This window comes from Paraburkholderia sp. BL10I2N1 (assembly GCF_004361815.1).
In the GTDB taxonomy this organism is placed as follows: domain Bacteria; phylum Pseudomonadota; class Gammaproteobacteria; order Burkholderiales; family Burkholderiaceae; genus Paraburkholderia.
Genome location: NZ_SNWA01000001.1, coordinates 515181 through 572555 on the forward strand (window position 1 = coordinate 515181; position 57375 = coordinate 572555).

Below are 57375 nucleotides of genomic sequence, written 5' to 3' on the forward strand. Positions count from 1 at the left end.
CCGCTGCAGATGCAGACGCTGCTCGGCAGCCGCCTCTCCCTGGAAATGCGTCACGGTCTGCGCGCGATCCTCCGAATGCGACATCACCGTGCGCCGCGCGTCCGCAATCTGGCTTTCACTAAAGCGGCCAGTTTTTTGGCAAAAACCGCACACGGACCATGAACCGGGTATCGTTATGCCACGCGCCGTAGCGCCGACAGCGTGGCTGATTCCAGCTGTAGTGCATCGCCTATTCGATTGCCTGTACTAAAGACTAGCTCTGGTCGCTGTCAGTCGCACATTCTGGTGAGCTTTGCTTCCCGTTGGAAAGATTTGGTATCCCTGTGACGCGGCCGGGTCGGTGCTGCGGTGCGCATTGTGATTCGCAGATTCGGAGCTCCCATGTCAGACAACAAGCTTCCTTTGCTGGATCCGCTCGCCGCGTTCGTGGACGTGGGCAGCGAACACATGCATGTCTCGGTGGGTGGTGATACGCCGAAAGTGTTCGGTACCGTGACCTCACAGCTTCACGCGCTGCGTGACTGGCTGCTGTCAGAAGGTGTCCATTCGGTCGCGATGGAAGCGACCGGCGTTTACTGGCTGCCCCTTTACGGGCTGCTTGAGGCCGCAGGTCTGGAGGTGCGCATGGTTAACGGCCGGCAGACCCGCAATCTGCCCGGACGCAAGACTGACATGGCAGACAGCCAGTGGGGGGCCACCCTCCATATGCATGGGTTGCTGCACGCCGGTTTCGTGCCTGCGGCCGACATCCGCCGGTTGCAGGACTACCTGCGCCTGCGTGCCGATCATGTCGCATCGGCTGCCAGTTGTGTGCAACTGATGCAGAAAGCCTTCGACCGGATGAATATCAAGCTGCACGACGTGATTGCTTCCCTGAGCGGTGTCAGTGGCCTGGCCGTGGTCCGCGCGATCGTGGCCGGAGAACGCTCTCCCGAGGCACTTGCCGCCCTGTGTGCCGTGCAGATCCGGCGCCGGAAAGAGCAGGCTGTCATCGAGGCCTTGCGCGGCACCTGGGCCGACGAGCACCTCTTTTTGCTGGAACAGGCGTTGCAATCCTGGGACCACTACCAGAAGCTCATCGCCGACTGTGACCGACGCATTGCAGCCGTGCTGCCACCCCATGACGAGGCACCGCCGCCGTTGCCCAGATCCACCAGACAAACGGGTGTCAACGCCCCGCATATCACCCGGCTGCGGGAAATACTCGCCCAGATGTGCGGCGGACGCGATCTGACCAGGCTGCCCGCGCTGTCAGAGTACGGCGTGCTGCAACTGATCGGCGAAGTCGGCATCGACCTGAGCATCTGGCCCACCGAGAAACATTTCACCGCATGGGCCGGGCTGGCGCCGGGTAGCCACGACAGCGGCAAACGCAAGAAAGGCGTGCGGCGCGGGCGTAATCGCACAGGCCAACTGTTTTGCATGATGGCGCAGAGTCTGGTGCGCAGTAAGGACATCGCGCTCGGAGGCTTTTACCGGCGCCTTGCCGCGCGTCGCGGCGGTCTCATCGCGACCAAGGCGCTGGCGCGCAAACTGGCTGGCTGGTTCTGGCGCGTGATGGTGAAGGGAGATGACTATGTCGAGCAGGGGCTCGCGCGCTATGAGGAGCAGGTACGCAAGAGCAAGGAACGCGCTCTGAAGCGGCTTGCAAAGGAATTGGGACGCGAACTCGTTCCGCTATCGACCGTTGATCACGCAACGGCATGAAAACCATGGACGCGGGAGGTTCATGGAAAAAGAGCCCGCGAATGCGGATGGCGCCAGGGCCACGCATCAAGGCTTCGACGATGACTTCCGGTGTGACCGAACCGGCTTCGACACTGTTCACACCTGTCTTCCTGGGTGTACGCGAATGGGTGTACGCGAACTGCTGTCGCGTTCCGGTGACGGCTCCCCGGCATGAATGCCGGGGCTTCCTCTCCAAGCCGCAAGAGGATCTTTTTCCTGCTTCATCGCAGAATGCCCGATGAACCGCTTTACGCAGCCACCAGGTCTTGTGTCCGCTCTATCCGATGTTCTGGACGAGGGCTTTCGCCCTCGCAGGCATGCGCCGGCCGCCCGCCGGTCGTGTTCGATTCCTTGCGCCTGACTGGCGCGACGCGCTTGCGGGTTTTGACGGCTTCGTATTCGCCGTGGCGCAGCCGCCCAATGCCTCTCGTCCTGATGTTGCAGGAGGCATTGTCATCGGCGTGCGCCTCGAAACCACAGCGTTGACAGACAAACCGCGCATCCTTGCGATTGTCCGGGTGAATGTGCCCACAGCGGGAACATTCGCGACTGGTGTTTGCCGCCGGCACCAGCCCGACCAGCTTGTTGCGTCGTGCTGCCTTGTAGGCCAGGTAGCGATGGATCGAGCCCCAGCACGATTGCAGAATCGACCGGTTCAGCCCCGCCTTTGCACGGGCGCCGTTGCGAAGCCACTTGCCCGTCGCTTGCTCGAGCCGCGCCTTCGGCGCTCGCGTCATGCCCTGGATCTTCAGGTCCTCGAGCACGAAGAACCGGGCGTCGGAGCTCGCGAGCGCGTGGCTGACCTTGTGCGCGAAGTCATTGCGCGCACACGGCGCATACGCCTTCTTGCGGACGAGCCGCGCGACCAGCTTGCGGCGGTTGGCCGAGCCCTTCCTGGCACGCGCAATCCGTCGCTGGTAGCGTTTCGCGCCGACGTCCTTGCGGCGCATCCGTTCGAGCGCGATCGCATCGGGCCTGAACTGCCTGCCATCGCTCGAGGCGATGCAGTTGTCCCGCACATTGCGGTCGAGGCCCAGCGTCACCTGCCCGATTGCTTCATCATCGAGACGGTTCAGTTCGTACGCCAGCTCGTGCGGCTCGCGCAGGATGAACGGGCTCGTATGCTCATAGCAGAAGCTCACGAACCACTGGCCCGCACTCTCGCGTACCACGATCGTGTTCGGCAGACCATACGGACGGTGCGCCTTGAAGGGCAGTTGCCCAAGCGGCTTTGCCTTGGTGCCAAGCTCGATCACGACGCCGTGTCCGGTATCGATGAACCGGAACAGTTCCTGGGTAATGACAACCGTGTTGAAGTCTCTGCGGGTTCGACGCCGCGGCGCACGACCGAGTCCCTTCAGTTGCCGTTGTCTGGCCGTCATCCAGCGCACCGCGCCGTTGCGCAGGATCTGGCTGGGCACCTCGTAGAGCCACGGCGTCAGCTCCCGATCCTTGAACTGCGCATACTGCTGGTCCAGCGGTGTGCGCACATCCGTCTTGCCCGATGCAAGTTCGAGCCGACGTTGCGCCGCAAAGAGGCGATCCTCGCTGACCTTGCCGTTGTAGATCGTCCGCTGACATCCAGTCCAGCGCCTGAGCATGGCTGCCTCCCCAGCCTCGGGGTAGGCCCTGAATCGAACACCGGATTGAAGTTTAGAGGACATATCAACACTGTACATCCATACAGTACCATGTCAAGCGTCGTGGGCTCGCAACCGCCGAAGAGGCGAACCTGCGGTTCGCGCGCTTTCCTTCCCCGCCCTGAAGAGGCTGTCGCAAAACGTGCAAAGCGAAACAATTCAGCTCTATAAGTGCTTGAATTGTCAGGGCGTGAAAAGCCGGCGCGTTTGCCTGCGTACCCTTTTGCGACAACCTCTGAAGGACGGGGTTTGACGCGCTTTCTGATCAAGCATAGAAGATGAGCCGGCTTTAATGCAGAATTAATTGCACAGGCATTTTTGCATGGAATTTATTTTCCATTTCGGACGCCTTACCTGGCGCGGCCGGCCGTGTGGCTTGATGGAAATCCATCATTTTTTGGCGTGTACACGCGGCTCCCATCATCTACCTTTGTCGCAACGACTGGCCCGCCTGCAACACCTTGCTGACGGGAAGCTCGCAAACACCCCCTATAAGCTGGAGACACCCCATGTCCTCGACTTCCCGCGTCGACGGCGGCGCGACCACGCAGAGCGCCGGCGACCAGGCCTTTGGCGACGGTATCGGCCAGCAGTGGTATCAGCCAGCCATCCCGCGCACCGTGCTCAAGGAGTTGATGAAGCGCAGCGATGCCGAGGGGTGGCGCAACTTCGGCCTGTGGCTCGCCCTGCTGCTCGCCTCCGGCGCGGTGGCGGCGATGACATGGGGAACGTGGTGGACCGTTCCGGCGTTCTTTGCCTACGGCACAATCTACTCGTCGAGCGACGCACGCTGGCACGAACTCGCGCACGGCACCCCGTTCAAGAGCCGCTGGGCCAACGAGGCCTTCTATCACCTGTCGTCGTTCATGACGATCCGCGAGGGCTACTGGTGGCGCTGGAGCCACGCGCGACATCACACGCATACCTACTTTCAGGAGCGCGATCCGGAGATTCAGGTCGCGCGACCGACGAAGGTCTGGCCCATCGTCGTCGACTTCTTCGGACTGGTGGGCTGCTCGCTGGAGATCGCCAAGATCGTGCGCCACGCGTTCGGCCGGGTCGATGCATCCACCGACGCATTTCTGCCCGCCACCGAAAAGCCCAGGATGATCTGGTCGTGCCGCATCTATCTGGCGGTGATCGTTCTCACGATCGGTCTGGCCATTGCGATGCACAGTTTCCTGCCGCTGATGTTCATCTGGACGCCACGTTTTTACGGCGGCTGGCTGCATCAGTTGCTGGGTCTCACCCAGCACGCCGGGCTCGCGGTCAACGTGAAGGACCACCGGCTGAACACCCGGACGGTCCATATCAACCCGGTGTTCCGCTTTCTGTACCTCAACATGAACTACCACCTCGAACACCATCTGCTGCCGATGGTGCCGTTCCATGCGCTGCCGCGTCTGCACGAAGCCATCAGGCATCAGCTTCCGCCTGCGTATTCCAGCCTCTATGCGGCTTATCGTGAGATGCTGCCCGCCCTCTGGACGCAGCGCTCCGACCCGTACCACGTGATCGAACGGACACTGCCGGTTAAAGACACCACGGACTCGACAGACACCCCACGCGCCGCATTCACTGCGCAGTCGAACGTCTGAAGCCTGCCCGCAAACTGCCAGACGACCGCCACCCAGGGAGCCTCCCGTGAGCATCGAAACGAACAATGTGAAGTGGGTCGCGGCCTGCGCGACCGGCGACATCGACGAAGAAGACGTGATCCGCTTCGATCACGCGGGCGCAAGCTACGCGGTGTACCGGATCGCCGAAGGGTACTTCGCATCGGATGGCTGGTGCACGCACGAGCAGGCCCATCTCGCCGATGGCTTTGTGGTGAACCGCGAAATCGAGTGCCCGCTGCATCAGGGACGCTTCGATATCCCGAGCGGCAAACCGAAAAGTCCGCCGGTCTGCGTGCATCTGAAAACGTACCCGGTGCGCGTTGAAGACGGCCAGGTGCTGCTCGGCGTACCGGCGCAGGAGCAGTCATGAAAAGCCTTCCCGCGATGGTGATCGTCGGCGCCGGCCAGAGCGGCGCGCGCGCTGCCCACGCGTTGCGCGACAACGGCTGGGACGGCGGCATCACGCTCTTCGGCAATGAAGCGGTAGCGCCCTATGACCGCCCGCCGCTTTCCAAGGCGGTGCTGCTTGGGCAAAAGACCACGGCGCAATGCGCGCTCTACGACGAGGCGTTCTATCGCGAGCAGCGCATCGATCTGCGCGTCGATGCGCCGGTTCAACATATCGACCGCGCAGCGCGCCAGGTAGTGCTGCAAAACGATCGCCGGGTTGACTATCACCGTCTGCTGATCGCGACGGGCGCGGCACCGCACCGGCTGACCTTGCCGGGCGCGACGCTCGCCGGCGTGCATTATCTGCGCACCGTTGCGGATGCAGGCGAGATTGCCGGCGAACTGGCACCCGGGCGGCGGATCGCGATTATCGGTGCAGGATTTATCGGACTGGAGGTCGCTGCCACCGCCATTACACGCGGTTGCGAGGTCGTGGTGATTGAAGCAGCGGCGCGTGCGCTGATGCGTGCCGTGCCCGAGGTTGTTGCGGCATATCTCGTCGAACGTCATCGACAGATGGGTGTCGACATACGCTTTGCCGTACAGGTCGACCGGATCCTCGGCGAGCGCCGCGTGAGCGGCGTCAGGCTCGCGGACGGCACCGATATCGCGTGCGATTGCGTCATCGCCGGGATCGGCGTGAAGCCGCGCACGGAACTCGCCGAAGCAGCCGGCATCGACGTCGCCGATGGCATCGCAGTGGACGACACGCTGCGCACCAACGACCCGCACATCTTTGCGGCAGGCGATGTCTGCTCGTTTCCACATCGGCTGTTTCGCCGGCGCATGCGCCTCGAATGCTGGAAGAACGCCGAGGACCACGCGCGCATCGTCGCGCGCAACATGCTCGAGCGCGGCGAAACGTATTCGGAAGTGCCGTGGTTCTGGTCCGATCAGTACGACATGACGATCCAGATCGCAGGCATGCCCGCGTTCGGCGTCACCACGGCGGTACGCGAAACCGGCGCGGCGTCGAAGATCTTTTTCGCGCTCGATCGCGACGGCGTGCTGGTCGGCGCAAGCGGTGTCGGCAACGTGGGTGACATTGCCCGCGACGTGCGCGTGGCGCAAGCGCTGATCGCGCGACGTGCGTGCATCGAACCGGCGCTGCTCGCGGATCGCAACGTCAAGCTCAAGCCGCTGCTGGCCGCGGAGGTGATATGACACAACGCCTCGACATCTATCAGTCGCTATGGGCCATGGAGCGTCGCCACACCGATGGCTGCGAGCGCTCACTCGAAGAAAACATCGAGTTGATCGCGCAGGCAGGTTTTAACGGCGTGAGCGGCAGCTACACGTCACGCGATGAAGCGCGCCGCCTGAGCCGCCAGCTCGCGGCAAACGGCATGCAAATCGAAGTGCAGGCCTTTCCGCGTAGGGTCGACGAGTTGCAACCGGTGCTCGAACTTGCAACCGAATTCGGCGCGCATCACATCGATCTGCAACCGGACGTACGGCCGCGACGCATCGACGACTGCCTGAAGCTCATCGATGGCTGGACGCGGCTCGCGGAACAGGTGGATTTTCCGGTGTACATCGAAACGCATCGGGACCGCATGACGACCGATCTGTATTTCACGCTGGATCTGCTCGATGCGCGCCCCGATATGAAGCTGCTCGGCGACATCTCGCACTACCTGGTGGGACGCGAGTTCGCGTGGCCCGTGTCCGACGAAAACCACGCCGCGATGCACCGCATCCTCGATCACTCGTGGGCGTTTCATGGGCGAGTCGCGAGCCGCCAACAGGTGCAGATCGAGATCTCGTTCGAGCCGCACAAGATGTGGGTAGACCTGTTTTTCGACTGGTGGCGTTACGGCTTCGAATCGTGGCGGCGTCGCGCCGGCCCCGACGACTCGCTCACCTTCACGTGCGAGCTGGGACCGAAGCCGTACGCGATCATCGGTCGCGATGGCAACGACACGACGGACCGCTGGGCGGAATCGCTACTGATGCGCGACCGGATCCGCGCGCTCTGGAACGACGTGAGCGGTGACGAAAAAGGTCATGCAGAAACAGTTGTGCGCGCAGCTAGTCGAGAGGCGGAAGATTTTCGCGCAACAGCACGGTGACCGGAATCTGCTGAGGCAACGCAACCCCTGGATCGCGATGATAGTGCCGCAGGATGATTTCGATGGAACGCATCGCTTCGCCGGCCGGATTCTGGTCGAGCACGGCGTCGAGTGTGCCTTCGATCAGCAGGCGCCGCGAAGTCTCGTTGAGTTCGTGACCGATGAATACCGTCGAGCGAACCCGGTTGAGCGAGACAAGCGCAGCAGCGACGCCTTCATCGCCCACTGAAATGTTGTAGATCCCGCGCAGATCGGGATAGCGCCGGAAGGCGTCGCGGGTGAGGCGCTCGGTCATCACCGACTGCTCGCGGCTCTCTACGGTCTCCACGATGTCGCAGTTCGGAAAGCGGCGCCGCAGTACGGAGCGAAAGCCGCTTTCGCGTTCTTCATGGCCGAGGAAATCATGCATGCCCGTCATCACGAGCACGTTGCCTCCCGCGTCGCCGAGAAAGCGTCCCATCAGCTCGCCCGCCACCCGTCCGGCGCAACGGTTGTCGATGCCCACGTAAGCGAGCCGCCCGGTTCCTGGAAGATCGCTTGCGAGCGTGACGACCGGCATCGTGCGGCTGACCTGCCGCAATGCGTGCGTAATGTCGGGATGCTCGTACGCGACGATGATGAGCGCATCGGCCTTGCGGGTCGCCCGCTCGATGGTCTCGACCACCCGCGCCGGTTCGAGGCTCTCGAAGTAAGTGACCGCGCAGATCACCCGCTGCCCCTCGAACGTCTTTTGCGCCACGTCGAAACCCTGCTTGAGCGACACGTAGTACGGGGCAACTGGCTGCTGCAGAAGAATCGCGATGCGCAGCCACCGCACCGAGACCGACTCGAGCGCGCGATCGATCTTCAGCTTGCGCGCCCACTCCAGCACGCTCATCTCTTTCTCACGCGACACACCGCCACGGCCGTTGAGCACACGGTCGACGGTCGCCTCGCTGACGCCGGCGGCCTTCGCAATATCGGTCATGCTCGTCTTGCGGCGGGTAGTGTTGGGCATGAGCCTGACGGTTGAGAAATCGACGATGACACGATGATTGCATCACGGCACCGGCCCATCAAGCCGGGGCTGTGCTGTGCCACCGCCGTATGTCCCCGGCCAGCCAATGGGACAGCAACAGCCCGAACGACGTCACGCACCTGCATCACGGATGCTGTCGCGCCCGAGGCACACAAGGAGACAGGATATGAAGCAGAGCACCACCCGGGTCCGTGCGCGGCCGCTGGCTGCAAGGCTCGCGATCACGGCATGCATCGCGTGTTCGATATTCACGGCGAGCGCGGCGCAAAGCGCCGAGCCGCTCAACATCGTCATGCTGACTCATGGCTCGGCGACCAACGCGTTCTGGCAGGCCGTCAAATGGGCGAGTCTTACCGAACTGGAGAGCGGCCTCTTCTAGGTCGTGGCAACGCCGGCTGCTGATGTCACGTTCACTGCCGGAGCGCTGCTACGTTTGCCTCAACGCCTGCTCATGCACGACGAGCCCAGGCGTACCGCTGTTGGGACGGGCGTTGTTTAAGGCCGCTTACATAAGCGCCGGCGCTATTTAAGCCAAGGGCATATTGCTTAATTAACGGTCAATAGACATAATCCATCCATGGCTGACGAGAGCACAACAAATCCGCGGCTTGGCCGATTCGTCGAAACCGCCGTAGGCGGTGAAATCGCGCGCGCATTCGTGCCGCCGCCCCTTCCCCCCGAACCACCGATCGACGTGTTGAGTCTACTCGACCGACTTAGCCTTGCCGAGCGGGCGGTCGGGCGGCTGGACGGCATCACGATGCTTCTCCCTCGCCAGGAGCTTTTCCTCTACATGTATGTGCGCAAGGAGGCTGTTCTTTCGTCCCAGATCGAAGGCACCCAGTCCACCCTGACCGATCTGCTTCGTTTCGAAACCGAGGCACAGGCCGGCCAGCCCATCGACGACATCCGCGAGGTGTCGAACTACGTCGACGCAATGATGTATGGGCTGGACCGGCTCCAGGAGTTGCCGCTTTCCCTGCGGTTAATCCGCGAGATGCATGCGCGCCTGCTGCAAAGTGGGCGGGGCGGCACCAAAAGCCCCGGCGAGTTCCGCAGATCCCAGAACTGGATCGGCGGGACCCGACCCGGGAACGCCCTATATGTGCCGCCGCCCGTGGACGAGCTCGACACCAGTCTGGATGCACTTGAAAAGTTCATGCATGAGGACCGCTCGCGCTTGCCGGCGCTTATCAAGGCCGGGCTTCTTCATGTCCAGTTCGAGACGATCCACCCGTTTCTTGACGGCAACGGCCGCATTGGCCGGCTGCTCGTAACCCTATTCCTCAATGTGCACGGGGTATTGCGCTCGCCGCTCCTCTACCTGAGCCTCTACCTCAAGACGCACCGAGCGGATTACTATCGGCTCCTCCAGGAGGTTCGTGAGCGCGGTGCCTGGGAAGCTTGGCTCGAATTCTTTCTCGCCGGTGTCGCCGAGACCGCAAACCAGGCATTTGATGCTGCAACACGGATCGTCGGCCTGTTCAAGGACGATCGGGAGCGGATCACCGCGGAGAGCGAGCGAGCCGGATCGGCCTTGCGCGTCCATGACCTGCTTCAACAGAATCCATTCCTCACTGCCAACCTGCTCGTTGAACGTACAGGCCTCACTGCGCCTACGGTCAACGCCGCGCTTGCTGACCTGGAACGGCTCGGTGTGGTGGAGGAAGTAACGGGCCGCCGACGCGGGCGCGTGTTCGGCTACCGGCGTTATCTCGCCATCCTTGGCGAAGGCACTGACCCGCTTCCCGCTCCACAGAACCCGACTTCAGACGAGTAGCGCCCCCAAAAGCGTCAACAAGTCGCTCCCGGTCTTGTGGGACGGGCGCCCGTTATGCCGCGGATGCCCGAACTGAAGCGCAACGCAGCTGTAGACGGTAGATTTACGACAGGCAAAAGCCAGTACAGGACTAGCATCATGAAAGAGTACAACCCCGAGTGCGCGCCCGAACCTGAATCATGGCTTGACCTTGACGAGCAGGAGCGAATTGCTCTCGTCGAGGCATATCACCGCGTCACCCGCAGCAAACTTCCCAACGTCACGGCACACGCCGCGCTACACGCGATCGTCGAAAACCAGATCGCGCTGAACCTTGAACCCGTGGTCCGGGCGATGGATCGCCTCGGGAAAGAAGGACTTTCGCGACACGACGCTGTTCACGCGATCGGCTCAGTCGTCGCAGAGCATCTGTTTGATATTTTGAAGACGGATCAGAACGACGATGCTGCGACTTCTCAAGCACGTTATTACGCGGCGGTGGAGCGCTTGACCGCCGCGAGTTGGCGCAAAGGTGCGCCCTGATGCCGATACCATCCAAGCTGCAACCGTGGTTCGAAGCGAGGCAGCGCTTCAGGTTGAGCCATACCCATGTTCAGATGGCTCGCGAACTGGGATTGAATCCCCGAAAATTCGGATCGCTGGCTAACGGGCAGCAGGAACCGTGGAAGCGCCCCCTCGCGGAATTTATTGCGCATTGTTATTGCAAGCGCTTTGGTCGTACTACGCCAGAACACGTGCAATCTCTGGAAGAAGTCGTGAAGCGTGCGGAAGGGCGGCGCAGCGAGCGGCGGGAAAGAAAAACGAACAGAGCGGTTCCACCGACAGGGCCGCAACGTAGCGATGACGGATCGAGCGCAAAGTTGCCAGACCTCTGCCCACGTGGCGGTGAATAGGGTACGAACGGAATGGACATGACGACTGTCTGGGTGGGCGACGTCGCCCAGTTGCGCCCAGGCTGCTTCTACTTTTACTTTCACCATCGACTCCTGCGACCGGCCGATGCAGTACTTGGCCGACTCGTCGAACGTGATCGACACACACGAGCGGTCCGTGAAAGCGAACGCCGGAGGTCTAGACCGAGCTTTGACTTCTCAAATAGCCGGAATCCGCATCAGTGCAGGGTTTCGGCTATTTTCTGGGACTATCATGTAGCCATGTAAGTTAGTATTTTTATATTGACTTTCGGTGATTATTTGCTTTAATCAGTGTTCATGTATATCGAACACGTCCCCAACCGCAACTCACCGCCCGCCATCCTGTTGCGCGAGTCCTTCCGCGACGGCAACAAGGTGAAGAAGCGCACCCTGGCCAACCTCTCATCGCTGCCCGCCGAGGTCATCGAAGGACTGAAGGTGCTGCTGCGCGGTGGCGTCGCAGTGCCCTCGGCTGAAGAGGCCTTCGTGATCGAGCGCAGCCTGCCGCACGGACATGTGGCCGCGGTGCTGGGCGCGGCGCGTGCCTGCGGCGCCGAGCAGTGGTTTGCGGCTGCACCGGCCGCGCTGCGCGCGATGCTCATGGCGCTGCTGGTGGCGCGGGTGGTGTCTCCCGCTTCGAAGCTGGCCACCCATCGCATGTTGCGCGACGAGACCGCGACCCACTCGCTGTCGCGGCTGCTGAAGCTGGGCGAGGTTGACCTCGGACAGGTCTATACCGCGCTCGACTGGCTGGGCGAGGCCCAGGAAGACATCGAGAAGCGGCTGGCGCGCAAGCATCTGGCCGGCAGCATGCTGGTGCTCTATGACCTCACGTCCACGTGGGTGACCGGAGACTGCTGCGAGCTTGCCGCGCGCGGCTACAGCCGCGATGGCAAGCGCGACGATCCGCAGATCGTGTTCGGGCTGGTTTGCACTCCTGAAGGCTGTCCGGTGGCCGTCGAGGTGTTTGCCGGCAACACCGCCGATCCGGCTACCGTGGCCTCGCAGGTGGAGAAACTGCGGGACCGCTATGGCATCGGCAAGATCGCCTGGGTGGGCGACCGGGGCATGCTCACGCAGGCGCGCATCGACACGGTATTGCGCCCGGCGGGGCTGGACTGGGTGAGCAGCCTGCGCGCGCCGCAGGTGAGCGCGCTTGCCCAGGAGAAGGGGCCTTTCCAGCCCTCGCTGTTTGACGAGCGCAACCTGCTGGAGCTGACCAGTGAGGCGTTCCCCGGTGAGCGGCTCATCGTGTGCCGCAATCCGCTGCTGGCCGAGCAGCGGACCCGCAAACGCGAGGACTTGCTGCAGGCCACTGAAGCCGAGCTGACGAAGATCGCCGAGGCGACCACGCGTGCCCGCAACCGCCTCAAGGGCGCCGATGCCATTGCCCTGCGCGTGGGCCGCGTCATCGACCACTACAAGATGGCCAAGCACTTCGAGCTGAGCTTCACCGACGAGGGCTTCACCTGGACGCGCAAGGCCGGTCAGATCCGGCAGGAAGCGGCGCTCGACGGCCTGTATGTGGTGCGCACCAGCGTGCCCGAACAGGACCTGCCGGCCGAAGCGGCTGTCTCGGCGTACAAGGGCCTGGCGGTCGTGGAGCGTGCCTTCCGGTCGCTCAAGACAGTCGATCTGAACGTGCGCCCCATATTCCACTGGAACGCCGAGCGTGTACGGGCGCACGTCTTCCTGTGCATGCTCGCCTACTACGTCGAATGGCACATGCGCGAGACCTTGAAGCCGATGCTGTTTGACGATGAATACATCGAGCTCGCACGCGCAACCCGGCCCTCGCCCGTGGCCAAGGCACGACGTTCGGACCAGGCAAAAGCAAAGGATGCCACGCGGCTTGGCGAGGACGGCTTGCCCGTCCATAGCTTCCGCACGCTGCTCGATGATCTGGCCACGCTCGCCTACAACGTCTGCCACACATCTCTGAACCCGGACGCAAAGATCGTGATGATCACGCGGCCCACACCCGTTCAGGAAAAGGCCTTCCGCCTGCTGAACATCAGCCCTGTCTGTACCCAGTAACCGACTCCCCCCGACACGCGTAACCGCGGCAATTCAAGGACCTGCGCGCGCCGCATGCTCAAAGTTCGGTCTAGATCACGCCATCGTCCTAATCTGCATTGAAATCACGGGGATACCGGATACAGCTGACCTATCACGGCGCATCGGACGACTGGCACACACAGGCCAATGCCGTGCAGCCGTTCGGCCGGCTGATCGATCCGGCGGAAGCGGCGCGCGCCGTGGCTTTTCTGGCGAGCGCCGAGTCCGGCCTGATGACAGGGTCGATGGTGAATTTCGATCAATCGGTTTGGGGCGGATTCGACGACCCGCCGCATCCCGCGCAGGCGCTGTAAGCGCTCGCCCTTCTCTCCAGCCGGACGAAACACACCGAGCCCCTCTTATCAGCAAGGCTGTCTGCGTCAAGTTTGATTGAGATCAACCGGGGGCTCCGTGAGGCAGGTCACCATGCGCAGGGTGCCTGTCCCAATATTGCACATTGTTCTGCTCCAGATTGACACAGGCACAACACGAGACACCTGCTCCATCCCGCAACGTACCAATGTGGCGCAGGACTTGCTTATTGATGTGTCACACGGTGACGGCGATACGACCGCACCGAACTGGCAGGAGGAGACAATGCGCGATGACATCTGTCACGCCGCGACCCGATTCGCGCCGCGAGAGGCCACCTGGCTTACGCCTTCCATACAGCAATCGCACCAGCGCTCGGAAACGTTCGGTCTGAGCGCGTCGATGCGGCCGGACTACGACGTCCTGTCCACAGCGGATCTGGCGCTGAAGCTCGAACAGAGCCGCATCCTGTGCGCGCACGCAACGCCGGTCATGGAGACGCTCCATGAGCAGATCGTCAACACGCAAAGCATGATCGTGCTGACGGACGCCGACGGACTGATTCTGCACTCCATCGGCGACGACGATTTCCTGCGCCGCGCCGAGAAAGTCGCCCTGCGTCCCGGTGCGAACTGGGCAGAGGACCGGCAGGGGACGAATGCGATCGGCACCGCTATCGCCGAACGCAGTGCCACGGTGGTTCACGGTGACCAGCACTACCTCGCGGCGAACCGCTTCCTGACCTGTTCCAGCGTTCCGATCCTCGACCCCTATGGCGATCTGATCGGCGTTCTCGATGTCACGGGCGACCATCGCAGCTACCATCAGCACACGATGGCGCTCGCGAAAATGTCTGTGCAGATGATCGAAAATCATCTCTTCACCAATACGTTTCGCGAGACGTTACGGATAGCCTTTCATGGCCGCCCCGAGTTTCTCGGCACCTTGATGGAAGGCATCGTCGCGTTCACGGGCGACGGCCGGTTTCTGTCCGCTAACCGCAGCGCCCAGTTCCAGTTGGGGCTTCCACTAAGCGGCCTGCGCGCGCACACGCTGTGCTCGCTCTTCGGCATCAGCGGTACGCAACTGATCGAGCGGCTCGGGGCGAGTCAGGGGCAGCCGCTCTCACTTGGCCTGCACAACGGCACGGTTGTCTGCGCCAACGTCGAATTCAAACGACCGGCGCTCACAGGTAGCAACCTGGCGTCCTCCGCGCGCGGCGCCGTGCAGACCGCGAGCCGTCAAGCGGTGCAGCAGGCACCCGCGCGCCCTGCTCCGCTATCGCGTCTCGCTTATCTGGACACCGGCGATCCGCAGGTCGCCGCCGTCATCGCGAAGGTGCGCAAGGTCATCGGCAAGGACATTCCGATCCTGATCACCGGAGAGACGGGCACCGGCAAGGAACTGCTCGCCCAGGCGATTCACAACGATTCGCCTCGACAGGCCGGGCCGTTCGTCGCGGTGAATTGCGCATCGATTCCGGAAACGCTGATCGAATCCGAGCTGTTCGGCTATGAGGAAGGCGCGTTCACCGGCGCGCGGCGCAAGGGCGCGGTCGGCAAACTGCTGCAGGCCAATGGCGGCACGCTGTTTCTCGACGAGATCGGCGACATGCCTTATCCCTTGCAGGTGCGGCTGTTGCGCGTGCTGCAGGAGCGCCTCGTCAATCCGCTCGGCTCGACGAAGGCGATTCCGGTCGATATCGCACTCGTTTGCGCGACCCACCGCGATCTGCGCAAGATGATCGAAGAAAGCAGGTTTCGTGAGGATCTGTACTACCGCCTCAACGGGCTTGTCGTCAAACTGCCGCCGCTGCGCGAACGAACCGATCTCGCCAGCGTGGTCGAGAAAATGCTGCAATGCGAGTCACCGCAAGCCGTCAAAGGGCACTTGAGCGTCGCGCCGGAAGTCATGACGCTGTTCGAGCAATGCGCATGGCCCGGCAATTTCCGGCAGCTAGGCAATCTGCTGCGTACGGCCGCGGCAATGGTCGATGCGGATGGCGTCATCCGGCACGAGCATCTGCCGGACGATTTCTTCGATGATCTCCGGGCCGCGCCAGCCATGACCACGAAGATCGCTGAGCCGGCCGTCCCGCAGGGCGTCCGGCTACAGGACGTCGCCGCCTCGGCCATCGCGGCGGCACTCGCGCAGCATGGCGGCAACGTGTCCGCTGCGGCGCGTGCGCTAGGGATCTCGCGCAATACGATCTACCGGAAGTGGCCATCGGCCGCCACGGCAGGCGAAGGCAAGCCGGTTGCCTGAAGGCGCATTCCCTTCATTCATTCACGCATTCACGCATTCGCCCACGTAAAAAGGCCCGGCCGCCGCTACGGGTGTGCGACAGGCGGCCGCCAGGCAAGGGAGTCGTCAGCAACCATCAGGCGCTGACTCGCACTTCCAGTTCGGCGAGACGTTTGCGCAGGTTCCGGTCCTCCAGGAAACGGGTCGTCTCGTCGCGGATAACCGCGACGATTCCCGTCAGCTCTTGCTGAGGCGAATGGAGCAACGCGACGCTGAAGGCGATCGACAACGAACGTCCGTCCTTATGTATCGCCGGCACGCGCAACACGTCCGTGCCGTAGCGCGTTTCACCGGAGGCCATCGTTTTCTGATACCCATCCCAGTGACGCCCGCGCAGGCGCTCTGGAATGATCAGGTCGAGCGATTGACCGAGTGCCTCCTCCTCGGTGAAGCCGAACATCCGCGTGGCTGCGGCATTCCACAGCGTGATGCTGCCGCCCTTGTCCGAAATAATGACCGCATCGCCGATCACGGCGACCAACTGTCGATAGTCGATGGCTACTTGCATGACATGGCCCGAGGTGGGAAAGCTTTCGTTCACTTGAGAACAGCGCCCGTGTGGGGCGCTGTTCGGGCAGGCTCCGCAGATGCCGCGGGCAGATTAGACGTTGCTACCAGCTTGCGCCGTCAGACCACTTTCGATTCGCGCATGTTCAGGATCTGATCCCTGGTGTAGCCGAGACTCGCCAGCACTTCCTCCGTGTGTTCGCCGAGCAAGGGCGACGCGGTAATTTCAGGCTTCAGATCCGAGAACTTGATCGGGCTCCCCACCGTCAGATAGGCCCCGCGTTCCTTGTGCGGTACTTCGGCGATCGTGCCGCTCGCGCGCAGCGACGGATCGTTCGCGAGTTCCTTCATCGACAGAACCGGCGAGCACGGGATATCGAACTTGCGCAGGATATCCACGGCTTCGAACTTGGTCTTGTCGGCGAGCCACGCCTCGATCGTCTCGAAGATCTCGAAGATGTGCGGCTGGCGCGCCTCCGCCGTCTTGTAGGCGGGGTCGTCGATCCATTCGGGCTTGCCGAGCGCACGGCAGATCGGCTCCCACGCGTGACCCTGCACGGTGAAGTAGATATACGCGTTCGGATCCGTTTCCCATCCCTTGCACTTGAGCACCCAGCCCGGCTGGCCGCCACCGCCGGCGTTGCCGCCGCGCGGCACCACGTCGCTGAACGTGCCATGCGGATACTGCGGATATTCCTCGAGGTAGCCGACCCGGTCCAGACGCTGCTGGTCGCGCAGCTTGACGCGGCAGAGATTCAGCACGCTGTCCTGCATCGACACGGCGACCTTCTGGCCTTTGCCGGTTTTGTCCCGGCCGATCAGCGCCGTCAGAATGCCGATGGCCAGATGCATGCCCGTGTTGCTGTCGCCGAGGGCGGCGGCGCTGACGGTCGGCGGGCCGTCCCAGAAGCCGGTGGTCGATGCCGCGCCGCCCGCGCATTGCGCAACGTTCTCGTAGACCTTCAGATCGTCATAGTGGTGGCCGTCACTGAAGCCCTTTACCGACGCGACGATCATCTTCGGATTCAGTTCTTTCAGACGCTCCCACGAAAAGCCCATCCGGTCGAGTGCACCCGGGCCGAAGTTCTCGACCAGCACATCCGATTCCCTGATCAGCTTTTCGAGCACTTCCTTGCCTTCCGGCTTCTTGGTGTCGAGCGTCAACGAACGCTTGTTGCTGTTGAGCATCGTGAAGTAGAGCGCGTCGACGCCCGGAATGTCGCGCAACTGGCTGCGCGTCACGTCGCCCGCGCCGGGACGCTCGACCTTGATCACGTCCGCGCCGAACCAGGCCAGCATCTGGGTACAGGCAGGACCGGCCTGCACGTGGGTGAAGTCGATAATCTTGATGCCATCGAGGGGTTTGCTCACTTGATATCTCCTGGGTTGGCTGGAGTTTGGCTGGACCTATTTCTTCATGGCCGCGCTTTGCGGGTTCAGATTCGTCAGGCGGCCGCTCTCGGTGCCGGCTGCTTCGTCGATGACGACATTGATGAGGGTCGGCTTGCCTGAGGCGATCGCTTCGAGCAGGGCCTTCGTCAACTCTTCCGGCGTCGTGGCGTGATGGCCGATGCCGCCGAAAGCCTCGATCATCCTGTCGTAGCGCGCACCCTTGACGAACACGGTCGGCGCAACGTCCTTGCCGCCGGTCGGGTTCACATCGGTACCGCGATAGACGCCGTTGTTGTTGAACACGATCGTGCACACCGGCAGGTCGTAGCGGCAGATCGTCTCCAGTTCCATGCCGCTGAAACCGAACGCGCTATCGCCTTCGATCGCCACCACCTGCTTGCCGCTCGTGACCGCCGCGCCAATCGCGAAGCCCATCCCGATGCCCATGATTCCCCACGTGCCGGAATCGAAACGCTTGCGCGGTTCGTACATGTCGATGATGCTGCGGGCGTAATCCAGCGTGTTGGCGCCTTCGTTGACCACGTTGATGTCCGGCCGCGTTTTCAGGACGTCGCGGATCGCGCGCAGTGCGCTGTGGAAATTCATCGGCGACGGGTTCTTGTCGAGCGTCGCCGCCATCTTCGCGAGGTTCTTGTCCTTGCGCTCCGCGATTGCGCCGGTCCATTCGGCCGACGGCTTGCCAAAGCTCGAATCGATGCCCGCTACCAGCGCGGACACGCAGGAACCGATATCACCGATGACCGGCGCCGCGATCGCGACATTGCTGTCGATTTCGGTGGGCGCGATGTCGATCTGGACGAACTGCTTCGGCGCGCCCCAGGTCTTGCCCTTGCCATGCGAGAGCAGCCAGTTGAGCCGGGCGCCGATCAGCACCACGACATCGGCCTCCGCCAGCACGAATGAGCGCGCCGCCGAAGCCGATTGCGCGTGGGTATCCGGCAACAAGCCCTTGGCCATCGACATCGGCAGATAGGGGATGCCGGTCTTTTCGACGAACGCGCAGATTTCCGCATCGGCCTGAGCGTAGGCCGCGCCCTTGCCGAGCAGGATCAGCGGACGCTTTGCACCTTTCAGGAGGTCGAGCGCACGCTTGACCGAATCCGGTGCCGGAATCTGGCGCGGCGCTGCGTCGACGACACGCACCAGCGAGTTCTGCCCTTTCGCCGCGTCCATCGTCTGAGCCAGCAGTTTCGCGGGGAGGTCCAGATAGACGCCGCCGGGACGGCCGGACACGGCCGCACGGATCGCGCGCGCCACGCCGATGCCGATGTCTTCCGCGTGCAGCACACGGTAAGCCGCTTTCGCGTAAGGCTTCGCCGCGTTCAGCTGATCCATTTCCTCGTAGTCGCCCTGCTGCAAATCGACGATCTCACGTTCGCTCGATCCGCTGATCAGGATCATCGGGAAACAGTTGGTCGTGGCGTTGGCCAGCGCCGTCAGGCCGTTGAGGAAGCCCGGTGCCGAGACCGTCAGGCAGATGCCTGGCTTCTTCGTCATATAGCCGGCGATCGCGGCTGCGTTGCCCGCATGCTGTTCGTGCCTGAAACCGATGAAGCGCATGCCCTCGGCCTGCGCGAGCCGGGCAAGATCGGTAATCGGGATGCCCACCAGTCCAAAAATCGTATTGATGTCGTTCAGCTTCAGGGCATCGATGACGAGATGAAACCCGTCAGTCGTTTCCGGCGTGTCCTGTGCGGCGGTGGCTTGCGGCATCGTCTCAATTACATCTGCCATGACATCTCCTCCTCTTCGGGGCGTTGTGCGTTTCTCGTGATATACAATATTCCACACACAATATTAGTTCAAGTGCATTTTTCAGGAAGCGGTGCGATGCTGCACTGCGGCACGCCCACGACACGCCGGATTTCAGCCGCGGATCCCTGTTTGCGCTGTGCGACGCAACAATCCTGAATGAGGGAAAGTCCTGGGACTTGTGGCGCGTGACGCCTCGCCGGGCACGTCCAGCGCAGAGATCCGGGCAGTGGTTCGCCTCGCATCCGTGTGACGCGAATAGAAAGCCGGACATCTGCCCGACCGGACGCTGGAGTGCCGCTCTGGCGTCAGTCGAGGAAGTCGCAGTGGGCTTCGACGTACAGCGCGAGTTCGACCGAATGCTGGCGTACGAGTGTTTCGACCAGTTCGGTGTCGCGCCGCTCGAGTGCTTCGATAATGCGCATGTGGTCGACGATCGAGCGCGAGGCACGATCGCTTTGCGCAATCGTCATCCGGCGGATCGCGCGCACATGCATGAAGATGTTCTTGATCGTATCCAGGATGATCTGCGAGCCCGACAGCTCGACGAGTGCCTGATGGAACGCGATGTTGGCGTCCGAGTATTCTTCGATGTGTTCGTTCGGCGCCGCCTCGCCGAAGTCGTCGAACATGCATCGCAACGCTGCAATGTCCTCACTCGATGCACGGAGCGTCGCAAGACGCGCAGCGACGCTTTCGAGCGCCGCCCACATGTAGATCATCTCGACGATCTCTTTCTTCGTCTTGCGCAGGATGTACACGCCACGCCGCGGGACAGTCCGCAGAAAGCCCTCCTGCTCGAGCAGCGTCATCGCTTCGCGCACTGGCGTGCGGCTCACGCCGAGCGCCTCGGTGAGTTCCTTTTCGTCGAGACGCACTTCCTCGCGCGAACGGTAGATGTCCGTTTCGGCGATGGCCTGCTTTAACTTTGCGTAAGCCTGGTCGCGCAATGATATCGAAGCATTGATCGGCGCCAGCGCCAGGGTGAGCGGCTCCGGACGGGTATTCGCTTGTGCGTCAGTTGGCATGATCACATCGTCTCCCCACTTGTCATCGTCGGACGGCAGACCGTCTCATTCCGCCGCATTCGATACATCGCGGCGGGTGGATGGCTGCACCTCAGCACCTTTTGGATATTGATTATGTTGTATATCACATATCAACCGATCTACAAATCTGTTGTGCTTCCTAGCAGCGTTGCTGGAGATCGCGACCCCGTTCATAAGTTAATGTTTATGATTTTTGAAATAATCTTTAACTATCATCTATCGTTTAGCCGGCCTACTCTGCCCATACGGTCATCGCAACGGAGAAGGACATGGACAACGCACACATCGATGGACAACTTGCGGCTTACGAACGCGCGATCGATGCGCAGATCTGCGCCTACAACACCGCATTCGCTGAACTGGGTTTACGGTTTCGCTGGGACGCTCAAACGTTGAACACCCTCGCGTCGATCGAAGGCGAGAAGGCGCGGATCAGCGCGTACATCGAATCGCATCAGCCGCATCTGCTCAACGCCTATAGCGCCGGGTTCCTGAGCGAAGCGATCCTGGCGATAAAGACTGCGCATATCCCCGACGTGCTGCCGACGCGCCCCGGCGCAGCCGCCGAAGCGCCCGCTACGCCGCGCGTCTACCGAAAATTCGCACGCACCTCGTATCCGACCGACGAGCCTGGTCTGCCAGCACTCGCGGGCGCATGAGCTGAGCGATGCGGGTGGTACTTGCGGATTGTCGTGGAGGAAGGATCCGGCTGACATCCGGCAGCGGCATACACGCTGCCGGGTGGGTCCGCACGCGGCGCCCAAGTTGACGACCGGCGCAGACCTTCATCACGAGCGGGCGTCGGTCAGTCCAGAAAGTCGCAATTCGCGTCGATGAATTCGGCGAGATTCAACGAGTGCTCGCGTACCAGCCGCTCGGCAAGCTCGGTATCGCGTTTTTCGAGCGCTTCGAGAATACGCAGATGGTCGACGATCGACCGCGACGCGCGATCGCTCTGCGAAATCGTCAGACGCCGGATTGCCCTTACGTGGATGAAGATGTTCTTGATCGTATCGAGAATGATCTGCGATTTCGACAACTCGACAATCGCCTGGTGGAATGCAATGTTGGCATTCGAATACTCGGCGATGTGCTCAGCGGGCGTGGCTTCGCGAAAATCGTCGAACATGTGCCGCAAGCGCGCGATTTCCCCGTCCGTTGCGTTCTGGGTGGCAAGGCGTGCGGCCATGCTTTCGAGCGCGGCCCACATCTGGACCATCTCGACGATTTCGCGCTTGCTCTTGCGCACGATGTAGATGCCGCGACGCGGCACGGTGCGCAGAAAGCCTTCCTGTTCCAGCAGCGTCATCGCCTCTCGAACCGGCGTGCGGCTCACACCGAGCGACTCGCTCAGCGCACGGTCGTCGAGGCGAATCTCTTCACGCGTCTGATAGATGTCCGCATCGGCGATGGCCTGGCGCAGCATCGCGTAAGCGCGGTCGCGCAGGCTCGCTCCGGCGTTGATCGGTTGGAGTGACAAGGCCAACGGCGAAGCCGCGATCCCCGCTTGAAGTTCTGACGACATGCACCGTCCTTATCTATACCGACGTCGTGTTGGCACTGCCGGATTGCCTGCGCACTCGCGCCCGGCGAACCGGGCTCATGTTGTGTATTTAGTATATCAATGCGGCCATACCTCGCGAAGCCGTCGACCTCGATGAGCCTCGGGTGCGCCATGGTTGAGCGTTGCGTCAGATGCCACCATTCCTGAAAAGTCCGCCCTTGAATTCAAGACGTTTTTTCGGGAAGAGTGGCTCCGGCCGATCAGCGCGTACCACAGAAAGTGAAATTTCCCGCTGGCTCTGCCTCGTTAAATGAAAGAAACGGACGCACGTGAGCGAAGTCCGCATGTCCTGGTTGTCGCAGATGGATTCGCTGTCAGACGGCGCGTGTGACTCCATGTCGTTGGTCAACGACAGGCAAGAACCGGCCAATTTCGGACGGTCGAGGCATGCGCCACGATCGTCGACGATCGCTCTTGATTTCAGGTGGCGATAGCTAGTTGAAAGGTCGGCGGCGGGCGAGAACGAAGACTCATATAATCGGCCCGGAGCGAATTGCAGCTTGCTGCTATAGCATTCGATTTGAACTACAAGTCCAACGCTGGCATTCCCGAGAGGCTATATTTGTGATCGATAAAACGGCTGTCATCCATCCGACCGCAGTTATTGAAGAGGGCGCTCGCATCGGCGCTCGCGTCCGCATTGGTCCCTATTGCTGCATTGGCGGTGACGTCGAAATTGGCGAGGGCACCATACTCAAGTCTCACGTCGTGGTAAGCGGGCACACCCGCATTGGCCGAGACAACATAGTCTATCCATTCGCCACGATCGGAGAAGACAACCAAGACCTGAAGTACGCCGGGGAGCCGACTCTTATAGAAGTAGGCGATCGCAACAGAATCCGGGAGAGTGTCACGATCCATCGGGGCACGGTCCAAGGCGGCGGTATCACCAAGGTTGGGAACGACAACCTTCTGATGGTCAACGCTCACGTTGCCCACGATTGCACGATTAGCGACCATTGCATTCTGGCAAACAATGCAACGCTAGGCGGTCACGTCATCGTGGACGATCACGTGATCATCGGCGGTATGTGCGCGGTTCATCAATTCTGCGTCATTGGGGCGCACGTTATGGTGGGAGGTTGTTCTGGCGTCGCGCAAGATGTGCCGCCGTTTGTCATTGCGCAAGGCAATCACGCTTCACCGATCGGGGTGAACACCACGGGGCTACAACGCCGAGGTTTCAGCAAGGAAGCAATACAAGCAATTCGAAATGCTTACAAGCTGCTTTACCGAAGCGGAAAGACTCTTGACGAAGTGAAGCCTGAGATCGCGGAGATTGCAACGGCTCACGCAGAGGTTAAGCCTTTTTACGAATTTCTTGGTCGCTCGACTCGCGGCTTAATTCGGTAAGGAACGGGCCGCCTTACGCTGTTCGCATCGGGCGGCACGCGGGCCAGGAAAAGACATTCGACATCGTGGTCTAGTTCGTTGACAATTCCCGTCGAATAGGACAATCCAATGTCCAAGCGTATAACCAAGAATTGAATAATCGGGTAACGCAAGAATGGCATCCCAAGCAGAAATCTATCTGAAAGATTTTCACCAGCGTCGGGCGAGAGCAACGCGCAGGGCCTATGGCAATCATCCTGCGCGATCTACGCAGGCAAAATACCCATCCTCCTATCATGCGCTGGCGGAACGGGTGCCGAATGATGAGATGGCGCGCACTGTGCTCGATCTGGCATGCGGTGATGGGCCGCTGCTGCAAATTCTGAACGACAGAGGGCACGCAGGCACGAAGTTGATCGGCATCGATATTAGCGATGGCGAGTTGAGTGCGGCCCGGGCAGTATTGCCGCAGGATGTACGGTTGATAAATGAGCGCGCACAAAAGCTGTCCCTCGATACCGGTTCGGTGGACTACGTGCTGTCGCACATGGCTCTGATGTTAATGGACGACATCGAGGAAGTAATCCGTGAAGTTCGCAGGGTATTGCGTAAAGGCGGCAGTTTTTCCGCTGTCGTCGGGCGGGCCTTTCTGACCGGCAAAGTCGGTGAAGTCTTTTTAGACATATTCCGACCGATTGCGAAGACGAACCTGGCACACTTGCCACTCGGTGATGCGCGCGCACGCAGCGAAGCCGAATGGAATGAACTACTCAAGCATGGTTTCGCTAATGTCGTGTTTGAAGACATCGAAATTGACTGGACGCCTACGCCGGCGCAGTTATGGTTGGACATGCTGGACACTTACGATACCGACAGGATGTCCGAAACAGCGCGCGCGCACTTCAAGAGCGAACTATTGTCAGCGTTTGCGCCTATGCAACGCGAAGACGGCACGTTAAAGACGGGATGGGGGCTGCGTCTTATTCAGGCCAGCGCTGTCTAGGGAAGAGGCGAAAAAACGTGCATTATTTTTGGTAGTCTCGGGCTATGCGCCCTCAGCTTGTACGTGGATTACTTCGTCAAGCCGAATCTGGGTGTCCATGGTCTGGCCATCACGGATGCTCTGAACGTGGCGCCCTACTTTCTGCTCGGTGCCGCGTGGCGAATCGCAGCGCCACACACAGTCTTCAACGCTCAAATCGCTCTGCTCGTGTTGTTTTTACTTCCGCTCATACCCGAAGGCAGCCGGCAATCCGAAATAGGGCTCTACATCGCATTGCCTTACGCGATCTTATCGTTTTCGCTTGCCCAGCCCGCGCTATTAAGCTTGGCGGGACGGTTCGGCGACTTTTCGTACGGAGTTTACATATATGGTTTTCCGATCCAGCAGACCGTGTCCTTTTACTCTCATACTCATGGCCAGCCATTCTTAAATTTTGGTCTGTCGGTCGTGCCGACGCTCTTACTCTCCGCCCTATCCTGGCACCTTGTCGAAAAGCCGCTCCTCTCACTTAAGCCACGCCGCGGCGGGTATGCCGGTGCAACGTGACCGCCGCTTCCGGACGAACGCAGCGATTCGCGGGCCTTTCAGGGCGCGCGGTGGCGAATCAGTTCAGCTTTGTAAAGGCATTGATTGTCTCGGCCAGGGTGTTGTCGTAACGGTCGCCCTTGCTGCCCACCGAAGGCTCGATGCCGGCTTCGGCCAAGCGCTCGCTGTAGTGGATGGAGACGTGTTGGTCGTATTCGACCGGTCGTCGCAACACCGTTTGACTTGCGTCAATAAGCCAAGCGAGGCGGCACATACCCGCCGTAGTTCGGACCTATGCCTGAAGACTGCGGTATGTCATAGCCGGTCAGAAAATGGCCCTGGATGTACTTGTCGCGGCCGCCGACGGAACTGTCGACGTAAAACGCCGCAAACGCAACAATAGGCTCAAAGCTCTTGGTGACGATGTTGCTCACAATGGGAACGTAGATGACTGTGTGGGTCGGAACGGAGCTGTAGAGTGTGGCCTTTGCGCCCGGTTGAATGTAGATGTTGTCACCAATGCTGAGCGACGTAGGATTGCCGTTTGCGATCAGTCCGCGGATCGTGGGGACATCGTTCGCGACGCTGGTAAACGAGGTCCATTGACCCGCGTCGCAGGTACCGCCGTATTTGTAGTCACTGCCGATCTGAAATTGGTATGCCGCCCCGGTCGAAGGATCGATTTTCGGCTGACTAGTGCTCGAATCCCAATATGTGTCATACAGGCACTGACCCAGTGCGACCGGAAAGAGTCCGCCGGCGACGGTGCCCGGCGGGGCGGCGACCGCGACCGCCGTGGCAGTTCCGGCCACGCTGGGCAGTCCCAGCAGCGCGCCGAAGGCCAGGCTGACCAATCCGCCGTTCTGGTTTGCGCTGCGGCTCACTTTGACTTGCACCGCGGGAGCGTCGTCTGTGCCGGGTGTAATCGTCGTTGCCTGCAGGGTCGACGGCGAGCCTGCCAGATTCCAGTAGCCCGTTGTCACGGTTCCGCTCGACAACTGTACGTTGTTGGATGAATTGAGCGCAATCGCGGCGGTCGTTGCGGACGCTGCCCCGGCCCAGTCGGGCGTGCCGGCGCCATTGGTGACGAACTGCGAGGCGCCGGCAAGCGCTGCAGCGTCTGCGGCGTTCTGCAACTCGTTGCGCACCACGCTGACGCGCGCCAGGTTGATCGCAAACGCGCCGAACATCAACAAGGGGACCAGGAACGCTACGAAGAACAGGACAACCGATCCTTGCTGCCGTCGCGACGGCGATGCGCGACGTTGCATGTGCGTGCGGGAGGTTCGCGCGGGCATGATCTTGTCACTCATAGTTCATCTTGGTGACCGCGCTGATCGTAACCGGGCCCGTGATTGCGCTGAATATCGAACCGAGCACGAACCCTTTATATGTGTACGTGACCGTTACCGTCAAAGGCGAGCCCGATACCGGAGTACCCGATGCGACAGCGGTCGCGGACGTCGCCGTCCCGCCTGTCACCAGGTTGTTTTGCGTGTAGTTCAGTGCGACATTCTGGATCTGTGTGCTAGTCAACGGCGTGACCCGTAGCACGACTCCCGCGCGCGCCGCCTCACGGCTCGCATTCGTGATCACGGCCTTGTCGGTCAGGATCATGCTCACATCGATGATGCCGAATAGCACCATCAATAGGAAAGGAAGCATGAGCGCGAACTCGAGCGCGGCGACACCTCGTTCATCACGGAGCGATGGAGGGCCAAGCGCTTTCATTTCGCCGTCTCCGCGTCACGCAGCATCTTGTCTGTGGGCAGCGCGCCCAGACGAGTGGCGGCTAGCGCTCCGGTCGGGGTGCCGAGTCTTGTGCGAAGGGTCTCGTAAAAGCGCAGGTTATCTTCGACCGATCCCGGGGGCAGTTCGGCCTGCAAAATCTGCTTGGCCGCGTTCGTGTTGCCGAGCAGCGCATACGCGAGCGCGAGGTTCTGGCGCGCTTGCGGCGGTGCGTTTGCGAGTCCCGCGATCTCGAGTAATACGTTCGCGGCTTCCCGTGGCTTGTTGGCGAGAATCAGCGACAGGCCGAGGTCCGTCGTCAGGCCCTGCGCCTCGGGATGCAGGCGCAACGCGGTGCGATACACCGCTTGCGCTTCATCGTGGCGGCCTTGCAGATCGAGCACCGTACCAAGACCCTCGGCCGTGACTGGATTGTCTGGAAGCAGGACCGCGAGCGAACGGTAAAGCGCTGCCGCATCGTCAAGTCGACGCTGCCGCAGTGCGACCCGGGCGAGACCGAGCTTCGGCCTTGGATTCGACGGTGCTGCGCCCGCCGTACGCGCATAGAGCACGCGCGCGCGTTCGAGGTCGCCGGCCTGGTACATCGTGTCGGCCAAGCCCAGCTGCGCTTCGATCGAGTTCGGGTCGGCCTGCAAGGCTTTGTCATACAAGGTCAACGCGAGCTCGGTATTGCCCGACGACAGCGCGCTGTCGGCAATGTGCAGATCGCTTGTGGGGCCGACGTTGCCCTGCGTCGACACAGGCCGTGTATGGACGCTGCCTTCGCCTGCACATCCTGCGAGAACGAAGGCTGTGACAGCCGATGTCACAGCGAGCGAGCGGCAAGACGAGATCACGTTTTTCATTTGAACACCGCAAGGAGTTGAATGACGGCAGGGCCGGTCGCGATCAGACCCACCGTCGGCAACACGAACAGCATCATGGGCAAGGTCATCTTCGGGGCGAGCTTCGCGGCCTTTTCTTCGAGCGCGAATATTTGAGCGGCGCGTTCGGCGCGAGACAGCATGCGCAGCGACTGGGTGATCGGCGTGCCGTATTGCTGCGATTGAATCAGCGTCGTCACCAGTCCGCGCACCGACGACAGACCGATGCGGGCTGCCATGTTGCGCAGCGCGGTGGCGCTGTCGGTACCCATTTGCAACTCGTCGGCCGTCACTGAAAACTCGTCCGCAAGCGGCGGGCAGATCGGCGTCAGTTCGTGCGCGACGCGCTTGATCGCGACGACGAGGCTATTGCCGGCATTGGTGCAGATCACGAGCAGGTCGAGCGCGTCCGGCAGGCACGACGAGATGGCTTTCTGCCTGCGGCTGATCAACAATCCGAGCGCGTACTCCGGCGCGATCATGCCGACGATGAAAGCGGCGGCCATCATCAGCACCCGAAACGCGAAGTGTTCGCCGAAGCGAGGCACATGCGCACCCAGCACGATCGCGACGAGCGCGAGCAGCGAGCCCACGATGATTTTCAGGCCCACCATTCCCGCCACCGTGCGCCGGTCGCGAAAGCCCGCACTAGCGAGCTGCTCGGCGAGCTTCTCGCGCTGAAACGCGTTCAGGAACGGCACCTGTTCGCCGATCAGTGCTACTCGCCGCGTCAGCCGCTGCCGCATGTTCGCGAGCGTTCGCTCGTCTGCGGCCGAGTCCGCAGCCCGGTGCGCGGCGACTTGCCGCACGCGTTGCGCAATCCGATGGCGCGTACTGCCCGTGCGCAGCAGAATCAATGCGACGGCACTGATCAGGACGATCAGCAACGCGAGATTGGTGGCCGTACCGGCATCGAGGATGTTCATCGCGAGGTATCCAGTTGCGACATCTTCCGCACCATCCACAGCCCGATTGTCAGCAGCACCGCGGCGAGCGTCACGATCTTGTGCCCGGCGCGCGTAGTGAACAGCAACTCGATGTAGGACCGGTTGACGATATACAACATGCCCGTGATGGCGAACGGCACGGCCGAAATGATGTTGGTCGCAAGCCGGCCTTCGGCGGTCAGCGCCTTAGTCTTCAAGCGGATGTCGCGCCGGCTGCGAATGATCGACGCGAGGTTCTCCAGCGTCTCGGCGAGATTGCCGCCCGTCTCGCGCTGAAGCAGCAGACAGACGGAGAAGAACGAAAAGTCGGCGATCTGCAGCCGCTTTACAGCTTGATCCAGCACTTCGGTCAGATCCGCGCCGAGGCGTAGCGCATCGCCCATCGTGCGAAACGTGGAGCGCACCGGCTCGTCCGCCTCGCGGCCCGCGGTGCTGATGGCCTGCACGACCGGGATGCCGGCCCGCACCGCGCGAATGATCAGATCCAGCGTGTCCGGAAAGAGGGTCAGGAAGCGGGTGCGAAACCGCTCGATCAGGAAACGATAGGTTGCGCGCACGGCAAAGAGCGGCAGGCCGATGACAATCAGGGGACCCACCCAGTCGGGAGGTGAGGCCAGCTTTACGCCCACGAGCGCGGCGATGAGAATGGCGATCGCGATCGCCGCAATCAGCCGCAAACCGCCCGCGCCACTGACCACGTGCACGCGTTCCACACGCTTTAGCCACCACGAGAACACCGCGCCGCCGCGCCCGGGGTGGCGCTGCAGGCTAAAGAGCTCCTGCTCCGGCAGTCGAGGGCCGGCTTTGCGCTGGAGAGCCACAACGGTGCCCAGTTCATCGATCCGGCTGCGGATGCGGGACGCTGGCCGGCGCCGCGCCATGTCACGCAGCGACGACACCATCAACCCCGCAATCAGGATCGCGAAGAACGCGCCGGCGGCGACGACGTCGGCGGGCGTCATGGCCGCATCGCCTCGAGCAGTTGCTCTTCGAGCCCGTAGTAGGCGGCCCGCGCCGAGAATACTGGGCGCAGCGACGACGACTCGAACACGCCGCGCACTTCGTCCTGGTACGCCGTCGTGTCGAAGCGGAACGCAAAGAGGTCTTGAGTAATGACGACGTCGCCTTCCATCCCTGCGACCTCGGTGATGCGCGTTATACGGCGCATGCCATCACGCATCCGTTCGATCTGCAGGATCAGGTGCACCGCGCTCGCGATCTGACGGCGGATCGACAGCAGCGGCAGATTGCCGTTCGCCATCATCACCATGCTCTCGAGACGGGTGATCGCATCGCGCGGCGTGTTCGCGTGGATCGTCGTCATCGAGCCGTCGTGCCCGGTGTTCATCGCCTGCAGCACGTCGAATGCCTCCGCCCCGCGTGTTTCGCCGAGGATGATGCGGTCGGGACGCATCCGTAGCGCATTGCGCACCAGGTCGCGCTGTGAAACGGCGCCCAGTCCCTCGGCATTTTCCGGACGCGTCTCGAGGCTCACGACATGCGGTTGCTGCAATTGGAGCTCGGCTGCGTCTTCGATGGTGACGATTCGTTCATGCTCGTCGATATGATGCGACAGCGCGTTGAGCAGCGTCGTCTTGCCGGAACCGGTGCCGCCGGAGATCACGACGTTGAGCCGGCACGCGCCGGCGATCTTCAGCATGCGCGTCATCGCGGGCGACATATTGCCCTGCTGCGCCATCCGCGCGAGCGTGATATTGCGCTTTGCAAATTTGCGGATCGAGATCGACGCGCCGCGAATCGCGATCGGCGGCAGCACGACATTGACCCGGCTGCCGTCGGCGAGGCGCGCGTCGACCATCGGGCTGCTTTCGTCGACGCGGCGCCCAATTGCCGCGGCGATGCGCTGCGCGACGTTGATCACATGCGCGTTGTCGCGGAACTTGAGTGGCGTCAATTCCAGCCGGCCGTGCCGCTCCGCGTAGACCTGGTCCGGCCCGTTGACGAGGATGTCGGTCACCGATTCGTCGGCGAGCAGCGGCTCGATCGGGCCGACGCCGAACATGTCATTCAGTATTTCGTTGACGATCAGCGTCTGCTCGGCCATCGTCACATTGAGCCGCTCGCGCGCGACCACCTCGGTCGCGATCTGTTCGATGCCCGCGCGCACCTGATCGCGTGACATCATCAACGCGGCCGACATGTTCATCGAAGCGAAGACGACGGTGCGGATCTTCTTGAAGTTGTCCGAGCGGATGAGCGCTTCGTGCTTGTCGATCGGAACGGCCGCGCGCAGCGGCGTCGCACCGGGCTGCGGCGCGTCCGCGTTCATTTTCGCGTCCGCTTTAGCGGCCATGTCGCTATCGGCAACAGGCGGCATGACTGCGGTGTTCGTCCTTTTTCCGAACGTCATCTCCGGCCCCTGTTGCCAGCAAGACGCGCATACCACGGCTTCGGCGGTGCGGCCTCGGTGCGGCCGGTCAACATATTTGCCAGCTCGACCACCGCCGATGTGAACGGCGTCGGCTTGCCGGCCGCGATCGGTTCGCCAAGATTCTCGGCAGCCGCAAGCGTTTTGGGTTCGTAGGGCAGTTCGACCATCGACGCACGGCCGAGCGCGCGCTGGAAATCGGCGGCGTCGACCCGGCCCGCAACGGGTTCGTGCTGATTGTTCAGCAGTAGCGTGATCGTCGGGTCGCTGTCGCGGTCTTCGGTGAAACGGAGCAAGCGCGCGGTTTCGCGGGCGGCGTGGACGGATCGGTCCGACGTGATATAGACGAATGCAGATGCGTCGAATGCCTCTTCGGCGATACTTCCGGCGACGCCGGACAGGTCGAGCATCACGTAGTGGAAATGCCGTTTCAGCGCATTGATGAGCTCGGAAATCGCACCCGGACGACACACGAAATCGTTGCCGTATTGCAGCTCGGACGATAGTACGAGAAGGTGATTGCTCTTCGGGACGAGCATCCGGTTGATCAGCGGCGTATCGATGCGCTGCGGGTTTTGCAGCAGTTCGGTCAACCCGTTGTTGGTGGTCAGCCGCAGCATCGAGTTGACTGCCCCGCCGTGAAAATTCAGGTCGACATACGCGATGCGTCGATGGGTGACGTCGGCCAGAAAGCGCGCCAGCGACACCGCGATGGTGGTGGTGCCGACACCCCCGCGGGCACCGGCAAAACAGACGGCGTTGCCGGTGCGCAGGGTGGCGGCCGGATCGCGTGCCGTCAGCGCGCGCTGCAGAAGGCCGACCGAGAGCGGCTTGAAAAGATAGTCCTGGACCCCGGCGCCGAGCAGGCTGCGATAAAGGTCCACGTCATTGCGCTCTCCCACTACGACCACGGCGACCGACGGGTCGCAGACGTCGGAAAGGCGCGCGAGATCGCTGATCGGCATCGCAGACCCCGACACATCGACGATCAGTTGCCTGGGCGAACGATCGAGGGTTTTCAGCAGCTGGATCGCGTCGTCGATCGTTCCCCTCTGCACGCATGCGCTCGCGATCGACTGATCGACAATCAGGTTCTTCACCGTGGTTTCGCTGTCGCGGTCGGACACGACCGCAAGTAGATCCTCGGCGTTGATTGCGCTGCTGCTCGTGAATCGAAGGAGTGATTCGATGGCGCTCACTGGCATGCTCCGCGATCAATGAACCACGTTGGTGGTGGTCGAAGTCGAATTGAGCGGCGTCGTGCGCCCTTCTTCGTAACGGCGCACCGCGCTTGCGCCGAGCGCTGCGTCCGCGCCCGTATAAGGAATCGGCTCAATAAGGTCGGCAGGGCGCGCAAGCATGACCGCGAGGTTGGCGTACGTAGCACAGCCGAACGCGACCCCGGGACGTCCGAATCCCGCATCGACCAAGTGCGATGGCCGCAGGAGTGTCGCGCAGTCGGGCGGCACGGCGTGCGTGCCGTCGAACCCGATAACCGATGGATCAGGCATGCCGAGCGGCGGAGGCGTCGACATGCAGCCCGCTATCGCAGCGAGCAGCGCAACGGAGGAAAGGCGTGCAAGCATGGCATGGCTCCCGGTTCAGTAAACAAAGCCCGCCCCGCCGACGAGGCGCGGGGCGTCGCCGGACAGCGGATCGATTCCGAGCGAACGCTGCAGCACGTATTCGACATCGCCGGCTGCATGCGTCACGCTGTCGAGCGGCTGCCGCAGTTGTCCGGGACTGGAGGGTTGCACGATATAAGGCGTGACGATGACGACGACTTCGGACTTGTTGTTCAGGTATTTTTTTGACGAGAACAGTTTGCCGAGTATCGGCACGCGGCCGAGCCCGGGAAACTCCGCGAGTATGTCGCTCGTGTTGCTTTGGAGCAGACCGCCGATCGCGAAGCTTTGCCCGCTCGACAACTCGACGGTGGTGTCCACACGGCGCACGGTAAGCGCCGGAATCTTGATCGTGGACAGCGTGATCGAGTTGGTCGGATCGATCTCGCTGACCTCTGGACGCACCTTGAGGCTGATCCGATTGTCGGCCAGTACGGTGGGGGTGAAGTCGAGCGACACGCCGAACGGCTTGAAGGCGATCGTGATCGCGCCCGTTGTGTCCTGCGCGACCGGGACCGGGAATTCGCCGCCCGCGAGAAAGCTGGCGGTCTGACCGGACATCGCGGTGAGATTCGGCTCGGCCAGCATCGTAATGAGCCCCTCTTGATCGAGCGCATCGAGCACCGCCTCGACGCTGACGTTCCCCGTATGAAAACCGGCCACCGTCGAAAACGCGCCGCTCGACGACAAGAGGAAGCGACCCGTCGTATCGAACAGCTGGCGCCCATTGAAAATCCCGCCGACAAAGTTGCCGACCGAGCCGAGCGAACTCCAGTTGATGCCGAGTTCCTGCGTGATGTTTCGATCGACTTCGGTAATCCGCACGCGCAGATTGACCTGAATCGGATGATCCAATGTGAGCCGGTTGACAAGCGTTTCCTTGTCGCGCAGTGAAGGTTTCAGCGACTCTACGACCGCATCGGCATCCGCCGCGCTCGGCACGCGGCCGGCAATCATCAGCGAGCCGGGTGCACTCGTGAGGGTCAGGCGCAATTGCGGGAAGCGTGCGTCGAGCATGCGTTGCACCGCCTGCATATCGACGCTGACTTCGATGGTTTTGCGAAGGACCGTCCGGTTGTTTGGGCCGAGTGCAAAGAGCGTCGTCGTGCCCGCTTTCTTGCCGAGCACAAATACCGTTTCGGGCGTCGGCACGTGCACGTCGGCGACTTCCGGGTCCGCAACGAATACGGCGACGGCCGGCGCCGGCAGCTTCACCATCTCGCCCTTCCCCGCGGGCACTACAAGCGTTCCTCCGGAGTCCGCCGCGTACGAGCGGTTCATGCTTGCGAAGCCGCACAGGATTGCAGCACACGCGACGACCGTCGATGCGAACCGACGCCGCGAGCGATGGACTGAGAGAACAACGTGCAACATAGCCTTTCCTGTGTGAAACGTGCTCACCTGGTGGTGCAGGCGAGCCGCGTTGGTACGCATACCGCGCGACCGTGGCGGCCGCCTCCGCTACTGTGCGAGCGGCTGCCCGCTGATCCCGGTTTGTGCGGCTTCGAGCGGCCGCGCGGGTGGCGCTGCTGACGATTGCAGCGGCTGTTGGCCGGGCGGCAGCGGCGGCAGTCCCGGCACACCCGTTGCGCCGCCGACTGACCCTGCGCCGGATGCCTCGCTCGACTTCGAGCCTCGATAGACGATCACCGCAGGCGCGGCTGAACGCACCGTTGCGCCGCGTTTCGTGTTCATTTCCGCCGCATGTAATGCGCGCGACACATCGCCCCCCCATACAGGCGGCGTTTGCGGCGCCGTGGTGTCGGCTGGCGGCTCGTGGCGGTCCTTCGTCGCGAAGCTGCGCAACGCGAGCGACAGCGTGCCGAGATGGGTCGCCACCGCGATCACCTGGGCATTTCGCGGCGTCACCTCGAACGTGACGGTGCGCGCACGCGTATCTGCTTGCGCGGCGTTGTCCTTGGGGCGCTGAAATGCGGAGCCAACCGCGAGCACGCGCACTCGATTGACCACGGTCTCCGCTTCGACCGTTCGACCGGCCTCGGCCGTGTCCTTCGCCGAGTCGCCGAGGGTCTGCGTGAGCAGCACGTCGACATAGTCTCCGGGCTGAATCAGCCCCGCATTGCCTGTTACATCGTCGATCGCAACCGAGATCGCGCGCATGTCGGGTTTGAGTGCGGCGGCGAGAAAGCCCGGCGCGTTAGGTGAGATCACATCGGCGGGACCGAGCGGCGCGCCGGCTTTTACCGCGTGGCGCAGCAGGTCGCCTTTGAGGTCGCTGTCCGCGTCGCCGCTTCCCACCTGCCCTTCGATGAGCGCGCCCGCCGGAGCTTGTCCGTGCGGCACGCTTTTCCAGACGAGGTCGCTATCGCGCAGCAGCAGACCGTCGGGCAGATCCGCGGCAGCGGCCCGAATGCGATCCATCCCGTGCGAACTCGCCGCACCCGGATGCGACGCCGCGATGTAGAGCGTGCGGAGCACGAGTGCGCCAATGATGGCGACGACGATGAGGCCGGCGAATTTGAGGATTCTGGGCATGGCGGTGAACTGTCCTAGACGATAGGCGCGCTATGCGCGAGCGGCGCCCATACTGCCGCGCCCCCGCCCAACGCGAGCGCGATGCCATAAGGCACACCGCGCGCACACGACAGACATGACAGCCAGCGCAACGCTCCGACGCGGCGGTACAGCGGGTCCGCCGCGATGACCCCAAGGCCCAAGATCAGGCCGCAAACAGACACGATGACGAAGACGGGCGCCGCGAGCGACGGACCCGCCCAAAGAAAAACCGCTGCGGCGAGCTTCACGTCGCCGCCTGCGATCCATCCGAATCGGAATAGCAACGCGTATACGGCGAGTGCTGTCGCCGCCACGCCGACGTGGCTGAGAAATGCGGCAGCGCCAATTCGAACGAGCGCTGCTGCGACGCAATAGAGACCGGCGACGATGAGCACCGAGCGGGTGGGCAGGCGCCGGGAGAGCAGATCGGAGACCGCCAGTGAAGCCAACACAAGGCAGGTCGCCAGCTTCACCGAGTACAGCATGTTGGTTTGCCTGGGTTCAGCTATGCATTTGCGCGATGGACGCGGCGGGAGTATTCGATAAGAAATATTCCCGCCATGTCGATCGCGATGGGTTTAGCCTGCTGCGTTCGTTACCTTGGTGGTCAGATTGGTAAAGATGGCCTGGAGGTTCGGGCTGAATACTGTGCCCACGCCCACGACCGCAACGACGATGATCCCTGCTAGCACCGCGTACTCGAGTGCGCTGACGCCGCGTTCATCACGCGACAGGGACTTGATGAATTGCAGCATAAGTAGCTCCTGTTTAGAGGCCGTTCAGTTACGGAAACGAGACAACGGAAGATCCGGATTGGGTCTATCCGAATGTGTTATCGGCAGGATTCGAGGGGATCTTTAGTGTCCAAGACCTGCTATTGCACATTGGATCACCCGCGAAGGCTAGTCGAAGCAGCGATGTGAAGCCAAAAAGCAGCGCAATTCTTCTGTATGCATTCCGTAATGGAATTGGGCCTTAAGCTGCGGGTAAGCCTAGGATGTCGCGATCGGGGGTGACGGAGGTCGTTACGCGCGGACGTCAGTTCTGCCCCATGGGCAAGCGCGTCGGTGGTATGGGTGTGCCGCATCGGCTTTGGGGCTTAACCGCATAGCGGTATCGCGCCAGTGGCCGAATCTGATTACCTCAGCAATGGAAATGCGGGTCGTTGTACGACCTCCGGGGGCGGTGACTAGCTAACGAATCCTGCCGGACGATGCTGGAGGGACGCCAAGGTCGAGTAACTTCGACGATCCGCGTAGCTTAGAAGCCATGTCTATAGGACCAATCGTTTGTCTATCGCTTTCCATCGCAAGCTTGGATTTCTGGTGACACGTGAGAGCGACAAGGGCTTCGAATTCTTCATCACGCTGGATGAACTAGCCACGAGGCCCGCGGTGCGGCGTGCCATTGCCCGGGCGACATCCCGTTCGGAGTAACGCGCGAAGCCAGCTGTGTGCTCAATCGTAACGAGAGGCGGGCATCTCCTGAGTACCCGACCAATTGCATCTAAGCTCCGGTCACCAGGAGCGCACGTTACCACCTTCATGAGGGTCCGCTTCCGGCAAACGTGACTGGCCGTTCCGGGTCGCGTGCTGCCGTCCGCGGAGCATCCGAGGATCACGCCGAGTATGTGAATCGCATGAGGCAGTGACCGGCCAACACCGGACATTCGCGGACGTGGGCCGAGGAAGGCGTTAGTCAACGAAAACGACGGCAGCTACCCGGGTCGGTGGCGGACGTCGAGGCGACTGCACGGACCAATCGGCAATTCGTCGCGCCCTGCAGCGGTTTGCTTCATGGTTGGGAACAGGGCTCTCCCACGCGACATCTAAGTCCATATCCAAGGTCGAATCGGACCTGGCCCACGTGGGCCGGCCAGACGCGCGACCATCGCCCGGGAGACGATTCATGAAGTTGATCAATGTTGGCTTTTTTGGGGCACTGGCTCTCACCAGCTTCACTGCCTTGGCGCAGAGCGCCGGTCCCACTGATCCCCAGATCGCGGCCATCGTGGTGACCGCCAATCAAGTCGATATCGACGCGGGCAAGCTCGCGGAATCGACGACCCGATCGAAGGACGTCAAAGCGTTTGCGCAGCGAATGATCACCGACCACAGTGGCGTCAACAAGGCGGCCGTCGACCTCGTGCACAAGCTGGGCGTGACGCCGGAGGACAACCCGACGAGCCAAAGCCTCAAGCAAGGCGGCGATACGAACCTCGCCAACCTGAAGAAGCTCGAGGGCAAACGTTTTGATCAGACGTATATTGACCATGAGGTGACCTATCACGAGACCGTTCTGGATGCGCTCGACAAGACCTTGATCCCGAGTGCCCAAAACGCAGAGCTGAAGGCGCTCCTCGTCAAGGTGCGGCCGGCCTTTGTGGCACACCTCGAGCATGCCAGGCATCTGCAGGCAGAACTGGACAAGAGCGGTGGGTGATCGCCGGATCCGCGTTGCCGCAAAGCGCCGTGGCAAGGTACGCAAGGGCGGATTTGTGCTTGCCGGTGCTCGCGTTGCATGCCTTGGCGTGGCGTTGGCCGGCAGTTCCGATGCGGCGGCCGGAACGTACCTTGTCGTGATCGAGCAGATGCGTTTCGATCCGCCGGCGCTGACGGTGCAGCATGGCGATCGCGTGGTGTGGGTCAACAAGGACCTGTTTCCCCACACGGCGAGCGCGACCTCGAAGGCGTTCGATTCGCACAGTATTGCGCCGAACGCCTCCTGGAGCTACGTCGCGGGCCGGCCGGGGAGCTACCCGTACCGGTGCGAATTCCACCCGACGATGCATGGCACGCTGACCGTCCGGTGAGGCGGCCTGACGAAGGTTCTATGACGGACAGAGCTGCAATACATTCGGCACCTGCCGCGGACGACGATCTGTCGATCGCCCATCGCATTGTGGCGGGAGATCGATCCGCGTTCGAACTGCTGATGCGTCGGCACAATCGGCGTCTGTATCGTTTGGCGCGCGCCACGCTGCACAACGACGCTGAGGCGGAGGACGCCCTGCAGGAAGCGTATCTGTCGGCCTACAGATCGATCGGGCAGTTCCGCGGCGACTCCGCGCTCTTCACATGGTTATCCAGGCTGGTGCTCAATGAATGCTTTGGCCGCCTGCGCCGGGCGGTCCGGCGTCAGAACGTGATTCCAATGGTGGACTCGAACGCTCATGTCGATATTGACGCAATGACCGCACACGATTCCGACTCTCCAGACAAAGCGGTAGGACGTGCTGAAATACGTGCACTGCTCGAGCGCAAGCTGGACGAACTGCCGGAAGCCTTCCGCGTCGTCTTTGTTTTGCGTTCGGTCGAGGAAATGAGCATTGAAGAAACCGCACAATGTCTCGACATCCCCGAGGCCACGGTGCGCAGCCGGCATTTCCGCGCCAAGAGCCTCTTGCGTGAATCATTGGCTCTGGAGGTCGATCTCGCCGAACGCGATCTGTTCGAGTTCGGTGGCACACAATGCGACCAGGTGGTCGCCAGGGTATTGTCACGGTTATCCAACGAGCCTGAGCAAGGCGGCAGGCATTAGCCTAACCGGCTGCAGTTCGTTTCTGGTAGCGATCTGGCCGCACTTTGCTGCGCCGATCGGAAGGAGACGCAGTGAACAAAGCGCTTGCGTGCCGGCGCGTCAATTCGACCATATTCACCGGAGACATCCGCTGTGTCTGGCTGATACTGGGCATCATCACTCTAGCGGCGTGCTCGATCGCACAAGCCCGGGCAATCAAGATCGTATCGGGTACATATGATCAGAACTGCGGAGCGCCGCGCGGCAACGCGACCCATGACCTCGCGCATCAGTGCGACGGTCGGACGACCTGTCGGTACATCCGACGCGACCCATGACCTCGCGCATCAGTGCGACGGTCGGACGACCTGTCGGTACATCCTGACCAGGAAGCTCACCGGGGACCGGACTATGGGCTGCCGGAAGGACTTCCTTGTCGAATGGCTATGCAGCGACACCGAATTCCACACCGCCGCGCTCAGCCCTGAAGCAGGGCTGGGCAACACCCTCGTATTAAGTTGCGTCAGAGAGGCCGGTGCGGGCAAATAGCCACCGCCGTGCAAGTGGCCACGTTTGAGACTCCGATCGGCCCCAACCCAAGTCCGGGATTTCGATCTGTGGCGCTGTCGTTGCCAGGCTCCTCGACCGTCGCCTCTGGGTTGTCGCGCGCAATTCGCGAACGTCTGCTACCGAGAAAGTCGAGGGGCCGTATCATGCCCTGAGGTCGTCAGTCAAGGTTTTTCAGTGGGAAGAGTTGGTTTCCAAGACTCCGGTTCGTAAGGATCGGGCAGGCGCCCATGCGCCCCGCCTGGCGAGTTGCCCACCGCTGGCCAGCGTCATGGTCATAACAGGAGACCCGCCGGCCAGCGGTGGACAACTCGCGAGCGTCAAACGGAGGAAAGCCACAGACCAGGAATCCAACTGCGTAACCGCGCCGATTGGAACGGGTTACCCTGGAAGCCCGAGGTTCCTGAGGAGTGGCGAACCGCGCTTCCTCAGGGCGTTGAGGTAGATGCTCTCGTCGTACCGCGTTCCGGTCTGCCAGCAGCGGTAGAGGATCCGTATCCACTTGAACGCCAATGCCCGCACGGCGGCCTGATACGAGCTGCCCTTCGCCCGCTGTTGCCGGTAGTAGGCGCCCGCCCAGAACGATTTGTTGATGGTCTGGCCCGCCCATTCGACGAAGGTCTGGCGCAGGAAGGTCGGGCATTGCCAGCGCCAGTGCACCCAGCACTTCTTGCCGCTGCGCTCGGTGACCGGCGCGATGCCGGAGTACTTCTGCAGTTCATCCGCGCCCTTGAAGCGCTCACGTTGCTCGCCAAACGCAGCCAGCAGGCGCGGTGTCAGATGCGGACCTGCGCCGGGCAAGCTGTCAAACAGGTCGAAGTCGGGCAGCGCCCGTGCGACTGCCGCGATTTCCCTGTCGAACACGTCAATCGCAGCGAGCGCTGTGCGCAGTTGCGTCACCAGCATCAGCGCGAGCAACCGGTGAGGTGCAACGATACCGGGATCATCAGTGAGCGATGCAGCGCAGCGGATTGACTCCAGACGTCCCTCAATCAGTTGGGCCCGGCGACAATTGTGCGCATGGAAGAACGTTTCAAGGGTCTTTCTGTTCGCGCGCCTGGCTGCCGGCAGAGTAGGCCAGCGGGTCAGGAAATCACAGAACAGTACCGTGTCGATGTCGTCGAACCATTCCAGGGTTTGAGGATAATACTGCTTGAGTGCGTTGGTTAGCCGGTTGGTGAACCGGGTCTTGTCGCCGACCAGTTCACGACGCTGTTCGATCAGGCTCAGCAAGGAGCGCATGCCGGCGCTCTGCGGCCTGAGCGGGCTGAAGCGCTCAGGATGGCGCAGCAGCAGGTCGAGTGCCAGTTCGGCATCGGTGGGATCGTCCTTGGCCCGGCTCGGCTTGAATGCCTCACGGTACTTCGCGAGCATTGCAGGGTTGATCGGGAATAGAGTGACGAACGCATGTTTCTGCAACACAGAGACGATCGGCCCTGTGGCCAGCTCGAGCGCGACCGCGATCGGACCACCAAAGCGCTGATGTAACGCCTTTGCCCATTCATCGATGCGTGTCACCTGGTGAGGGATGCAGTCGAACTCGCGCCTGTCGCCGCCAGCCTGCTGCAGGCAGATGTCATGTTTGGTATCGGCCCAGTCGAGGCCGACGAAAGCCTTGAATTGCTGGTTCGATAGCGGTGCCATGTGAACCTCCGCAAGTGATAGATTACCCGGTAGGGACATGCATGCTTGCGTCCAGCGAAGGCAATATAGTGAGCCGGTGCGACGGCGAACCCTGAGTATTCGTTATCGGACGCAGGCGCACCCGTAGACTCGAAGCTAAAACGGTAATCGTCCAAGCGTTTGGGTCGAGTTATTCGTAGTCCACGGGTGCATGTCCCGCCTCGACTGGCAGCGAGCTGCCAGTCCCCCACCAGTATCGATGAAAGCGGGACGGACTATCTATAGTGGGTCGCGTGCCGCCGATCGGGACTGGCGGTGTTTAGCCCCCACCGTAGTTTGCTGTCGGACCGGGTTCGGCGGGTGCCGAAACGGTTGAAACCACTCATCCCTAACTGTGCGCTAACACGGCATTGCGGCAGCGTCACATTGCTGGTGCGGTCGCGCATCCGCGCCGTGCCCGGGGATCGACTCGTACTGGTAGATCAGGTCACGAAGTTGCGGGTAGATCTGCTTGCGCCATCTGGTGCCCGAGAAGACACCGTAGTGGCCGCATCCGGCGACAGTGATCCGGTGCTTGCGCGACGTGTCGATAGCCGCGCAGAGATCTTGCGCGGCGTGGGTCTGGCCCAACCCGCAGATATCGTCCCGCTCGCCTTCGACCGTGATCAAGGCCGTGCTCCGGATGGTATGCGGACGCACCTGTTCGCCGCGCACTGACCACGTGCCGCGGACCAGGCAATATTCCTGGAAAACTACGCGCACCGTCTCAAGATAATAGTCGGCGGCCATGTCGAGCACGGCGTTGTACTCGTCGTAGAAACGCCGATGGGTGGCCGCCGCCGCGGTGTTGCCCGCCGACACGTCGAAGTAGTAGTTCATGTGCGCTTCCAGGTGACGATCGGGATTCATGGCCACGAACGCGGTGTGTTGGCGGAAGCCCGGGTACACGCGGCGACCGGCGCCGGCGTGCGGATGCGGCACCGTGTCGATCAGGGTCCGCGTGAACCAGTCGAGCGGTTTGCTCACAGCCAGATTATTGACTGCGGTGGGACTGCGGCGCGCGTCGATCGGGCCGCCCATCAGGGTCATGCTCCTGGGCGTGGGCTGGCCCTGATCTGCCATTAGTGCAACGGCTCCGAGCACCGGGACGGTCGACTGGCACACCGACACGACATGAACTTCCGGACCCAGGAAGTCGATGAACTCGCGGACATAGGCGATGTAGTCGTCAAGACCGAAGGTTCCCTCAGCGAGCGGCACCTGTCGGGCATCGAGCCAGTCAGTGATATAGACGTTGAAATCCGGCAGCATCGTCCGGACCGTGTCGCGCAGCAGGGTGGCGTGATGGCCCGATAGCGGCGCGACGACCAGGACAACCGGCTGCGCGCACTGAATCGCGCGTTCGAAGCGAAGCAGGCGGCAGAACGCCTTCTCCAAAGCCACGGTTTCGGTCACCGCGACCTGCTCGCCATCGATCTCGATTTCCGTCAGACCGAACTGAGGCTTGGGGTAGCGCTTGCATAGCCGTACCAGCAGTTCGCAGCCAGCGGCGAACATGTTGGAGGGTGTGGTGTGCCGGGCTTTCTCGTCGGGTTTAAGGAGGTGGGCGGTGGTTTGAAGCCAGGGAAGCAACGGTGCCCAGACCGCGTTTTGCCACTCGTGCAACTCGTAGAACATGCGTAGCCCAGAGGATTGAATGATGTCGTCACGTGGATCCGATGCCCTTGCCTCGGTCAGCTGGCCAACGTGTTCAGCACTTGCGCCGCGCTCATCGGAGTCACGGTTGATCGCCCACACGGCATGCTGCGCTCGCGCGCGGAGAACGATCATCGTAGTCGAGCTTGGCAATAGCTTCGACGCGGAAGAGCTGATACTGGTGTACGGAAAGAATGATTAGCCTGTAAGGAATTCCCCAGTACGGCAGCTAAGCGGAAGGGTATGCCCCGATCGGTTATCACCGCAAACACGCCATCCGGCTGCTGCGGAAAGAGCCCGGTGCAGCTCCCGTTCCGGTTGCTCCAGACGGATGAAGTTCACCCCACCTGACGGATCGCCCAATGCAGTCGTCGCACCGCGTCACGTTTGCGCGGTCTAATTTTCAGGCACGCCGCGACGTCAGCGTTCCGGGAATGACGATGACCGAGATAGTGAGACAATCGTCTGAAGATCCAGGGCCCAGTGTGCTGCCGGCCGGGTCGTCAGGCGGACCGGATTGCACGCGCGAACGTCCGGGCACGCCCCGCGAGGTGGCAGACGGGCAACTCGACCGGGCCGTGCATGCGGCGCTGGCCCGTGTCACGGGCGGTCTCTCGCCCACGACGCTGTCGCTGGCGTGGCTCGACTGGGCGCTGCATCTGGCCGCCTCGCCCGAGAAGCACCATGCGCTCGCGCAGCCCTTCCTGGAATATTGGCAGACAGCTCTCGTGGAGACGCCGGCGCGCCACGACGGGGACAGCGATCCGCGCTTCACCGATCCCGATTGGGACCGCTTGCCTTTCAACCTGCTGCGTGCCATGTTCCTGCAATTCGAGTCGTTCTGGCGGGACGCCACCACGGGCCTGCGCGGCGTCTCGCCACACCATGAACAGCTGGTCAGTTTCGCGGCCCGGCAATGGACCGACATGCTCTCGCCGAGCAACTGCTGGTGGCTCAACCCGGAAGTGCTGCGGGCGATCGCGGCGACCGGTGGACGCAACTTTATCGACGGCTCGCGCCACTGGCTGGAAGACCAGCAGGCGCTGCTGGCCGGGTCCGTGCCGGGTCCCCTGAGGCGCCTGTGCGCCCCCCATTGCGTCGGGCGGGACGTTGCCGTCACACCGGGCAAGGTTGTCTATCGCAACGCATTGATCGAACTGATCCAGTACCTGCCGCAGACGCTGACGGTCCGGCGCGAACCGGTGCTGATCGTGCCCTCGTGGATCCTGAAATACTACATTCTTGACTTGTCGCCGCATAATTCGCTGGTGCGCTACCTGGTGGAACAGGGATACACAGTTTTCATGATTTCCTGGAAGAACCCGCATGCGGAAGCGCGTGATACCGGCCTGAACGACTATCTCGAGCAGGGCCTGTTCGATGCGCTCGCCCAGATACGTCGCATCAGCGGTGCGGCCCCGGTGCATACAGCCGGCTACTGCCTCGGCGGCACGCTCCTGGCAATCGGCGCGGCGGCACGCGCACGCGATACCGGCTCCGGATCTGCCGGTCTGCAGACGGTTACGCTGTTCGCAGCACAGACCGATTTCAGTGAGCCGGGGGAACTCGGGCTGTTTGTCGATGCGAGTGAGCTGGCGTACCTCGATGCGCTGATGTGGGAGCAGGGTTATCTGGACGGCCCGCAGATGGCCAGTGCCTTCCAGCTGCTGCATTCGCGCGATCTGGTCTGGTCCCGTCTGGTACATGAATACCTGCTTGGCCAGCGCACGAAACGCACCGACCTGATGGCGTGGAACGCCGACACCACACGTCTGCCGTACCGCATGCACAGCGAGAATCTGACCCGGCTGTACCTGCGCAACGACCTCGCCGAGGGCCGGTACTGTGTGGACGGACGGGCGGTGGCGCTCGGCGACCTGCGGCTGCCGGTTTTTCTCGTCGGCACCGAACGCGACCACGTCTCGCCCTGGCGCTCGGTGTACAGGCTCCATCTGATGACCGACACGGAGATCAGTTTTCTGTTGACGTCAGGCGGCCACAATGCCGGCATCGTTTCGGAACCCGGTCACGCCGGACGCCACTATCGTTCCGGCACACGGCGCAACGGCGATTCCAATGTCAGCCCGGACGAATGGTACGCATCGACACCCGAGCGCGACGGTTCATGGTGGCCGTGCTGGCAGCAATGGCTGGCCGCGCATTCCGGCGACAGGGTCGCACCACCCCGAGTGGGCGCCGGTACGGTGCTCGGTGATGCGCCGGGGACTTACGTGCTCGAGCCCTGAGTGCCTCCGTTCGTGCTGATGCACCGCGCCGGTACCGTCACGCTGCAGCAGGTGCCCCTTGAGTGGGCGTGTCCCTGATTTCTGTGCAATTTGCGATGATAGGGCGGTCCAGGCATGACTGTGGGGAGTTGTCCCATATCAAGGCCATGATTGGTGAACTGGAACGCCTGGTTCACGGAAACGGTGTCGAACAAACGAGCGCCGCGACGGAACCGGAATGACACGCCAGGCGGCCGTCACTGGCCGCCTGGTATCATTGACGCTTCTACTCAACATTTCGGCGCCGTTTAGTGTCGGATTTACGCCGGCGTCAACCGCGCAGCTGGCAAAGTCTGACGCCTGTCTGCCAATAGCAAGGCCACGATCTGGCGGACGGAAACCGGGTACGGCGCCTGTCGGCAATCAGCCTCGTCGTCAGCCCTTGCCGCACTGCCGGTCCGACCTATAGTGAAAGTCTGGCCAGCAGCAGCCTGGACATGGCGACATCGGTGACACCATCGCCGACGACCAAGGTCTTGCACGCGGCGCATCAGTCCTTGCAGCGCATCCGTCGTCCCGGACAAACGCAGACATGCATCATGTTGACGCTGCCGGATCGTGCTGGCCGGATGTTCTGGTGTTCTTTCCGGAGTCCCTATGCTGTACCCGTTCGTCGAATATCAGCGCGCGCTGCTGGCGCCGCTGACGGTGTGGGCTGCTGGCATCACGAACGCATGGATCGACCCTGACAGCCCGTTCTCGCACCTTCCGGGCGCACCCTGTCTTGCTGCGGGCTGCGACCTGTTCTACCGGCTCGCCGTGACTTGCGGGAAACCCGCGTTCGGCATCACGGCGGTTGAGCATGACGGTCGCACCATTCCCGTAACCGAGCAGGTCGCGCTGGAAGGGCCGTTCTGCCGCCTCCTGCGATTCGCCCGCGATCTGGCTGCGAGTGGCGCCACCGCCGGACAGGAGCCGCAGGCCGTCGTGCTGGTCTGTGCTCCGCTCGCGGGTCATCATGCCGTGCTGCTGCGGGAAGTCGTGGAAACCCTGCTGCCGGCGCATGATGTGTACGTGACCGACTGGACCGATGCCCGCCACGTGCCGGTGGCCGAGGGGCCGTTCCACCTGGATGACGATGTGTACCAGCTGCAGGCGTTTATCCGTCATATCGGCACGCGCCACCTGCATGTGCTTGCCGTTTGCCAGGCGACCGTGCCGGCCCTCGCGGCCATTTCACTGCTGGCAACCGCGGGCGAGCCAGTGCCGGTAAGCCTGATCCTGATGGGCGGTCCGATCGATGCCCGCCGTAGCCCCACCGCTATTGACCGCCTGGCCGCGCGTCAGCCTCTCGCCTGGTTTCAGCAGAACCTGATCCACGCCGTGCCGCCGCCTTACCCCGGCGCCGGTCGCAGGGTGTACCCGGGTTTTCTGCAGCACGCCGGTCTGGTGGCGGCGAACCCGGATCGTCTGGTGGGTTCGCATTGGGACTGCTTCATCGATCTGCTGCGGGGCGACATCGGCAGAGCCGAGGCGCACCGGCGTGTCTGCGACGAGTACAACGCGGTACTCGACATGCCGGCCGAGTTCTATCTGGACACCATCCAGGCCGTGTTCCAGGAATTTCGTCTGGCCCGCGGACACTGGAGCGTGCGGGGCCGGCCCGTCCGTCCGCAGGATATCCACGCCACCGCGCTGCTCACCATCGAAGGCGAGCTCGATGACATCTCCGGGCGCGGCCAGACGCACGCCGCGCACGACCTGTGCCCGGGTATTGACGCGCGTGACAGGCGGCACGTGATGGTGCGCCAGTGCGGACACTATGATCTCTTCTCCGGACCCCACTGGCGCACCGAGGTTTACCCGGCCATTCACGACCTGATCCGGCAATACGCCTTCGATGGCGCATCCAGAGTCGAGCCCGTCGGCGGCCGATGGATGGAACGCAACGCTAACTAGCGATTCCGGTGAAACTGAGCCTGACGCAGGCCCACTAATGGGTGTCTGCTCACTTGACGCAGGCCCACTAATGGGTGTCTGCTCACTTGCCTTGACGCTCACGGGAATTGACCCACGTCTGCTCACGGAAAATGACCCATTCGGCTGCCGCACGATTGGCTGTACGACCAAAATATTGCGATCAACCTCTTGCCAAAGAGGTCAACATCACCTAAAAGTTAACCTTGCTTGATCGCCAAAGAACTCATTGCCGGGTCGCGGCGATATGCTGATGTTTGCCGGTGCTACGACGACAGTTAATGACGAGGCAGCAGCAATTATTTTGCGCGCTGACTCACGTGGCTGTCTTGCCAGCGTGCGCGAAGTCTGCTGGTCGTCGGCGTGGGGTTGCGGATAGATCAAGCCCGTTGGCGCGCGCCAACGCCGATGCGCAGGTTCTGAATTGCACAAGCAATTCTCAATAAAATCAAGCAATTAGATGGCTGTGCCGGCGGCCGCGCTAAAACCAGCGCCGCGCACACGGACGACGTCGCGGAAGCGTTCATATCGGCTGAAATAGTTAGGATGCCTATGTTAATGATGGTTAATACCAGCCTTACACGGTAAGCCTGTGACGGACATTACGCGAACAAGGATCGCCTCGTTGTTGCGCGTTGCTGTCCGCATGGCTGTGGGCGCCCAATGCCGCGCTCACAGCCATGCTCCAGCGTATTGCCCCTGCGCCGCGCCAAGGGCCCGCTTCGCTGGGCTTCCGCCCCCCTTGACCCGGCTCCAGGGCGTCACATCATGGCCCCGCTTTGCGAGGTCAGCCCAGACGCCGTCGCCGTTCGCCGCGATCCCCCATCCGTTCGTCGGCTCATCCCCCACTAGTCACTGCACAGTTCGTGGCCCTACAGGCAAGCAAGCCACCGGAACCCGTCCAACCCACCAACCTGTCCGCAAACCTTCTCGCTCCCGACGCTCGAGCTCCTTCACGAAGTACTGCGCACCGGATGGGTACGCTCAGGTGAGCACAAGTGGGTCCATTTCTATGAGCGTCGAGGCACTTGACGCAGGCCCACTAATGGGTGTCTGCTCACTTGACGCAGGCCCACTAATGGGTGTCTTGCCACAGTTGAGCCTGCACAAGATCTTCAACTACATTCTGCAGGTGCTTTATATGGGATGCCAGTGGAAGGCACTGCCGATCGATAAGGATTGCCTGGGGCGTCCAGAAATTCGTCACGCTCGCGTCTACCGCGCGATGCGCCGCTGGCAGGCCGATGGTTGCATAGATACCATCTTTGCGGACTGGGTGAGCAGGCTTCGCGATGATCAGCTGCTCGATCTGACCGTCATTCACGGCGATGGCATGACGACGGCGGCGAAGAAAGGCGGCGACAATCTCGGCTATAGCGGTCACAAGCATCTCACGGGCGACAAGGTGGTGGCCTTCTGCGATCGCGACTGCAACATCATCGCGCCATTCATGTCCGCGCCCGGCAACCGCAACGCATCCCCCCTGCTGCGCGACGCGCTGCCCCGGCTCAGGCCAGATGGCGCGCGCCATTGGCATGGACCAATAGAGCACTCTTACCGTTGCCCTGCGCTTTCCCGAGGAAAGGCATCAGTCGCAAACCGGCCACTTTCGGACATTCGCATTTGAGCTTAGATGGTCATTCCAGCGGCCGCTCTACTCACATTGCAGCCGTTGCAGAGCGAAAGCGGTTATTGGCGACTTACGAAGCAAGCTCTTGTCGCGAGACGAGAACTGCTTATCAGTCGCGTGCGCCTCGCCTTGACCGTCCCACAAGGTCGCGACGCGGGACCAAGCCAATCATGCAACGAGGCCTCTTGCACAATTGCCGCGGTCGGCCGTGCCTGCGCCAACGCCCGCATGTTCATAAGATTGCACAGTGCCCCTCCGACCGATTACTTTTTGAGCCGTCCCATGGAGTTGTCGGGGTGTGTGCCAGGAACGCGAGCGGACGCTAGCCCCATCACTGGCATATAATTCCAACATTGGTTGATTAGGATTTACGCGATGGCGGAAGAGCGACCCATTGGGGCCGCGCGGCTGGAGCTGCCGGCTGAGCGCGGCGTTGCACAGTATCAGCGGCTGGCGTCCCTGCTGCGGCACCGAATAGCGAAGGGTGAGTACCCGCTCGGCACGCAGCTGCCGCCGATCACGCAGCTTGCAGACGATCTCGGCGTCGCCGTCGTTACCGTCCGGCAAGCATATGAGCTGCTTTCCAAGGAAGGGTTGATCCGCAGCCAGCGGGGCGTGGGGACCCACGTTGCAGCGCTGCCCGCCGCCACGGGCGACCTCGAACAGGTAATCAACAACCCCTTCGCCGCGCCGCAGGCGCTCGTCTTCGAGATACTCGAAGTCCGGCGCTGCACCAAGGTGCCGCAGGAACTGCTCGGACCAGATGACCGGGCGGTCGACGACTACGTGTGTGTTCGCAAGCTTCACTCCTATTCCGGCGAGCCATTCTGCTACGCCGAAATCTATGTGCCCATGTGGGTTTTCGAATCACTGCCCAAGGACACCGCCAGGAAGCGCAAACTGCTTGCCGCGGTGCTCGACCAACTGGGCGCGCGCTGCAAACGCTTGCGGCAACGCATGGCCGTGATGCCCGCGGATTTTCCTCTATGCGACATGCTGAATATTCCGTTTGCCTCGCCGGTCGCGAAGATCTCTCGGCGCCTGGTTGACGGTAAAGGCAACGTGCTGTACGCCGGTGCCGCCTGGTATCGGGGCGACCGCTACGTCTCCGAGATCGACCTCCCCGCGTCCGCCCTGAAAACCGCGCCCGAAATCACTGAGCCCCAGCGGCGAACTGTCGGGTAAGCCCGTGACTGTCGGGTAAGCCCGTACTTGACGTCATTTTGCGCATGCCTAAACTACTAACATTAGGCATTTAGGTTCAACTCTCCGAAGTTAAATCCTCGCTGGAGTTCGATGCGCATGCGGAACCTTCCCCTCCTCGCTACCCCCTTGCTCGCGTCGCAGGCAAGAGCGTCGGCTCCTTATCCGACCAGCCCTATCGCTTGCGGCTTCATGGCGGCGCAGGCCACCGCGCCGGCGACGAAGACCACATGGTGCCAGCCCGAATGAAGCCCGTACCTACCGTGATCCGGGCGGCCGATCTTGCCGCCTACGCGCCGGCCAACCATACCGGCACCTCCAACGTGCGCGTGATCGGTCCCGAGACTGTTGGCGCGACGGCGCTCGAAGTGCTGGTCGGCACGATCGTGAAATCGCACGGCGCGCGGCCGCACGCGCATCCGCACCTGGAGCAATGCGCCTACATGATCGAGGGAACCGGCGAGTCGGGGGCGGAAGGCCGCGTGGAAGCGATGGAGCCCGGGACCTGGGCCTACGTGCCGGCAGGCGTGTTCCATTCGTTTCGCGTGACCAGCGACCAGCCCGGGCGTGTGCTGGTCGTCTATACGCCGCCGTATGGCGAGAACCCGGCGCACACGATCACGGAGCCCGACGGCGCTGCCGCCGCGCCCGCTCACGGCAAGGTGCGCGTGCTTGCCGCCGGCGACGCCGCCACCGGCACAGTTCCCCTCATCGACCGCGAGACCGCTGGCGCGCGCTGGGTCGACATTGCGGCGCTGCGCATGCCTGCCGGCAGCCCATCGGTCTGCACCGCGGAGCCTGACGTCGAGCAGGTTCTCTACGTCGAAGACGGACGGATCGACGCACGTGTCGACGGGCAGGACTTCGGTCTCGCCCCGGGCGACTTCCTGTTTCTTCCGCGCGGGGTCGCCGCCTCCCTGCGCTGTTTGCCGGAGCAGCCTGCATCCGGCTTCCTTATCATGGGGCGGCTTCCATCCACTGCTTCAAATCCAGTAACAACGGGAGACAATTCATGAACGCAAGAATGCTCGCGCAGCCCACCACGTCCACCGGCGCCCCGCTGCCGCTGCCCGCTCTGCCACAGGACAAGCTCCTGTCCGTCAACATCGAGCAGATCCCGCTGATCAGGGATGTCTTTCCGGGCATCCACATCAAGCCGCTGCGCCTTGATCTGGAGCGCGGCGAGTGGGTCTTCATGGCCATCCTGGAACCCGGTTGCTCGCTGCCGATTCACTACCACACCGGTACGGCGCAGGTGTGGACGATCCAGGGCTGCTGGGCGTATCGCGAGTACCCCGAGCAGCGGCAGACGGCAGGCTCCTACCTGTACGAGCCCGCCGGCTCGGTGCACACCTTCTACACCCCCGAGGACAACACCGAGGACACCATCACCATCGCGTGGATCGAAGGCGCGCAAGTGAGCTTCAACGAGGACGGCACGTTCCACTCGCTCAATGACGCGGTCTCGATCCGGTACGCGATCGAGGCCCTCGCGGCAGCGCGCGACATCGGACCGGTGCCCTACATCCGCGGCAATGGCGCCGACGTAGCCGGTTCCTGACCGGAAAGAGGAGCACGGACACAATGAGCAACGACTCGAACCAGGGTGGGCCGCTGGCCGGCCTGCGCATCATCGACATCACCGAGGTCGTCATGGGACCTTCGGCCACGCAGATGCTGGCCGACCTGGGGGCCGACGTGATCAAGGTGGAGCCGCCCGGCGGCGACATGCTGCGCGCCGTCGGTCCCGGCGGGCGCGCGGGTGCCGGCCCGCTGTTCCTCAACCTGAACCGCAACAAGCGCAGCATCGTGCTGGACCTGAAGCATCCCGAAGGCAAGGAGGCGCTGTTGAAGCTGGTGCAGACGGCCGACGCGCTGGTCTACAACGTGCGGCCACACGCGATGAAGCGCCTCGGGCTCGACTACGACGCGCTGCGGCAGGTCAACCCCCGTCTGATCTATGTCGGCACCTTCGGCTTCAGCCAGCGCGGCCGCTATGCGGACTTGCGCGCCTTCGACGACCTGATCCAGGCGGCAGTCGCCATCCCCGAGGCCAGTGTACGGGCCGGTTCCGACGTGCCGCGCTATGCCCCGCTCAACCTCTCGGACCGGGCCACGGGCCTGTACGCGTTCGGCGTGATCTGCGCGGCCCTGCTCGCGCGCGAGCGCACGGGTTTCGGGCAGGCGGTGGACGTGCCGATGTTCGAGACCACCGCGCAGATGATGCTGGGCGATCATCTGTACGGCCACACGTTCATCCCGCCGCGCGGCGGCTTCGGCTATCCGCGGCTGCTCAACCCGCAGCGGCGGCCGTACGCCACACAGGACGGCCTCGTGTGCCTCGTCGTCTACACCGACGACCAGTGGAAGGCCTTCATGCGCGCGGTCGGCGAGGCCGAGCGATTCGAGACCGACCCCCGATTTGCCGACGGCGAATCGCGCACCCAGCATGTCGAGGCGCTGTACAAGATCCTCGCCGACAAGCTGAAAGCGCAGACCACGCAGCAATGGCGCGAGCTGCTGGAGCCGCTCGGCATCCCGGTGTTGCCGGCGCACACGTTCGAGTCGCTGATGGACGACGCGCACCTGCAGGACATCGGGTTCTTCCAGCAGTTCGAGCATCCCACCGAGGGCATGCTGCGAACCATGGCGGTGCCCAGTGAATGGCCGCAAACCCCGCTGCCGCCGCTGCGCCCGCCGCCGCTGCTGGGCGAGCACAGTGCGCAAGTGCTGGCCGAGGCCGGCTACTCGCCGCAGCAGATCCGCGAGATGGAGCAGGCGGGCGTGACGCAAGTGGCGGCCTGCAGCGAGTCAACGGGAGTCGAAGCATGAGCGAGGTCGTGCACGCCAGCCGGCAGGACGGGCGGCTGATTCTCACCATCGACCGTCCGGAGCGCCGGAATGCGCTCAACGCGGAAGTGATCGGCACCTTGCAGCAAGCGCTGGATCGCGCCCGGTCTGACGAGACGATTCGCGCGGTGGTGCTCACCGGTGCGGGCGACGAGGCGTTCTGCGCCGGCGCCGACCTGGGCGGGGATGCCTTCGCGTTCGACTACGCCACGCCGACCAGCGCCTATGCCGACCTGCTGCGCACGGCGCGCACGCTCAACGTGCCGCTCGTCGCGCGGGTCAACGGCGCCTGCATGGCCGGCGGCATGGGCCTGCTCGCGATGTGCGATCTCGCCATCACGGCCCGGCACGCGAGCTTCGGCCTGCCCGAGGTGAAGGTGGGCGTGTTCCCGATGCAGGTGCTCGCCGTGCTGCAGGCCCAGTTGCCGCTGCGCTGCCTGGCGCAGCTGTGCCTGACGGGCGAGCCCATCGACGCGGCGCGGGCACGCGAGATCGGTCTGGTGAACGAGGTGGCTGACGACCTCGACGCTGCGCTCGAGCGCCTGCTGTCGCGGCTGCTCGCCAACTCACCCACCGCGCTGCGGCGCGGCATGTATGCGATGAAGGCGATGCGCTCGATGTCCTTCGACGAGGCGATCGCCTTCGGCGAAGGGCAGCTCGGCCTGCTGGCCCTGACCCACGACGCGCGCGAGGGCGTGGCTGCATTCAAGGAAAAAAGGAGACCGCAATGGACGGGCAAATGACATTCTCGACGCCGGGCAAGGTCGTGCGGATCGGCGGCGCCTCGGGCTTCTGGGGCGACAGCAGCCTCGGGCCGGTGCAACTGGTGCGCTGCGGGGGCATCGATTACCTGGTGTTTGACTATCTCGCCGAGCTCACCATGTCGATCCTCGCGGGCGCGCGGGCGAAGCGGCCGGAGGAAGGCTACGCCATCGACTTCGTCACGGTGGCGCTGCGCTCGGTGCTGAAGCAGGCCGTCGAGCAGCGCATCCGCATCGTCAGCAACGCCGGCGGCGTGAATCCGAAGGGCTGCGCCGCGGCGGTGCAGGCTCTGGCCGACGAACTCGGCGTCCCGGTGCGCGTCGCGATCGTCGAAGGCGACGACGTGCTCCCGCTCGCCGCCGCGATGCGAGCGGCCGGCACGGTCGAAATGTCCAGCGGCGAACCGATGCCGGAGCGGCTGGTGACGGCCAATGCCTATCTCGGCGCACTGCCCATCGCGCGCGCCCTGGCCGCGGGCGCCGACATCGTCATCACCGGCCGCTGCGTCGACAGTGCCGTCACCCTCGGCGTGCTGATGCACGAGTTCGGCTGGGCGGCCGACGACTTCGACCGGCTCGCCGCCGGCAGCCTGGCCGGCCACATCATCGAATGCGGCTGCCAGGCGACGGGCGGCCTGCACACCGACTGGGCCAGCGTGCCGGACTGGGCGAACATCGGCTATCCGATCGTCGAGTGCCACGAAGATGGCAGCTTTGAAGTCACCAAGCCCGCGGACACTGGCGGCCTCGTCACGCCCGCAACCGTCGGGGAGCAACTGCTGTACGAGATAGGCGATCCGGCCAGTTATCTGCTTCCGGACGTGACCTGCGACTTTCGACAGGTGCGCATGGAACAGACCGGGCCGCATCGCGTGCTCGTGACCGGCGCGCGCGGCCGGCCGCCGACCGGCACCTACAAGGTCAGCGCCACCGCGCCGGCGGGCTTCAAGGTGTCCGGACAGCTTACCATCGTCGGAATCGACGCCGCAGCGAAGGCGCAGCGCACAGGCGAGGCGTTGCTCGAGCGCGGCCGCCGGCTGCTGCGTGAGTGCGGGTTCACGGATTTCCTGGGCACCCATATCGAGCTGCTCGGCACGGAGTCGGCCTACGGGCCCCATGCGCGCCCGTTGCCGACGCGCGAAGTCGTGTTGCGCCTGACGGTGACGCATGCCGACCGGCGTGCACTGGAGATGTTCAGCCGCGAGTTGGCCGCACCCGGCACATCCTGGTCACCCGGCACGACCGGTGCTGGTGGGCGTCCCCCGGTGTCGCCGGTGCTGCGGCAGTTCGCCTGGCTCATGCCGAAGGCGCAGGTGACGCCGACGGTCACGCTCGGCGAGACGACATTCACCGTGACGCTGCCGCCACCGCAGCCGCAGGGCGCGCTGGAACCGCTGGTGCCCACCGGGGGTGCGCTGCCTGCCGGCCCACGCCAGACGGTGCCGCTGTTGAGAATCGCGCTCGGACGCAGCGGCGACAAGGGCGACACTTCCAACATTGGTCTCATCGCGCGGCATCCGGCCCTGCTGCCGGTGCTAAGAGACCAGGTGACGTCAGAACGGGTCGCGACGTACCTCGGCCATCTGGTGCAGGGGCCGGTCCAACGTTACGAGCTGCCCGGCATCCATGCCATCAACCTCGTCTGCGCGCGTGCATTGGGCGGCGGCGGCATGGCGTCGCTGCGCAACGACCCGCTCGGCAAGGGCATGGCGCAGATGCTGCTCGACATGCCGGTCGACGTCCCCGCAGGCATGTTGCAGGAGCTCCCCGCATGAATTTCGACTTCTCCGACGACCAGCTTGCAATCCGCGACGCCGTCGAGGCCCGCTGCGCCGACTTCGGCGCCGATTACTGGCTCGAGCGGGACCGCGATGGGCGCTGGCCCAACGAGTTCTGCGACGCCGTTGCCCGCGGCGGGTGGTTCGGCGTGACCATGCCCAAGGAACACGGCGGCGCCGGCCTCGGCATCTCGGCGGCCGCGATGGTGATGCGCACGATCGGCAAGCTCGGCTCGGCGGCGGTGTCGTCGGTACACCTGAACCTGTTCGGCCCGCAGCCGGTGGTCGTGTTCGGCAGCGAGGCGCAAAAGCGGCGCATGCTGCCGCCGTTGATCGACGGTTCGGATCGCGCCTGCTTCGGCGTGACCGAGCCCAACGTCGGTTCCGACACCACACGCGTCAGAACCTTCGCCCGCCGCGCGGGCGACCGCTACATCGTCCACGGCCAGAAAGTCTGGACCTCGACCGCCCAGCAAGCGAACAAGATACTGCTCGTGGCCCGCACGACGGCGATCGAGGCATGCGCGCGGCCGATGGACGGCGTCACGCTGTTCTACACCGACCTCGACCGTTCGCATGTGCGTATCAGCGAAATTGAGAAGATGGCGCGCAAGGCGGTGGACTCGAACGAACTGTTCATCGACGGGCTGGAAATCCCCGTCGAGGATCGCATCGGCGAGGAAGGCCAGGGCTTCAGGTACCTCCTGCACGGGTTGAACCCGGAGCGCATCCTCGTCGCGGCTGCCGCGCTCGGCGCCGCTGAGACAGCGCTGGCGCGGGCCACGGACTACGCCAGGGAACGCGTCGTGTTCGGCCGCCCGATCGGCAAGAACCAGGCGATCCAGCATCCCCTGGCGGAATGCTGGATGCGCCTTCAATCGGCCGAACTGCTGATGTGGAAGGCGGCGGCGCTCTATGACGCCGGCAAGCCCTGCGGGGTCGAGGCCACGGCGGCCAAGTACCTGGCAGCGGAGGCCAGTTTCGAGACGTCGTTGCGCGCGGTGCGCACGCACGGCGGCTATGGCTACGCGAAGGAGTACCACGTCGAGCGCGGCCTGCGCGAAAGCGTGCTGTCGCTGCTCGCACCGGTGACGCAGGAGCTCGCGCTGTGCTACGTGGCCGAGCAGGCGCTCGGGCTGCCGAAGTCGTACTGACGCGCGCGGCGCGAGACAAACGGAATCCGGGGCGTGGCAGAAGTACACCCGACAACCCCAACGGGATCAATCAGCGACGGTCTATAACCCGTGCCTGGAGACTGCGAGATGCAAATGGACATAGCGGGAGGACAGTTTCATGACGAGGTTTGAAGGTAAGGTCGTCATCGTCATCGCCGCCGGCGACGCCTATGCCCGGGTTATCGCTGACCTGTCCGCATGACGGAAACATTGGGATAGACAGGATTGGGTAATCGTCCGCGGCCGAACGTGTCGCGTGATGAGATAAACGATTAGTTTTCCTAATTTACAACTGCAGTTGATTAAAGGAAATGGCGTGAGGAACTTCACAGTAATATCGCCTGAATTCAAGGATCTGGAACGGCTGCAACTGGTGCATGAGTTCGATGGCTTCGACGGGACCGGCCAGAACCGTTCGCCCGCCCTGCAATGGCACGGCGCGCCGGAAGGCACCAGGAGCTTCGCGCTGACGCTGTACGACCCGGACGCACCCACCGGCAGCGGCTTCTGGCACTGGATACTGTTCGATATCGATTCGTCCGTCACCCAGCTTGCCGCCGGTGCTGGCTCCACCGACGCCACTGACCTGGGCGCCAGCGGCATTCAGGCGACCAACGACTACGGCACCACCGGCTACGGCGGTCCCTGCCCACCCAAGGGCTTGCCGGCGCACCGCTATATCTTCACCGTGCATGCGCTGCGTGTGCCCAAGCTGGAACTGCCGGCCAACGTGCCCAACGCGGTGGTCCGCTTCCTGATCCACCAGAACACGCTCGCCATGGCCACCCTGACCGGCCTCTACAACCGCTGACGATGCGCGTCAATGGGGCGGCACGATCGAATGATCCGACGCATTACAACTCCCCCACTTTGGAGACTGCAAGATGAGAACAAACATAGCCAAAACGGTACTGATACTGCTGGCGTTGTTGACGACGCCGCTCGCCACAAAGGCCTGGGAGCGCGGCAAGGTCGAGACATTTGCCACGTTGCCCCCCGGCGAGGCGCATCCCGAGGGCATCACCATCGGCCATGACGGCAACGTCTACGTCGTCACGGTGGCGGCGAACAAACCTGAGACGAGTGAGGGAACGCTCATTGTGTTCGACCCACACGGCAAGCACCTTCGGACCGTTCAAGTCAAAGGCTCAAGCAGGGTATTGCTTAATCTTGGTTTCAATCCGCAGACCGGCAAGTTGCTTGTGACCGATTACCTGGCCGCAAAGGTCTGGGTCGTCGATC

At 62.8% G+C, this 57375-nt stretch carries 54 protein-coding genes and 1 pseudogene (2 of these 55 running past the window's edge); 31 read left to right on the top strand and 24 right to left on the bottom strand.

All coding sequences use genetic code 11. The features are described 5' to 3' along the window. Positions 1 to 153 carry the 5' portion of a phytanoyl-CoA dioxygenase family protein gene (locus tag B0G77_RS02420; protein WP_347814149.1) on the bottom strand. 642 nt of this gene lie to the left of the window's left edge, so the window shows 153 of its 795 coding nt (coding positions 1–153); it begins with the start codon at positions 151 to 153; the stop codon falls past the left edge of the window. Positions 154 to 402: 249 nt separating this feature from the next. Between B0G77_RS02420 and B0G77_RS02425 the strand changes: the two genes are divergently transcribed. Continuing rightward, positions 403 to 1707, top strand: coding sequence for an IS110 family transposase (locus B0G77_RS02425; RefSeq protein ID WP_166656106.1), 1305 nt, complete (start codon positions 403 to 405; stop codon positions 1705 to 1707). A gap of 269 nt (positions 1708 to 1976) precedes the next feature. On the opposite strand, the gene B0G77_RS02430 is transcribed toward B0G77_RS02425, so the two are convergent. Beyond that, positions 1977 to 3407: an RNA-guided endonuclease TnpB family protein gene (locus tag B0G77_RS02430; protein WP_133660691.1), complete on the bottom strand. Its 1431-nt coding sequence runs from the start codon at positions 3405 to 3407 to the stop codon at positions 1977 to 1979. 470 nt (positions 3408 to 3877) lie between these two features. Between B0G77_RS02430 and B0G77_RS02435 the strand changes: the two genes are divergently transcribed. Genes B0G77_RS02435 through B0G77_RS02450 form a run of 4 tightly spaced genes read left to right on the top strand, consistent with a single transcriptional unit; the run spans position 3878 to position 7509 of the window. Beyond that, a complete protein-coding gene (locus B0G77_RS02435) occupies positions 3878 to 4966 on the top strand; it encodes a fatty acid desaturase (RefSeq protein WP_133660692.1) in 1089 nt (362 codons plus the stop codon). A gap of 46 nt (positions 4967 to 5012) precedes the next feature. Then, the gene (locus B0G77_RS02440) at positions 5013 to 5357 is read left to right on the top strand and encodes a non-heme iron oxygenase ferredoxin subunit (RefSeq protein WP_133660693.1); all 345 of its coding nucleotides are present in this window, start codon (positions 5013 to 5015) and stop codon (positions 5355 to 5357) included. Further along, complete coding sequence (locus tag B0G77_RS02445; protein WP_133660694.1) at positions 5354 to 6601, top strand: FAD-dependent oxidoreductase; 1248 nt, start codon at positions 5354 to 5356, stop codon at positions 6599 to 6601. The genes B0G77_RS02440 and B0G77_RS02445 overlap by 4 nt, the downstream gene beginning before the upstream one ends. Beyond that, a complete protein-coding gene (locus B0G77_RS02450) occupies positions 6598 to 7509 on the top strand; it encodes a sugar phosphate isomerase/epimerase (protein WP_243750903.1) in 912 nt (303 codons plus the stop codon). The genes B0G77_RS02445 and B0G77_RS02450 overlap by 4 nt, the downstream gene beginning before the upstream one ends. On the opposite strand, the gene B0G77_RS02455 is transcribed toward B0G77_RS02450, so the two are convergent. Continuing rightward, positions 7469 to 8506 (bottom strand): LacI family DNA-binding transcriptional regulator, encoded by a 1038-nt coding sequence (locus tag B0G77_RS02455; protein ID WP_133660695.1) that lies wholly within the window; start codon positions 8504 to 8506, stop codon positions 7469 to 7471. The genes B0G77_RS02450 and B0G77_RS02455 overlap by 41 nt on opposite strands. Positions 8507 to 8693: 187 nt before the next feature. On the opposite strand from B0G77_RS02455, the gene B0G77_RS02460 reads away from it, so the two are divergent. From B0G77_RS02460 to B0G77_RS02470, 3 genes are all read left to right on the top strand, one after another. After that, positions 8694 to 8906, top strand: coding sequence for a hypothetical protein (locus B0G77_RS02460; protein ID WP_133660696.1), 213 nt, complete (start codon positions 8694 to 8696; stop codon positions 8904 to 8906). A gap of 198 nt (positions 8907 to 9104) precedes the next feature. Further along, positions 9105 to 10307 carry a Fic family protein gene (locus B0G77_RS02465; protein ID WP_133660697.1) on the top strand — a complete coding sequence of 401 codons (1203 nt, stop codon included), beginning with the start codon at positions 9105 to 9107 and terminating at the stop codon, positions 10305 to 10307. A gap of 138 nt (positions 10308 to 10445) precedes the next feature. Further along, positions 10446 to 10829 carry a hypothetical protein gene (locus B0G77_RS02470; RefSeq protein WP_133660698.1) on the top strand — a complete coding sequence of 128 codons (384 nt, stop codon included), beginning with the start codon at positions 10446 to 10448 and terminating at the stop codon, positions 10827 to 10829. On the opposite strand, the gene B0G77_RS02475 is transcribed toward B0G77_RS02470, so the two are convergent. Then, the gene (locus tag B0G77_RS02475) at positions 10775 to 11344 is read right to left on the bottom strand and encodes a hypothetical protein (protein ID WP_133660699.1); all 570 of its coding nucleotides are present in this window, start codon (positions 11342 to 11344) and stop codon (positions 10775 to 10777) included. The two genes, B0G77_RS02470 and B0G77_RS02475, sit on opposite strands and share 55 nt — an antisense overlap. 174 nt (positions 11345 to 11518) lie before the next feature. On the opposite strand from B0G77_RS02475, the gene B0G77_RS02480 reads away from it, so the two are divergent. The 3 genes from B0G77_RS02480 to B0G77_RS02490 all read left to right on the top strand — a co-directional run bounded on the left by B0G77_RS02480 (position 11519) and on the right by B0G77_RS02490 (position 15856). After that, positions 11519 to 13258 carry an IS1634 family transposase gene (locus tag B0G77_RS02480; protein WP_133660463.1) on the top strand — a complete coding sequence of 580 codons (1740 nt, stop codon included), beginning with the start codon at positions 11519 to 11521 and terminating at the stop codon, positions 13256 to 13258. Between the two features lie 98 nt (positions 13259 to 13356). Continuing rightward, entirely contained in the window at positions 13357 to 13593 is a 237-nt protein-coding gene (locus B0G77_RS02485) for an SDR family oxidoreductase (protein WP_133660700.1), read from the top strand. Positions 13594 to 13876: 283 nt separating this feature from the next. Continuing rightward, complete coding sequence (locus tag B0G77_RS02490; RefSeq protein ID WP_133660701.1) at positions 13877 to 15856, top strand: sigma-54-dependent Fis family transcriptional regulator; 1980 nt, start codon at positions 13877 to 13879, stop codon at positions 15854 to 15856. A gap of 115 nt (positions 15857 to 15971) precedes the next feature. Here the strand turns inward: B0G77_RS02490 and B0G77_RS02495 are convergent, their stop codons facing one another. The 4 genes from B0G77_RS02495 to B0G77_RS02510 form a co-directional block, all read right to left on the bottom strand. Beyond that, positions 15972 to 16403 (bottom strand): PAS domain-containing protein, encoded by a 432-nt coding sequence (locus B0G77_RS02495; protein WP_133660702.1) that lies wholly within the window; start codon positions 16401 to 16403, stop codon positions 15972 to 15974. Positions 16404 to 16522: 119 nt separating this feature from the next. After that, positions 16523 to 17773, bottom strand: a complete 1251-nt coding sequence (gene frc, locus B0G77_RS02500; RefSeq protein ID WP_133660703.1) for a formyl-CoA transferase — start codon at positions 17771 to 17773, stop codon at positions 16523 to 16525. Positions 17774 to 17809: 36 nt separating this feature from the next. Continuing rightward, positions 17810 to 19549 carry an oxalyl-CoA decarboxylase gene (oxc, locus tag B0G77_RS02505; RefSeq protein WP_133660704.1) on the bottom strand — a complete coding sequence of 580 codons (1740 nt, stop codon included), beginning with the start codon at positions 19547 to 19549 and terminating at the stop codon, positions 17810 to 17812. A 326-nt stretch (positions 19550 to 19875) separates the two neighbouring features. Then, entirely contained in the window at positions 19876 to 20595 is a 720-nt protein-coding gene (locus B0G77_RS02510) for a GntR family transcriptional regulator (RefSeq protein WP_133660705.1), read from the bottom strand. Positions 20596 to 20885: 290 nt separating this feature from the next. On the opposite strand from B0G77_RS02510, the gene B0G77_RS02515 reads away from it, so the two are divergent. Next, positions 20886 to 21275 (top strand): hypothetical protein, encoded by a 390-nt coding sequence (locus B0G77_RS02515; protein WP_133660706.1) that lies wholly within the window; start codon positions 20886 to 20888, stop codon positions 21273 to 21275. Between the two features lie 146 nt (positions 21276 to 21421). Here the strand turns inward: B0G77_RS02515 and B0G77_RS02520 are convergent, their stop codons facing one another. Next, positions 21422 to 22141, bottom strand: coding sequence for a GntR family transcriptional regulator (locus tag B0G77_RS02520; RefSeq protein ID WP_133660707.1), 720 nt, complete (start codon positions 22139 to 22141; stop codon positions 21422 to 21424). 603 nt (positions 22142 to 22744) lie between these two features. On the opposite strand from B0G77_RS02520, the gene lpxA reads away from it, so the two are divergent. From lpxA to B0G77_RS02535, 3 genes are all read left to right on the top strand, one after another. Beyond that, positions 22745 to 23533, top strand: coding sequence for an acyl-ACP--UDP-N-acetylglucosamine O-acyltransferase (gene lpxA / locus B0G77_RS02525; protein ID WP_133660708.1), 789 nt, complete (start codon positions 22745 to 22747; stop codon positions 23531 to 23533). 154 nt (positions 23534 to 23687) lie between these two features. Next, a complete protein-coding gene (locus tag B0G77_RS02530) occupies positions 23688 to 24515 on the top strand; it encodes a class I SAM-dependent methyltransferase (protein ID WP_133660709.1) in 828 nt (275 codons plus the stop codon). Positions 24516 to 24578: 63 nt separating this feature from the next. Then, complete coding sequence (locus tag B0G77_RS02535; protein ID WP_133660710.1) at positions 24579 to 25061, top strand: hypothetical protein; 483 nt, start codon at positions 24579 to 24581, stop codon at positions 25059 to 25061. 41 nt (positions 25062 to 25102) lie between these two features. Here the strand turns inward: B0G77_RS02535 and B0G77_RS02540 are convergent. The 13 genes and pseudogenes from B0G77_RS02540 to B0G77_RS02600 form a co-directional block, all read right to left on the bottom strand. Next, positions 25103 to 25248 (bottom strand): annotated as a pseudogene (locus tag B0G77_RS02540) (IS3 family transposase); the annotation flags it as partial. 40 nt (positions 25249 to 25288) lie between these two features. After that, on the bottom strand, positions 25289 to 26311 hold the full coding sequence (locus tag B0G77_RS02545) for a TadG family pilus assembly protein (RefSeq protein WP_133664011.1): 1023 nt from the start codon (positions 26309 to 26311) through the stop codon (positions 25289 to 25291). Positions 26312 to 26345: 34 nt separating this feature from the next. Beyond that, positions 26346 to 26771 carry a TadE/TadG family type IV pilus assembly protein gene (locus B0G77_RS02550; protein WP_133660711.1) on the bottom strand — a complete coding sequence of 142 codons (426 nt, stop codon included), beginning with the start codon at positions 26769 to 26771 and terminating at the stop codon, positions 26346 to 26348. Further along, entirely contained in the window at positions 26768 to 27634 is an 867-nt protein-coding gene (locus B0G77_RS02555; protein WP_133660712.1) for a tetratricopeptide repeat protein, read from the bottom strand. Before B0G77_RS02555 ends, B0G77_RS02550 begins: the two co-directional genes overlap by 4 nt. Continuing rightward, on the bottom strand, positions 27631 to 28578 hold the full coding sequence (locus B0G77_RS02560; protein WP_133660713.1) for a type II secretion system F family protein: 948 nt from the start codon (positions 28576 to 28578) through the stop codon (positions 27631 to 27633). The genes B0G77_RS02555 and B0G77_RS02560 overlap by 4 nt, the downstream gene beginning before the upstream one ends. Then, positions 28575 to 29561, bottom strand: coding sequence for a type II secretion system F family protein (locus tag B0G77_RS02565; RefSeq protein WP_133660714.1), 987 nt, complete (start codon positions 29559 to 29561; stop codon positions 28575 to 28577). The genes B0G77_RS02560 and B0G77_RS02565 overlap by 4 nt, the downstream gene beginning before the upstream one ends. Then, positions 29558 to 30889 carry a CpaF family protein gene (locus B0G77_RS02570; RefSeq protein ID WP_243751095.1) on the bottom strand — a complete coding sequence of 444 codons (1332 nt, stop codon included), beginning with the start codon at positions 30887 to 30889 and terminating at the stop codon, positions 29558 to 29560. Before B0G77_RS02570 ends, B0G77_RS02565 begins: the two co-directional genes overlap by 4 nt. A 77-nt stretch (positions 30890 to 30966) precedes the next feature. Continuing rightward, entirely contained in the window at positions 30967 to 32187 is a 1221-nt protein-coding gene (locus B0G77_RS02575; RefSeq protein ID WP_243750905.1) for an AAA family ATPase, read from the bottom strand. 15 nt (positions 32188 to 32202) lie between these two features. Next, positions 32203 to 32574 (bottom strand): CpaD family pilus assembly lipoprotein, encoded by a 372-nt coding sequence (locus B0G77_RS02580; protein ID WP_166656108.1) that lies wholly within the window; start codon positions 32572 to 32574, stop codon positions 32203 to 32205. A gap of 15 nt (positions 32575 to 32589) precedes the next feature. Further along, positions 32590 to 33894 (bottom strand): type II and III secretion system protein family protein, encoded by a 1305-nt coding sequence (locus B0G77_RS02585; RefSeq protein ID WP_133664014.1) that lies wholly within the window; start codon positions 33892 to 33894, stop codon positions 32590 to 32592. Positions 33895 to 34074: 180 nt separating this feature from the next. Further along, positions 34075 to 35109, bottom strand: a complete 1035-nt coding sequence (cpaB, locus tag B0G77_RS02590; protein ID WP_133660716.1) for a Flp pilus assembly protein CpaB — start codon at positions 35107 to 35109, stop codon at positions 34075 to 34077. 14 nt (positions 35110 to 35123) lie between these two features. After that, the gene (locus B0G77_RS02595) at positions 35124 to 35615 is read right to left on the bottom strand and encodes a prepilin peptidase (protein ID WP_133660717.1); all 492 of its coding nucleotides are present in this window, start codon (positions 35613 to 35615) and stop codon (positions 35124 to 35126) included. 93 nt (positions 35616 to 35708) lie between these two features. Next, entirely contained in the window at positions 35709 to 35885 is a 177-nt protein-coding gene (locus B0G77_RS02600) for a Flp family type IVb pilin (protein ID WP_133660718.1), read from the bottom strand. 534 nt (positions 35886 to 36419) lie between these two features. Between B0G77_RS02600 and B0G77_RS02605 the strand changes: the two genes are divergently transcribed. The 4 genes from B0G77_RS02605 (at position 36420) to B0G77_RS02620 (ending at position 38670) form a co-directional block, all read left to right on the top strand. Continuing rightward, on the top strand, positions 36420 to 36566 hold the full coding sequence (locus B0G77_RS02605; protein WP_243750906.1) for a hypothetical protein: 147 nt from the start codon (positions 36420 to 36422) through the stop codon (positions 36564 to 36566). 472 nt (positions 36567 to 37038) lie between these two features. Then, positions 37039 to 37572: a DUF4142 domain-containing protein gene (locus tag B0G77_RS02610; RefSeq protein ID WP_133660719.1), complete on the top strand. Its 534-nt coding sequence runs from the start codon at positions 37039 to 37041 to the stop codon at positions 37570 to 37572. Between the two features lie 88 nt (positions 37573 to 37660). Then, positions 37661 to 37942, top strand: coding sequence for a cupredoxin family copper-binding protein (locus tag B0G77_RS02615; protein WP_243751096.1), 282 nt, complete (start codon positions 37661 to 37663; stop codon positions 37940 to 37942). Between the two features lie 20 nt (positions 37943 to 37962). Further along, positions 37963 to 38670 (top strand): RNA polymerase sigma factor, encoded by a 708-nt coding sequence (locus B0G77_RS02620; protein ID WP_133664015.1) that lies wholly within the window; start codon positions 37963 to 37965, stop codon positions 38668 to 38670. A 927-nt stretch (positions 38671 to 39597) separates the two neighbouring features. Here the strand turns inward: B0G77_RS02620 and B0G77_RS02630 are convergent. Both B0G77_RS02630 and phaZ (B0G77_RS02635) read right to left on the bottom strand, forming a co-directional pair. Then, the gene (locus B0G77_RS02630; RefSeq protein ID WP_133660721.1) at positions 39598 to 40860 is read right to left on the bottom strand and encodes an IS110 family transposase; all 1263 of its coding nucleotides are present in this window, start codon (positions 40858 to 40860) and stop codon (positions 39598 to 39600) included. 378 nt (positions 40861 to 41238) lie between these two features. Then, a complete protein-coding gene (gene phaZ / locus B0G77_RS02635) occupies positions 41239 to 42516 on the bottom strand; it encodes a polyhydroxyalkanoate depolymerase (RefSeq protein WP_133664016.1) in 1278 nt (425 codons plus the stop codon). A gap of 458 nt (positions 42517 to 42974) precedes the next feature. Here phaZ (B0G77_RS02635) and B0G77_RS02640 point away from each other — a divergent pair, with 458 nt between their 5' ends. The 12 genes from B0G77_RS02640 to B0G77_RS02695 form a co-directional block, all read left to right on the top strand. Beyond that, positions 42975 to 44780, top strand: a complete 1806-nt coding sequence (locus B0G77_RS02640; protein ID WP_133660722.1) for an alpha/beta fold hydrolase — start codon at positions 42975 to 42977, stop codon at positions 44778 to 44780. A 636-nt stretch (positions 44781 to 45416) separates the two neighbouring features. Continuing rightward, positions 45417 to 46718 carry a polyhydroxyalkanoate depolymerase gene (gene phaZ, locus B0G77_RS02645; protein WP_133660723.1) on the top strand — a complete coding sequence of 434 codons (1302 nt, stop codon included), beginning with the start codon at positions 45417 to 45419 and terminating at the stop codon, positions 46716 to 46718. 1114 nt (positions 46719 to 47832) lie between these two features. Then, on the top strand, positions 47833 to 48363 hold the full coding sequence (locus B0G77_RS02650) for a transposase (protein WP_243750907.1): 531 nt from the start codon (positions 47833 to 47835) through the stop codon (positions 48361 to 48363). A 378-nt stretch (positions 48364 to 48741) separates the two neighbouring features. Next, the gene (locus B0G77_RS02655) at positions 48742 to 49551 is read left to right on the top strand and encodes a GntR family transcriptional regulator (protein ID WP_133660724.1); all 810 of its coding nucleotides are present in this window, start codon (positions 48742 to 48744) and stop codon (positions 49549 to 49551) included. A 263-nt stretch (positions 49552 to 49814) separates the two neighbouring features. Next, a complete protein-coding gene (locus B0G77_RS02660) occupies positions 49815 to 50585 on the top strand; it encodes a cupin domain-containing protein (RefSeq protein WP_133660725.1) in 771 nt (256 codons plus the stop codon). Beyond that, a complete protein-coding gene (locus B0G77_RS02665; protein ID WP_133660726.1) occupies positions 50582 to 51130 on the top strand; it encodes a 2,4'-dihydroxyacetophenone dioxygenase family protein in 549 nt (182 codons plus the stop codon). The genes B0G77_RS02660 and B0G77_RS02665 overlap by 4 nt, the downstream gene beginning before the upstream one ends. A gap of 23 nt (positions 51131 to 51153) precedes the next feature. Continuing rightward, on the top strand, positions 51154 to 52401 hold the full coding sequence (locus B0G77_RS02670) for a CoA transferase (protein WP_133660727.1): 1248 nt from the start codon (positions 51154 to 51156) through the stop codon (positions 52399 to 52401). Then, positions 52398 to 53162, top strand: a complete 765-nt coding sequence (locus B0G77_RS02675) for an enoyl-CoA hydratase-related protein (protein WP_133660728.1) — start codon at positions 52398 to 52400, stop codon at positions 53160 to 53162. Before B0G77_RS02670 ends, B0G77_RS02675 begins: the two co-directional genes overlap by 4 nt. After that, entirely contained in the window at positions 53147 to 54955 is a 1809-nt protein-coding gene (locus B0G77_RS02680; protein WP_133660729.1) for an acyclic terpene utilization AtuA family protein, read from the top strand. The genes B0G77_RS02675 and B0G77_RS02680 overlap by 16 nt, the downstream gene beginning before the upstream one ends. After that, positions 54952 to 56112 carry an acyl-CoA dehydrogenase family protein gene (locus B0G77_RS02685; protein WP_133660730.1) on the top strand — a complete coding sequence of 387 codons (1161 nt, stop codon included), beginning with the start codon at positions 54952 to 54954 and terminating at the stop codon, positions 56110 to 56112. Before B0G77_RS02680 ends, B0G77_RS02685 begins: the two co-directional genes overlap by 4 nt. Positions 56113 to 56449: 337 nt before the next feature. After that, positions 56450 to 56944: a YbhB/YbcL family Raf kinase inhibitor-like protein gene (locus tag B0G77_RS02690; RefSeq protein WP_133660731.1), complete on the top strand. Its 495-nt coding sequence runs from the start codon at positions 56450 to 56452 to the stop codon at positions 56942 to 56944. A 73-nt stretch (positions 56945 to 57017) separates the two neighbouring features. After that, positions 57018 to 57375 carry the beginning of an SMP-30/gluconolactonase/LRE family protein gene (locus B0G77_RS02695; protein WP_133660732.1) on the top strand. Its footprint extends 725 nt past the window's final position, so only the first 358 of its 1083 coding nucleotides appear in the window; it begins with the start codon at positions 57018 to 57020; its stop codon lies beyond the right edge, outside the window.

Excerpts from the sequence above, each read along its gene's own strand:
- B0G77_RS02430 (WP_133660691.1), bottom strand. The coding sequence starts at position 3,407 with ATGTACAGTGTTGATATGTCCTCTAAACTTCAATCCGGTGTTCGATTC.
- B0G77_RS02435 (WP_133660692.1), top strand. The coding sequence starts at position 3,878 with ATGTCCTCGACTTCCCGCGTCGACGGCGGCGCGACCACGCAGAGCGCC.
- B0G77_RS02445 (WP_133660694.1), top strand. The coding sequence starts at position 5,354 with ATGAAAAGCCTTCCCGCGATGGTGATCGTCGGCGCCGGCCAGAGCGGC.
- B0G77_RS02450 (WP_243750903.1), top strand. The coding sequence starts at position 6,598 with ATGACACAACGCCTCGACATCTATCAGTCGCTATGGGCCATGGAGCGT.
- B0G77_RS02455 (WP_133660695.1), bottom strand. The coding sequence starts at position 8,506 with ATGCCCAACACTACCCGCCGCAAGACGAGCATGACCGATATTGCGAAG.
- B0G77_RS02460 (WP_133660696.1), top strand. The coding sequence starts at position 8,694 with ATGAAGCAGAGCACCACCCGGGTCCGTGCGCGGCCGCTGGCTGCAAGG.
- B0G77_RS02465 (WP_133660697.1), top strand. The coding sequence starts at position 9,105 with ATGGCTGACGAGAGCACAACAAATCCGCGGCTTGGCCGATTCGTCGAA.
- B0G77_RS02470 (WP_133660698.1), top strand. The coding sequence starts at position 10,446 with ATGAAAGAGTACAACCCCGAGTGCGCGCCCGAACCTGAATCATGGCTT.
- B0G77_RS02480 (WP_133660463.1), top strand. The coding sequence starts at position 11,519 with ATGTATATCGAACACGTCCCCAACCGCAACTCACCGCCCGCCATCCTG.
- B0G77_RS02490 (WP_133660701.1), top strand. The coding sequence starts at position 13,877 with ATGCGCGATGACATCTGTCACGCCGCGACCCGATTCGCGCCGCGAGAG.
- B0G77_RS02495 (WP_133660702.1), bottom strand. The coding sequence starts at position 16,403 with ATGCAAGTAGCCATCGACTATCGACAGTTGGTCGCCGTGATCGGCGAT.
- oxc (WP_133660704.1), bottom strand. The coding sequence starts at position 19,549 with ATGGCAGATGTAATTGAGACGATGCCGCAAGCCACCGCCGCACAGGAC.
- B0G77_RS02510 (WP_133660705.1), bottom strand. The coding sequence starts at position 20,595 with ATGCCAACTGACGCACAAGCGAATACCCGTCCGGAGCCGCTCACCCTG.
- B0G77_RS02515 (WP_133660706.1), top strand. The coding sequence starts at position 20,886 with ATGGACAACGCACACATCGATGGACAACTTGCGGCTTACGAACGCGCG.
- B0G77_RS02520 (WP_133660707.1), bottom strand. The coding sequence starts at position 22,141 with ATGTCGTCAGAACTTCAAGCGGGGATCGCGGCTTCGCCGTTGGCCTTG.
- B0G77_RS02530 (WP_133660709.1), top strand. The coding sequence starts at position 23,688 with ATGGCATCCCAAGCAGAAATCTATCTGAAAGATTTTCACCAGCGTCGG.
- B0G77_RS02545 (WP_133664011.1), bottom strand. The coding sequence starts at position 26,311 with ATGCAACGTCGCGCATCGCCGTCGCGACGGCAGCAAGGATCGGTTGTC.
- B0G77_RS02550 (WP_133660711.1), bottom strand. The coding sequence starts at position 26,771 with ATGAAAGCGCTTGGCCCTCCATCGCTCCGTGATGAACGAGGTGTCGCC.
- B0G77_RS02555 (WP_133660712.1), bottom strand. The coding sequence starts at position 27,634 with ATGAAAAACGTGATCTCGTCTTGCCGCTCGCTCGCTGTGACATCGGCT.
- B0G77_RS02560 (WP_133660713.1), bottom strand. The coding sequence starts at position 28,578 with ATGAACATCCTCGATGCCGGTACGGCCACCAATCTCGCGTTGCTGATC.
- B0G77_RS02565 (WP_133660714.1), bottom strand. The coding sequence starts at position 29,561 with ATGACGCCCGCCGACGTCGTCGCCGCCGGCGCGTTCTTCGCGATCCTG.
- B0G77_RS02570 (WP_243751095.1), bottom strand. The coding sequence starts at position 30,889 with ATGAACGCGGACGCGCCGCAGCCCGGTGCGACGCCGCTGCGCGCGGCC.
- B0G77_RS02580 (WP_166656108.1), bottom strand. The coding sequence starts at position 32,574 with ATGCTTGCACGCCTTTCCTCCGTTGCGCTGCTCGCTGCGATAGCGGGC.
- B0G77_RS02585 (WP_133664014.1), bottom strand. The coding sequence starts at position 33,894 with ATGAACCGCTCGTACGCGGCGGACTCCGGAGGAACGCTTGTAGTGCCC.
- cpaB (WP_133660716.1), bottom strand. The coding sequence starts at position 35,109 with ATGCCCAGAATCCTCAAATTCGCCGGCCTCATCGTCGTCGCCATCATT.
- B0G77_RS02595 (WP_133660717.1), bottom strand. The coding sequence starts at position 35,615 with ATGCTGTACTCGGTGAAGCTGGCGACCTGCCTTGTGTTGGCTTCACTG.
- B0G77_RS02600 (WP_133660718.1), bottom strand. The coding sequence starts at position 35,885 with ATGCTGCAATTCATCAAGTCCCTGTCGCGTGATGAACGCGGCGTCAGC.
- B0G77_RS02610 (WP_133660719.1), top strand. The coding sequence starts at position 37,039 with ATGAAGTTGATCAATGTTGGCTTTTTTGGGGCACTGGCTCTCACCAGC.
- B0G77_RS02620 (WP_133664015.1), top strand. The coding sequence starts at position 37,963 with ATGACGGACAGAGCTGCAATACATTCGGCACCTGCCGCGGACGACGAT.
- B0G77_RS02630 (WP_133660721.1), bottom strand. The coding sequence starts at position 40,860 with ATGGCACCGCTATCGAACCAGCAATTCAAGGCTTTCGTCGGCCTCGAC.
- phaZ (WP_133664016.1), bottom strand. The coding sequence starts at position 42,516 with ATGTTCTACGAGTTGCACGAGTGGCAAAACGCGGTCTGGGCACCGTTG.
- B0G77_RS02640 (WP_133660722.1), top strand. The coding sequence starts at position 42,975 with ATGACCGAGATAGTGAGACAATCGTCTGAAGATCCAGGGCCCAGTGTG.
- phaZ (WP_133660723.1), top strand. The coding sequence starts at position 45,417 with ATGCTGTACCCGTTCGTCGAATATCAGCGCGCGCTGCTGGCGCCGCTG.
- B0G77_RS02655 (WP_133660724.1), top strand. The coding sequence starts at position 48,742 with ATGGCGGAAGAGCGACCCATTGGGGCCGCGCGGCTGGAGCTGCCGGCT.
- B0G77_RS02660 (WP_133660725.1), top strand. The coding sequence starts at position 49,815 with ATGAAGCCCGTACCTACCGTGATCCGGGCGGCCGATCTTGCCGCCTAC.
- B0G77_RS02665 (WP_133660726.1), top strand. The coding sequence starts at position 50,582 with ATGAACGCAAGAATGCTCGCGCAGCCCACCACGTCCACCGGCGCCCCG.
- B0G77_RS02670 (WP_133660727.1), top strand. The coding sequence starts at position 51,154 with ATGAGCAACGACTCGAACCAGGGTGGGCCGCTGGCCGGCCTGCGCATC.
- B0G77_RS02675 (WP_133660728.1), top strand. The coding sequence starts at position 52,398 with ATGAGCGAGGTCGTGCACGCCAGCCGGCAGGACGGGCGGCTGATTCTC.
- B0G77_RS02680 (WP_133660729.1), top strand. The coding sequence starts at position 53,147 with ATGGACGGGCAAATGACATTCTCGACGCCGGGCAAGGTCGTGCGGATC.
- B0G77_RS02685 (WP_133660730.1), top strand. The coding sequence starts at position 54,952 with ATGAATTTCGACTTCTCCGACGACCAGCTTGCAATCCGCGACGCCGTC.